The following is a 52,633-nucleotide window of genomic DNA, read 5'->3' as shown; positions in this document are numbered from 1 at the left end:
ACCAGTTATGATAAAGGAGGTCGGTCGGCATTGGTTTACTCCGTTTCTAAAATGCTTCCGGAAAACCTATTTTAGTGGAGATCTGGTGCCGATCAACTATTCTTTTGTTAAAGTGTCAGGTGGCTAGGCCGGTTAATTTTGGATTTCATTTACGACCTGCTGCAGGCCACGCGCGCGGGGGTTTTCTTGCGCCAGGCGGGTCAGCCCAAATTTGAGCGGATTTCGGATTTTGGGCCGCATTTTATCCGCTGGGATGGGCGCGGCTTTGGCGATAAATTGATGGATCAGGTGGGAATCCCCAGCGCTGACCTTCGTTTTCAGATGGGTTTTGTGGATGGGGATGTGGCCATGCTGTTAGAGGAACACCGGCTGCAGTCGGTGATGATTTCTTCTGTGGCCCGCGGCGAAGATGTCTATTTGTTCTTTGCCGGCCGCGAGATGGGGTTAAAGCCCTTTGCTGATGCGGATGAAGAACTTTTTGGGATTTTGGCCCGCCAGGCAGCCATTGCGTTGGAAAATTCACAGCTGAACACAGAGCTGCGCACGACGATTGTGCGTTTGGAGGATTCAAACCGGGCGTTGATCCAATCAGAGAAGATGGCGGCAGTTGGACGGCTGATGGCTTCGGTGGCACATGAGATCAATAACCCGCTGCAGGCCGTTCGGAACTGCCTGCATTTGGCCACACACGCGGATTTGTCGCCTGAAGAGCAGGCGCAGTATTCCGAGCTGGCCAAATCGGAATTTGACCGGTTGGCGGGAATTGTGGCGACGATGATGGATTATTACCGGCCGGCGAACCGTGAGAAAGAAGCGGTGTTTCTAGATCGGCTGGTGGGCAAAGTGTTGGATTTGCTGGATCATCATTTGAAGACGGAAAACGTAATTGTGGTTTTGGACAGCCCCAAGGACCTGCCGCCGGTGTGCATCATGCGCAATCAGATTCAGCAGGTGATCTTTAATTTGATCGTCAATGCGGTGGAAGCGCTGCAAGAGCGCGAAGGGGAGCGCAAAATTTGGGTGGAGATCTTTCCCGGCGAAGAGTGGGTGAAATTGGCGGTGGAGGATTCGGGTAATGGGCTGACAGCGGAGATGAAGGCCCGGATTTTTGAGCCGTTCTTCAGCACCAAGGAGACCGGTACAGGGTTGGGTTTGTCAATTTGTTATAAAATAGTGCAAGATCATCACGGGAGCCTAAGCATTGTATCTCCCATTCACAGAACAGGCGCCCGCTTTGAAATCTCCTTGCCCCGAGAGGAGGCTTAGGCCAATGGTTGAGAAGCGAATTATGATCGTGGATGATGACGACGTCATCCGGATGACCTTTTCGAAAATCTTGAAATTGGAAGGGTATCTGGTTTCAGATGTGAACTCAGGCGAAGCCGCGCTGACGGTTTTGGAACAGCAGGAATTTGCGCTGCTGATTGTGGATCTTAAGATGGGGGGAATGGGTGGGATGGAATTGATTCAGCGGGTATTGGAAAAATACCCGCGGATGAAGATCATCGTCATTACCGCTCACGGTACGGTAAAAACGGCGGTTGAGGCGCTGCGCCAGCGTTTGCACGACTATATGCTCAAACCGGTGACGATGGAAGAAATTTTGGTCAGCGTGCAGCGGGCTTTTGAAGAGAGCGCACAGGAAATCGAATTGGCCGAAGCCCGGTTGGAATATGGGCGGCGGGATGACTCCAACTGGGTGCTGTGCGAAAGCGTGACCGTTAACACCAAATTGCAGCGGATTTATTGGGAAGACGAAAGCCGCAATTTGACCCCCAGCGAGAGCCGGTTTCTGGGGGCGCTTTTGGAGAGCAAAGGCGCGGTGTTAAGCTATGTGGATCTGGTCTACAAGGTTCACGGCTATCATGTGGAAGAAGAAGAAGCTGCGGTGATTTTGCGTCCAATGGTGAGCCGGCTGCGGCAGAAATTGGATGAGACCCCTTGCCAGGGCGCAGTCATCCAAACCGTGCGCGGTGCGGGGTATTTGATCAGCCCGGTGGTGTAAACCCCTTAGGGGTGAGGCTGCCAGGGGAAGTCAGTTTTACCGAGGGGAGAGGGATTCAGCCAGGCCAGCAGTCCGCTGCTGCGCCTTTTCTCAGGGGGGTGGCGGTCGAAGCCGACCATGAGCAAGCTGACCACCAGAATGAAGCCGCCCAGCCATTGCAGAGGGGTCAGGCGTTCACCCAGCCAGACCATCGCCAGAACAACAGTGACCAACAGCTCTCCCAGGCCGAGGAGGGCTGTTTGTATGCCCCCCAGGTGTTTGACCCCCAAGAAAAGGGTGAAGCGGGAGAAAAAGGTGACGAAGGCCATGCCGATGAGCGGCCACCAGGGGGTACCTGCGGCGGGCAGATTGCGGTCAAAGAGCAGGTAGGCAATCAGCACCGTGAGGCCCATGGCCATGAGGGTGTAGAGGGTGACGGATTGGGCGGGGGCTTCAAAAAGGATGCGTTGGGTGATGCGGATATGGAGGGCGTAGAGGACGGCAGACCCGATCATCATTCCGGCGCCGATTAAATCCACGCCGGTGCTGCTGTTGGAAATGAGCAAGTAAACCCCCGGCAAGGCCACCACCAGGCGCAGAGCGGTGATGCGGCTGATGGGTTGCAAGTCCACTAACATCCAGAAAGCCATGAAAAGCGGGTAGAAAGAATACAACAGGTGACCCAGGGAGGCATCCAGGCGGGAGATGGCGGAGTAATAGAGGATAGAGCCGATGCCGTTGACAAAGCCAGCCAGGGCGCAGCCGATGAGCCCCACGGGGTACATGTAAAGGTAGCTGCGCTTGAAGACCGCCATGAGGATGAGCAGGGCAACGGCCGCCAGGGTGGTGCGGATGGCCGTGACCGCCAGAGGCGAGAAGCCATAGAGGATGGCCTGTTTCCCAAAAATGGGGGCACATCCCGAAAAGATGGCTGAAGCTAAGGCAGCTTGGATGCCTATCTTGCGGAGAGAGGCGCTCATCCACTTCCTTTACTGGCGCCGGAGATGCACGTCCGGGGCGGTGGGTCGTTTCGGTTAATTGAGGAGTGTGCGAACCTCGTCCAAGAGTTCGTCACTCATGAAATCGCCTTTTTGCATCAAGGATTGGATACGCCCTTTTAGCCGTTCTTTTTCTGCTGGGGTTAGCTCTTTCGCGGTGACCACGATGACCGGGATTTCAGCAGTTTCCGGCTGCGATTTGAGGGTATCTAAAACGGAGAAGCCGTCCACCTCTGGCATCATCAGATCCAGGATGACCAGGTTGGGCAGTTCTCGGCGGATCATTTCGATGGCTTCTCGGCCGTTGCTGGCTTCGAAGAGGGTGTATGCACCCTGTGACTGCAAAATGCGTTTGACAAGGGTGCGGACTTCGGGCATGTCATCCACGATGGCGATGCGCGGGAAGCGATCGCTGGCTACGTGAGAGAGGGCAGCTAAAAGGCCTTCTTCTTGTTTTTGCGCGGGGGCATTTTGGGTGGGGAAGACCAGGTTGCGCGCCCAGTTATCGCCCAGGATGTTGTTTTCTACCGGCATGGTGTGGCCAGTGCAGTTGATGACCACGGTTTCATCTGGTTTGATTTGACCATTGCGAATGAGCTTGATCAGCCCGGCGATGGCCACCGCGGCGGCAGGCTCGACCGACATGCCTTCCATTTTGGCCAGGAGGTGAATGGCGCGGAAGGCCTCTTCATCTGTAACGGATTCCATCGCCCCGCCGGAGGCGGCCAGCATTTTTTGACGAAGCAGGGTATAGGAGCGCCCAGGGTCGCCGGTGGCCAGGGTTTCAATGAGTGTCTGCGGGTTTTTGACGGGCAAGGCCTGATCGCGATCCTGTTTCCAGGCGTGCACCATCGGCGCGCAGCCCTCGGCTTGGATGATGGCCACCGCAGGGATTTTGTCCGTCCAGCCCATCTCCAGCATTTCTTGGAAGCCTTTGATGACGCCAATGGGGCCCATGCCGCCGCTGACCGCCTGAATATACCAATCAGGCGCTTTGAAGGAGGGGATTTCATCCACAACGGTTGAGTCAGGCTGGCCGAGCTGCTCGGCAATTTCAAAGGCAATAGTTTTCATGGACTCGACGCAGGGGATGGAGCGTGCGCCGGAATCCTGGTAAAAATCGTGCTGCTGCGCGAATTCCGAGGCCACTTTTTTGGTCTGGTCGTACGAACCGGTGACCTTGACCACCTGGGTGCCGTAGATGGCGACTTCGCGCATTTTAGAGGCAGGCACGAGGCTGGTGAGGAAAGCCCAGCACTTAATCCCGGTGCGGGCGGCGTAAGCGGAGTAGGCGATCGCTACGTTGCCGGTGGATGCGACCACAAGATCGGCGATGCCAGCTTCTTTGAGGGCTGCGATGGTGACAGCGGCCTGGCGGTCTTTGAAGGAGGTGGTGGGACCCTGGCGCTCGTCTTTGATGTAAATGTTGTTATTGCCCAACATCATGCCCAGGTTGTGGGCGTGAATCAGGGGTGTGCCACCTTCGCCCAGGTACAGGTTGGGGTCGGGGGATTGAACAGGGAGCAGCTCGCGGTAGCGCCACAGGTCAAACGGACGGCGCGCCAACTTTTTGGGCAAGTCAGCGGCAATTTGGGGCAGATCATAGCGCACCTCTCGCCAGGCTGACCCGCACATGGGGCAGGTGGGCTGGGTCGGGTGGTAATTTGACCGGTAACCGCAATCCAGACATTCGATGTCAAACGGTAAAGGCATCATGGATGAAGTGACCTGTGGAAAGGTCACGCCTCCTTTTCGTGATTTGTACTGCGGAGCTTGTGCAGCGCGCCTTCAAGATGATCCAGCAGTTCGCTTTCGCGCAGGTAACCCTTGGTGAGCAGTTGTTGGCCGAATTCAGCCAGTTGGGCGTGCTGTTCAGCGGTGAGGTCCACGCCGGAGATGACCAGGACGGGCAGAGAGCGCAGGTCGGGGTCAGAGCGCAGTTTGCTGAGTAGGGTGAAGCCGTCCATATCGGGCATGAACAGATCCATGATCACGGCGTCGGGGCGGTTCTGTTGGATCGCATCCCAGCCGGATGCGCCGCTGTTGGCGGTGGTCAGCTGGAATTTGCCCGAATCTTCCAACATTTTCTGCACCAGGCGCTGATCGTCGGGGTCATCATCAATGATGAGGATGTTGTGTATGGTTTCATCGCGGTTGAGGCGGCTGATGGCAGCGATGAGGTCTTCGTGCAAGAAGGGTTTAGTGAGGTAATCGGAGGCGCCGAGGCTGAAACCTTTTTCCTCTTGTTCCAGGATGCTGCAAATGATGACCGGAATCTGGCGAGTTTCTGGATCATTTTTGAGGTCGTGCAGCACAGACCAGCCGTCTTTTTCGGGCATCATGATGTCGAGGGTGATGGCCAGCGGCTTAATTTTGCGGGCTTCCTCAACGGCCTGTTTGGGGTCGGTGAGGGGGACGACCGAATAGCCGTGGGGCGACAGATAGCGCTGGTACAGGCTGATGACCTGGGCATCATCATCAATGGACAAGATGACGGCTTTTTCGTCGCTGTCGATTTCCGGCGCAGGAATGGGAATTTCTTTGACAGGGATGGGGAGGGTAAAGAAGAAGGTGGAGCCAACCCCGATTTCGCTGCGGAGCAACCCGATGCGGCCGCCGTGCATTTCGATGAAGGAGCGGCAGATGGAGAGGCCCAGGCCAGTTCCACCCGTCTTGCGGGTGGGGGAGTCGTCCACCTGGGAGAAGGGCTGGAAGAGCTTGACGGTATCTTCTTCGGCGATGCCTGCACCGGTATCCACGACGGCAACCATCACTTCCGGGCGGTCTTCGGGGCTGGTGACGGTGCTAAGCTCAACGGTGATGGAGCCTTCATCGGTAAATTTGGCAGCGTTGGAGATCAGGTTCAGCAGAACCTGGCGCACGCGAGTGGGATCCGCGTAGATGAGCGGCAAATTGACAGGCAGGTTATGCTGCAATTTGATGGGTTTGTCTTTGACCAGGCCGATGGCGGTGGAGAGGACGGAATTAACCAGGTCATTGAGATCCACATCGGCAAAGGACAATTCCATCTTACCCGCCTCGATCTTGGAGAGGTCGAGGATGTCGTTGATGAGGTTGAGGAGGTGCTGACCGGAGTTGTAAATGGCGGTGAGGTCCTGGGTCTGAATATCATTGATGGGACCGTCAATGCCTTTGAGGATGACGCGCGAGAAGCCGATGATGGAATTGAGCGGGGTGCGCAGTTCGTGGCTCATGTTGGCCAGGAACTGGCTCTTGAGGCGATCCACTTCCTGCATTTCCAAGATGGCTTTTTGAGTCAATTCGTAAGCCTGGGCGTTGTCGATGGCGACGGCGATCTGGTCGGCCAAAATTTGGAGCACGGCGACATCGTTGGGGGCGAAGGCGTTTTGGTGGTTGGATTGAATATCCAGGGCGCCCATAACACGGTCGCCAATGCGCAGGGGCAGGCCGATTTCAGAACGGGTGTTGGGCAGCAGCGGGTTGGGAACGTGGATGAGGCTGTTGAAGACATCATTGACGATGACCGGCTCGCCGCTGGCCATGACATTGCCAATAATGGAGCGCGAACCAACTGCATGACGGTGGCCGGAAGCCTTCATCTGAACGCCGGCCTCACCGGTGGCCTCGCGGACGACCGCATAATTGCTCGATTCATCCAGCAAGAAGATGGAGGCGTGTTCGTAATTGAAGCGCTGGCAGACCAGGTTCACGATGCGCGCCAGGAGGGCATCCAGGGCGAGGGTGGAGGTGGTGTCGCGGGCGATTTCGGCAGCGGCCTGCAATTCGAGGGCGCGGCGCTGGGCTTCCTGGAGCAAGCGCTGTCTTTCGAGGGCGACGGCAATACCGGCGCCTGCCACCTGGAGTATTTGGACATCATCTTTGCTAAAGGTGGTGGGTTGACGAGAGGAGATGTCGAGCAAACCCACCAAGCGGCCAGCAGAGCGCAGGGGAACGATGATAACCGCGTGAATGTCCAGACGCAGCAGGGTACGGCGGGAGGTGTCATCCAGCACGGGACTGTTGGTTACATCATCAATGATGAGCGCATCCTGGGTCAGCTTGCGCAGAATAGGCAAGGCCTGGTGCGAGAAACGCATGCCCATGCGTTGATATTTTTCCAGACGGTCATGGAAACCGACCACGGACAGCTCAATGGGCTCGCCCTCTTCGTTGTTGAAGACCTCCGTCAAGGAAACACGTTCGGCATTCTCAGGGAGAACAGTTTCAGCAATGAGGGTGATTAGGTCTTCCGTGGAGGTGGCCTGAGCAATCCCAGAAGCAATCTTGTAGAGCTGTTCGGATTCGGCCAGGGCTTCCTGGGTCTGCTGGAAGAGGCGGGCATTTTCCACCGAAGTGGCCATCTGGTCGACCAGCGGCGGGTACGAGCGAATTTCCAGACCGGAGAAGTGGTGGCGCTCTTCGGACAGCATGAGGATGGCGCCGAGCTGGTGTTTACCAGCCCACAGGGGGAGCATGGCCAGGGAGCGGACGTTATTGCGCTTCAACTCCTCACGGAGGATGTCATCCATGGGCTGATGGTTGATGTCATCCATGAAGGCCGCGTTGGAGGTGCGCAGGAATTTGCCGTAGATGGCGAGGTCGTATTCGGTGCCATTTTCTGGCGGGGGCGCGCCGCGGTTGCTGTACCAGGAGGCGGCCACCCGAATATGCTCCACGTTGCCGGATGAGTCTTCTTCAAAGAGGGCCAAAACCACGCGGTTGATGACGGGGGTATGCAGGGCCATCGAGATGGCAGCGACCATTTCCTGCATGTCATTGGCCAGGGCCAGGCGGTGGCTGGCTTTGTACAGGTGTTCGGTTTCATCCAGGGAGACCTGAAGCTGTTCCAACAGGTCTTCGCGGACGATGGTGTTGGCGAGGGCGTCGGTGGAGACGCGCAGAACTGAGATTTCCTCGTTGAGCCAGCGGCGCGGACGGTCTACCTGATCAAAGCCGATGAAGGAGGGAATGGCGGTTTTGCCGGGGACGGCCAGAAGCAGGGTGGATTGGATTTGCTGGCTGGAGAGGTATTCCAGTTCTGGGTGCGGACAATCGGCTTGAGTAGCGGTCAGCATACTCTTTTCGCGCAATGCTGCAGCCCAATGGGAGAAGAGGGCGGTAGGAAGATGCTGGCTGGCACCGCGCTCGTAATAAGTCGGCGTTTCGGGATTGATCCATTCGGCCACAGCGCGCCAGTGCATGCCGCTGGGGTCTTCCTGGATTTGGGCGTAATACACACGGCTGCATTGGGCGGCCTGACCGAGGGCCTCAAGCACTTCGGGCAATGAGCGCGTGCCGGACTCTGACAGGTAGGCGACGGCGCGGGTGACGTTTGCCTGGTAACGTTCGCGGTTTTCAATGGCTTCCAGGGCGCCGCGGATTTCTGTGAAGAGGTTGGCGTTCTCCAGCGCGGTGGTGGTTTGTGAGGCAATGGTGGAGAGCAGTTCCAGGTCGCTGTCGGCGAAAGCGTTTTCAGTCTCAAAGTTTTGAATGAGGATACCGCCTACGGCGCGCTCGGCAGCCAACATGGGGATGGCCGCCAGAGAAGCTGGGGTGGGGACGGGCAGGGGGATATTCTGCTCGGCCAGGAAAGCCGCGACACCGCTTTGCAGAACCAGCGGGCGGCGGGTGGTGAAGGTATGTTCAAAGACACGAGCTGCCATGGGGGCTGGCGGCTCATCTTGGTGCTGACCGTCTACGGAATGCACCGGGAAGGAGAGCTGCCGGGTTTGGGGGTCAGTAATTGCAATGATCAGATTGCCGGCGCTGGCCAGTTGGTCAATGGTGGAGTGCAGAGTCTGGATGATGGCATCTTGATCGGTAAGGCGCGAAAGCTCTTGACCCACACGGTTGAGGGCGGCCAGATCGCGGTTGCGGCGGAGGGTTTCTTGCTCTGCTTTAACCTTTTGGGCCAATTCTTGCTGGACGACGGCGTACAGCTGGGCATTTTCAATGGCAAGGCCGAGCTGGTTGGCCACTTCCTGCACCAGGGCGCGCTCATCTTCGGTCCAGGTGCGTTTTTGGTCCTGCTCATCGACGATCTCGAGCAGGCCGCGGTTCTGTTCACCGAGGCGGAAGGGAACGGCCAGTGCGGCGGGGGCGTTGGCGGCGGCGTTTTGGGTGATGGGCTGAAACTCCTGCAAACTGCGCATCCCTGCAGAGGTGAGCGGCTTGGAGGGGGTCTCCAGCGTCAGCGGGCGAACCGGATAGGCCGGCGCAGCAGGGGCCGGTGTGGATTCAAAAATGGGTTGGGCGGGGGCCTGTGCACGAGGTGAGGCTGGGCGCGCCGGTTTCTTGCGAGCGGCCGGTGCTTTTTCGGGCGGGGCCGGAAGGACGGGGGCCGCCGCGGCGGGCGCAGCCGACGCGGGGAGGGCGCTGTTGGTGACGCGCCAACCCAAAAGGCCGCCGTCGGTATCTTTCAGCGGTTCCAGAAGGATGCTGACCTCGACCCAGCTGCCCTGGGTATGCTGCCATTTCCCTTGAAGCTCGGCCTGGGTGCTGCCGTTATTGAGGGTGTGGCGCAGCGAATCGGCGGTGTGGGGGTGGGCCAGCTCGGTGAGATGGCGGCCGATGATTTGATCGGGCGCGTAACCGAGAAAGTCCGTCACCTGGGGGGTGCAGCTGGTCAGGCGGCCCTGGGGGTCGCACTGGAACTGCCAGCCCGTTTCGCCAGCGGAGATTTCGCCGGGTTGGGGGATGGCGGTTTCTTCCAGATTCGTGAAGAAATCGTCAAGCCGGCTGTAGATTTGCTTTTTCGACATAGGCAATAATCTCCTGGGCCAGGGCGCGGTATTGGGCGGCGGCGCGGCTCTTGGGGGCGTGGAAAATGATGGGGGCGCCCGCAATGGGGCTTTCGCGCAGTTTGGTATCCACTTCGATCACAGTTTCTAGGACACCGTTGTTGAAATTGGAGCGGAGCTGCTCACTGAGCAGACGGTGAATGCGGTTGCGGCGGTCGAAGAGGGTTAAAAGCAGGCGGTAAGTCAAATGAGGGTTATATTCGCTGCGGATGCGGCGGACCCAATTCATCAAATTCTTGAGGGCGTAAATCGAGAAAAACTCGGCCTGGGTAGGGATGAGCAGCAGATTGGACGCGACCAGCGCGTTGAGAGTGACCGACCCCAGGGCGGGCGGGCAGTCCATGAGGACGAAGTCGTATTGGAGCGCGGCTTGCTGAAAGGCGTCACGCAGGAGGTACTCGTAGCGTTCGCGGACAGGCAGATAGCGTTCTGATTGGCTGGTTTCGCTGGAGCCGGGAATCAGGTCCAGATTCGAGACGCTGCTGGGCAGGATGGCCTGACGCAAGGGCAGGTCGTGCAGAAGGATGGAGGCCGTGGAGTGGACCACACGGGTTGGCTCCACACCTAAAGCCAGGGTGAGATTGGCCTGAGGATCCAGGTCAACCGCCAGGACTTTTCGGCCCGCTTCCGCGAGGCAGGCTCCCAATGACACGGTGGTGGTGGTTTTGGCGACGCCACCTTTTTCATTTGAGAAGGCGATGGTGTACATTCAGCATCTCCCGGTATTAATCCACGCCGTCCGGCTGGTGCCCGTTGCCGGAACGGCCGTTGCCGCCGTTGGGTTCCTGGGCTGGGGTTGAGGGGGCAGCTTGCAGGATGACCTGCGTTTGACTGGCGTTGAGGGTTTGCTGCAATTCATGGGCAGCAATCTGGATCATGGTTTGGATATCGTTGGTGGAGCGGATCTTGCTGGTGATTTCGAGCACCTTGCGTTCGCGTTCCGCGCGGCGCATGGTTTGTTCGAACAGACGGGCGTTTTCCAGGGTCTGGGCAATTTGATCGGCGACGGATTGGACGGTGGTGATGTCTTCCTCGGTCCAATCGCGCTGGGCGTTGGATTGCTCCTGAAGGTGGATGACGCCGATGGGTTCACCGCGCAGGGAGATGGGGATGGTGAGGGTGGATTCCTCTTGGGTTTGCACCTGGGTTTCGCCGGTGGTGAGGGCTTTTTCGATAGAGGGTGTGAGCACCACAGGCCGCGGTTCGACGCCTTTTTGCGTATAGGCGTAAGAGTTGATGCGGCGCTGCATGCCTTCGCGCGTCCACTCCATGCGCAGATAATTTCGGTGGAGGGCCTGGGATTCTTCCAGGGCGCGGTTGGTTTCTTCGTAAAGCTGGTTGTTCAAGATGGCGATGGCGACCTGGTCGGCCAAAACGGAGAAGAGTTCGATATCTTCTGCGGTAAAGGCGTTGGCTTCCGTGGACTGTACGTCCATCGCGCCGATGATTTGATCGCCCACCTTGAGCGGCAAGGCCATTTCGGAGCGGGTGAGGGGCAGGTCGGGGTTGTTGAAGAACACGGCGTCTTGACCGACATCGGTGGCAATGCGGGGTACGCCGTAACCGGTGGTGTAGCCGACGATACCGACGGCGCCGACGCGCAGTTTGTGCTGGCGGGCCAACATGCGCTGGCCGCCTTCAGAGTTGGCGGCGCGCAGGACGGCGAATTCACCCTGTTCGTCAATCAGGAAGACGCCGACATGATAGAAATTGAAGCGCTCGCTGATCAGCTCGGTCACCTGAGTGAGCAGGCGTTCCAATTCGCGGGTGGAAGTGATACCGCGGGCCACTTCGGAAACGGTTTGGAGCTGCTGAGAGCGAAGCACCAGAGTTTCATTTTGGGCGGCCAATTCCTGGGTACGGGCTTTCACGCGGTCTTCCAACTCGTTAATCAGCGTGCGTACCTGTGCGGTCATCTGGTTGAAAGCCAAGGCCAGGGCGCCGGTTTCATCGCCCGATTCCACAGCGGCTTCGGCTTCCAGATCACCGCCAGCAATGCGCTCGGCAGTGGCCGTCAGGTTGATAATGGGGCTGGAGAGGATGCGCGAGATCTGGCTGGCGACGATGCTGACCATACCAGCAATGAGGGTGGCCACCAGCAAGGAAACCCGATTTTGCTCTTCGAACAACTGTGCGAGCAGGTCGAGGCGCTGGATATAGACCAGATACCATTTGGTGCTGCTCAGGCGAACTGCGGTTCCGGCGGTGAGAATCTGGCCGGTGGTGCCTGGGTCGGAGAAGGTGAAGTACGGGTTGGGAGCGCTGCTGCGCAGGGCTTTGGCCATCTCCGGGATGTAGGGTGTGACAGTTTCATCGTCGCTGAGGGCGTTGGCTGGTGTGCGCCGGGTGGACTGCAGGATGAGCATGTTGGCGGCGCTGATCGGTTCGATGGGGCGGTAGATGAGGCCGGGGTTGCTGACATCCGCCACGCGGACGAAGTTTTCATCCAGCAGGATGGGGTAGGAGCGGCGGCCAAAGAGGCCTTTGTAGTTTTCCAGTGAGCGTTGGAAGGCAATGGCCATGTAGCGCACACGCAGCACGCCGATGACCTCGCGATCGCGGTTGAAGATGGGTGCGCTGAAGACGATATACGGATTATCGTCATCGTCAAAAAAGATCGGGGAAACGTAGGGGCGGCCGCTGATGAGAGGCGAGACGAAAAACTCCTGAGAGCTTTCGTTCTGCACCTGTTGGAACTTATTCGTGTCGTAAATATTCCGGCCGTTTTTATCCAGGATGGCATAGGAGTTCAAGTAATTTTGCTGGCGCGAACGGGTGAGAATGGAAAGCGCGTATTCAAGCTCTTGCTGAAGCTCAGCCTCTTGTCGTTCGTAAGGATCCGCTTCTACGAATTCGGTTACGATGGGTAGGGATGCGTCCAGACTGGTGTTGTAGCGATTGGTCTTGATGAATTCTTCAATGACGTTGCTTGCCTGAACGGCGGCCAGCACCAAACCTTCGTTGTTTTGGGTGCGCAACGCGCGCTGGGTAAAGTTGGATTGGATGACCGCCAGGAGCGCCACCGGAACCAGAGTGATGGCCAGGAAGGCGCTGGTGGTTTTGATGCGCAAGGTGGCGGAGACCAGTTCCATAGCCATGAGGACGATGTAGATCATGACCTGGATGCCCAAAATGGTGGGCACAAAAACCTTGAGCTCCCGAATTTCCACCTGATTGAGGGGTGCCAGAATGTTGATCAGAGCCATGAGTACGGCACTGAAGATGCCAAGATTGGTCATGAGGTCGCTTTGTTCGCGGCGGAGGGTGGCAAAACCTAAAACCGTGGTGAAGATGAGGGCGATGATAGCGATGGGAACGCCCAGATCGGCGACGCGGATAGAGAACATAACCAGACTGAGCTGCACGGCTACAGCCAGCAGCATGGCGCGGCGGGTGACCGAGCGGATGAAGAAATTGGTGGCGGCGACACCGCAAATGATTACCACTATGCTGAAGACGAAGCCGAGGGCGTAGTAAATGGGTTGTTCGACGCTGTTGGTACCGGTCAGTTGAAAAGCGCGCGAGAGGAAGAGGGCTGCCCCGGCCAAATAGATGAGGCCGATCACAACTGAGATGGTCATTAAGTTCAGCGCACGCCCGGCAGCGTTCTGCAAACCGACCATTGGGTTTTTAGGCTGATCGGGATTATTCGCTTGCGCAGTCATCATAAGAACTCTCCAAAATAACGGTCATTGGGCAGCATTCTATTGTTCATCGGAACGGAGCTGGACGACAACTTCTGAAACGCCCAGGCGGCGGCCCAGTTCAGCCGCCGTGGTACGCAGGATGCCGTCCACATCGGTGGAGGCGCGCACACGGTTGGAAATTTCGGATACGAGGCGTTCGCGGTCCACGCGGATTTGAACCGTCTCGACCAGGCGGGCGTTTTCTAGGGCCAGCGCCAAACGGTTGGAGGTGACTTCCAGCAGCTCCAATAATTCTTTAGAAACGGTTTCAGCCTGGACGCGGATATCGAGCACGCCGATGACTTCCTGGCGTAGTTTAATGGGTACAGCGATGACCGAGACTGGGTTTTGGTCGGGCTGTTCAGCAGGGATGGTTTTAACCACCAATTGATTCTGCCGGCGAGCCTCGTGAACTTCGGGAGTTTCCAGCACACCTGCTTCTAAGGCTTGCTGGTTGTAGCGGAAGGAATAGTGACGGCGAGAGGCGCGCACGTAAGACTGCCAGCCCTGACGGGTGGTTTGGCGGTAGCTTTTTTCCATTTCTTCGATGGATGCTTGCAGTTTTTGAACCAGGCGGGCCTTGTCAATGGCGATGGCTAACTGGTCTGCAATGGTTTGGAACATGCGGATATCATCGGTGGTGAAGGCGTTGGGTTGGGTGCTTTGAACGTCCAGCGCACCCATGATTTCGCTGCCCATGCGCATGGGAATGGCCATTTCCGCGCGGGTTTCGGGGAGGATGGGGTTCTTGAAGTGGAAGGAGTCTTGCAATACATCCATGGTGATGCGCGGCTCGCCGCGGCTGACCACGTAACCGACGATACCGACTTCACCCACTTTCAGGCGGTGGTTGCGGGCGAGCATGATGCGCCCAGCTTCACCGGTGGCGGAGCGCAGGACGGCGTATTCCTTTTTCTCATCGAGGAGGAAAATACCGGCGTGGTAGAAGCCGAAGGTGTCGCGGATCATATCCGCGGATTTATCCAGGAGATCGTCGAGGTTTTCTGATGTGGCGATTTCATGGGCGAGGCGGGAGGCTGCAAACAATTCAGCCTCGCGACGGCGTATTTGGTTGGTGCGTTCATCTACGCGTTGATCAAGGGTGTCGCGCTCCTCCGCCAGATCTTTAGCCAGGCGGGCTTGCTCTTTCATGGAGCGGTCGAGGTTGCCGAACAGCAGGTTTAGCCCGAAGATCATGAGCGCAGCGACCAACAGAAAGATCAATGAGGAGGTGTTCCAATCACTGATACGCGCGGCGTTGGCTTGAATTTGGATGGAGGGGGCGGGGATGTTGCCGTTCACCATGAGGACGCCGATGATGAAATGGCCTAGACTGGCGAGCAGGGTGGTGAGGATACCGCCGGTGATTCCCAGGGTAAGTGCGCCTAACACGGGGATGGGGAGGAGCAGAAGTCGGCCGATACCGCTCATGCCGAACTGTGTCAGGCTGGTGAAGGCCAACACGGACAGCACGACGAGGAATAAGACGGCACGCAGGTAATAATTCAGGCTGCGCCAAAAAGCCAGGGTGATCAGGGTGATGTAGCACAGTGTGTAAATGATGACCGCAGCCCAAATTTGGCGTTGGATGATAGCGGACATGGCACCGACATAAGCGACAGTACCAACAACGACCATCCCCAGCAAGATGCTCTGCAAGACGCGCTCACGGAAGACCATGAGGGTGTTTTGGGGGTCAACTCCGGCGGGTGTGTGGGCCGGATTGGTGTTTTGGAGGAAGCCCATGCTCATTGGTTGGCCTCCTGGTTATGGCCGTTATGCTTGGGTTGATTTTCTGAGGCGATCAAGTCCATGCCGCTGGGGGCGAGATACACCGAGGCTTCGGCCACTGTTGGCAGCTGGCCGATTTCTTGGACGGCGGTCTTTAGAATTTCTTCGATATTGAGCGCGCGGGTAAAGAGGGTTGTGAATTCGTTAATCTTTTCCTCCTGGGCGGCTTTGCGCTGGGTTTCTGCCAGAAGACGGGCGCTTTCGAGGGTGAGAGCGGTTTGAGCCAGGATGGTTTCGACCATCTCACGGTCTTCAGAAGAAAGGTTTTCCAGAGGTGTTTCCAGGATCAGCTCACCAATAGCCTGATCGCGGAGGAGGATGGGGAACTGGTGGGGGTGAACCTCACCGGAGCGCGCCGCCAGGCTGGGGTTTTCATAGCTGTACTGCAACTGGCCAGAGCTGACGAGCACCTCGGACCAGGCCTGTTCCAGATACTGGCGGTTGAGGGAGCGGATCTCTTCCAGGTCTAGCTGGCTTTGTTGGAAGAGGCGCGTATTTTCGATGGCGATGGCCAGAGAGTCAGCAATACCTTGCAGGATGACGATGTCGCCTTCGTCAAAGGCGTTCGATTCTTTGGATTGAATGGATAGTGCGCCCAGAGTCTTGTACCGGCCCAGGATGGGAATGGCGACTTCGGAGTGGGTTTCCGGCAGGTGAGGATTGTTGAAGCGGACGGCTTCCACACCCACGTCCAGGGCGATACGAGCCTGGCGGTTGGCTGTGGCCCACCCGATCATGGAGTTACCGCCGACGACCAGGCGGTGACCTTCGGCCACCATTCTTTGACCGGCTTCACCGCTGCCAGCGCGCAGAACTGCATATTGACCGGCTTCATCCACGATGAAGATACCCACATAGTAAAGGCCGGTGCGCTGCTGGATGATATCGGCCACTTGCTGGAAGAGGGATTGGCTGTCCAAAATCGAGCTGATAACGCGGGAAATTTCTGCGGCAGTGCGGATTTGAACCAGGCGGCGTTCCAATTCGGAGGTGCGTTCTTTGACACGCTGCTCCAGGCCGGCACGTTCCATTTCCACCTGTTCAGCCATTTTAATACGTAAGTCCATCGCCCGCTGCATGCTGCCTAGAAGCATACCCAGTGAAATGACAATCATCACCGACATGACGGTAAAGAACGCACCGATGGACAGCCAATCGGCGGTGGCTTTGGAGTCGTAATAGCGTGTGGCGATTTGCAGCAGGTCGCTGGATCCCGTATGTGAAGAGGCTGCCAAATACACCGTGAACAGGGAGATCACAAAGAAGGCTAAGCCGGTTCTTGGCCCGGCTAATACAGCCGATAGTGAGATGAGGGCAAGCAGGACGAGGAGACCGATGCCGGAAAGACCGTTGGCCATCAGACTGTAGAGCCCCAGGGCATAGATCAGAACCATAAACAAGCCGGAGCGCAGAATGTAGGACTGGCGGCGGGTGAGGACGAGGATGATCGAGCTGACCTGGTAGATCACCGAGAATATGAACAGCCCAGAATTGGCCACATTGACGCCGGACAGCAGCACTGTGGAGGTGGTGATGGTGGATACCCCCAGACCGCCCAGCAGAATGGTCTGGAAGATGCGCTCGCGGATAATCCAACTTTCGGACTTACCTCGCAGCGGCAGTGGAACGCGGTTGGGGAAGAAAGGTCGGAAGAAGCTCATGACTGTGCCTCCTTGCCGTTTTTCTTACCGTTGGGCGGTGTAGGCTCGGCGGGGGATTCAGTGAGGGTTCCGGCGGTGATGGCAATTTGCGAGCGGCGCGCGCCCAGGGCACGGGCCACTTCAGTGGCAGTGGTTTCCAGAATATTTTGGATATCCACCGCACGGCGGATGCGGGTGGTGGTTTCGTAAATGACACGCTGACGCTCGACCTGCTGGCGAATTTCTTCGATCAAGTGCGAGTTGTAGAGAATGGTACCGAGGTTAGTTCCCAGCGTGTTGAAAATTTCTTGATCTGTCTCGTCATAGGCGGCGATTTGGGGATTTTCGATGTTAAGTACCCCCATAAGGTTGCCGCGGTAGATGATGGGAACGGCCAGTTCAGAACGCGTGGTTTCGTCAATCACCAGATAGTTGTCTTCAGAGCGTACATCGTGAAGAAGACGCGGGGTGCGGGTTTCGCCCACTCGGCCGATAACACCTTCTCCCATACGAATACTGGGCGGGAGCGGCGCAGCCTCTTTGTACCCGGCTGTGGCGCGCAGCTCCAGGATGGAGCGGTTTTCGTTGTAGAGGTAAATGGCGATGCGGTCGTCGGGATTATTGGTCTGAAGGCTGCGGGCGGTGGCCACCAGGGCTTCCTGCACGGAGGTGGTGGTGGCAGATTCAGCAGTGATTTTGTGCAGCAGGCGGTGGCGGGCCAGAGTATCTTGCGCCTGGTCGTAGAGCTGGGCGTTGATCACCGCGATGGCGAGCTGGTCGGCCATGATCTCAAGAATGCTGATGTCTTCGGGCAAGAAGGCGTCTACCTGGGTGGACTGTACATCAATGGCGCCGATAACCCGCCCGGCAGATTTGAGGGGGATGACCAGTTCGGCGCTGGTTTCGGGGAGGAGCGGGTTGGGGAAGTAGTTAGGATCCACATGCACATTATTGATCACCATCGGTTCGCCGGCCTGGGTAGCCTGACCTACGATGGAGCGCGAACCAACCGCCAGGCGGTGTTTGGCCTCTTTCAGGCGCTCGCCCGCCAAACCCGTGGATTCCTGCAAAACGGCATATTCACCCAGGGGATCCAAGAGGAAAATGGAGGCGTGGTAGAAACCGAAACGGTCGCGGATGAGGTTGACCGATTTCTGCATGAGGTCGCGCGTGGAGAGGGTGCTGGAGGTGTCGCGGGCAACTTCGGCAGCAATGCGCAGCTGGCGGGCGTTCTTTTGGGCCAGCTCCTGAGCCTGCTTCAAGTCGGTGATGTCGTGGGTGATGCCCAGCAGCCCGGTGGCGTCGCCGCTTTCGGTGAGCATGGGAATGCGGTTGACCATGCGCCAGCGAGGACTCTTGCCAAAACTGATTTCCTGCTCCACTTTGCCTAACTGAGGCTCGTTGAGGCGGATGATTTCCATTTCTTCCTGGAAAATCTTGGAACCGATATCCTGACCGAGGAGATCGAAATCGGTCATACCGACCAAAGATTCAGGCTTGTCGTAACCGAAGCGTTTGGCAAAGGAATCGCTGACACGGATGAATTGCCCCGCGGCATCTTTGAAGTAGATGAGATCCGGCAGGTTTTTGAGCAGGGTGTTGAGCAGGAAGCGTTCCTGATCATAGTCGTGCAGGGCTTTGCTCATCTGGTCGAGCAGGTCAGCGTTGCGCATGGCGGTGGCCATTTGGGGGGCCAGGGTGTTGAAGAGGCGCAGATGGTCTTCGGTGAAGCGCTCTTCGGTCTGCATATCCTGAACCACCAGAGCGCCGACCGCCTGGTTGGCAACGATGAGGGGGATACCCAGCCAGGATTTGGGGGTTTTGCCGACGAGTTTTGCGCCCAGGGCCTGGGCCTGTCGTTCGGTGTCGCGGTTGAGAAGCAAGGGCTGCAAACTCTTGATGACCACTGAGGTGATGCCTTCACCCAGGGGGAAGGGGGGGATGCTGCTGACCTCGGTGTTGTCATACAGGTATGGGATCTCGATGGTCTGCTGTTCGGCGTTGTAGGTGGCAACGTAGAAACTGACATCACCGCCGACAATTTCTCGAACCGCTGCGTGCATCTGCTCGAAGAGGCGGGAACGGTCAATTTCATTGGACAGGCCGCGGGAGGCTTCTGAAAGGATTTGCAGCTCGTTGACCTTGGTTTCGAGGCTGCTGAGGATGCCAAAGCGGCCCAGGGTGGTGGAGGTGACTTCGATGAGGTTGGCGAAGGGCTGCAAGGCGGTTTCAGAAATTTGGCGCGCCTCGCGCGTACTGAGCACGATGACTTTAGAGAGGACGCCGTTGACATGGATGGGGAAGATGGCGGCGGCCACGCAGCCGCGGCGGGCGAAGAACGAAATCAGGCTTTGCAGCTCGGTGCGCTGGCTGAGATCGTCCAAAAGCACCATGGATCGGTTGGTAAGTTGAGAGGCGAGGTGTTGAAGCGGAAGGGTGATGCCCTGGGCGGTGGAGCGCGCCATGCGGTCTTTAGGATCGTGGATGTGAATGATGCGCAGGTGGTCTTCTTCTACCGAATAGACGCCGGAGACGTAGGGGATTTCCTGCAAAATGGAAATCAGCAGTTCTGTGGCCTCTTCGGGACCCTGAGCCTGGGTGATCTGACGGCTGGTGCGGTAGAGGAGGGAGGTCTCTTGCAGGTTAATCTGGGTGGATTCGAGCAGGCGGATGTTCTGGAGACCAGAGGCGATCTGGTTGGCAAGGGTTTGCAGGACGGGAACGACATCCGGGTCGAAGGCTTCGGGTTGGTCGGACTGCACTTCGAGCACGCCCAACACCTGATTGCCGATGCTGATGGGCAGGGCGGCTTCGGAACGAGCTAATTCCTGCAGAACCTGTTGGGGATAGCTATCGTTGGACACGTCCTGGATCACGCGCGCCTGATTGTTGGCAGCCACCCAGCCCACCAGAGAGTCGGAACCGAGGCGCAGGCGCAGGCCAGTGTATTTGTTGTAAGGATCGACGCGGCAGTCTTCCGCTTCCATTGAAGCCACCGTACCGGTATCGTCAATCAGGAAAATGGAAGCGTAGAGATAATCAAAGCGTTCAATGACCAGATTCACCGTGCGGGCCACGATTTCATCGCGAACAAAGGAAGAGGTGGCCATTTGGGCCACTTCGGAAGCCATACGCACCTGTTGGGTGCGCTGCTCCACTTTTTGTTCCAGCGAGCGGTAAAGATCACTGAGCTGCTCAACCATGCCGTTGAAGGAGTGAGCCAAAAGGCCGATTTCGTCGCGGCGGGTGACGCGCGCGCGTTGATCCCAGTTGCCTGCTGAGAAACTGCGGGCGCGGCTCACCAGGTCGAGGATGGGGCGGACGATTTGCGCAGAAACGATGGAAGCGATAACGCCAGCGACCAGCAAGGTCAGCCCAAAGAGGATGATGTTGGTGGGGGTGAGCAGGTTGGTTTGAGCGTAAACGACGCGCTCAGGGACTTCGAGAGTGAGGGCGAGCTGAAGCTCTGGGATCCACTTTGTGTAGGCAAAAACAGGGATGCCGCCGAGGGAAACATAGCTGCCCAGGCGGCCGTCGCGGTTTTGCCCCAGAAGATTATTAACTTCCTGTTCGTAGGCGGGTGAAATTTGCAGCTGGATGAGTTCTTCACCGGTGGGGTTGATGCCCAGCATGGAGCGGTTTTCGGTGATCATGTAGGCATTGGCGGAGGGGAAGAAGGAGCCAGCAGAGATGAGCACGCCTTTGGGCTGGTTGGAGAGCGAGGAGCAAACGACAGTGGCCAGGGGGTTTTTCTGATCGTCGAAAACGGTGAGGGTGCTGAAGATGACCAGGCGGTTAAAATAGAGCGGGGCGGGGTTGTAGAGGGCGAGGGTGTCGTTCCGACCCACCAGGCGCATCAAATCGGCGGCGGTGGCGACGTTCAGGTTTTTCCAGGCGTCGTTGGTGGAGGCGACAAGAGAGCCGTCGGGGAGCAGGACAAAAAGGTGATCCACGTTGGCATAGGTATCGCCGATGGTGGAGTTTTGGTAACGCAGGAGTTGGAAAAGGACGGGGAACTGTTTGGATTCGCTGGTGGGATCTTCGGCCAGTTCGCGCAGATTGGCGATAAAAGATTCGCGCGTGCCCAGCTCAGCGATCACGTTGGTGCTGGTGGCGGCCACTTGAGCCAACTGCGTGGCTTGATTTTTGACGATGGATTCGAGCTGGGTGCTGGTTTGATTACGAACCAGTTCGCGCGAGCGCAGCACGGTGGCTGTACCGGTGATAAGCAGCGGGATGATGGACAGGAGAACGAGCAGGAAAATTACATTGCGGGCGAGACTGCCCCGAAATTGCTTGTCCGTGGTGGATGGAGCGGGTTTAGGTTTTTTTTCCAGCAGTCTCTGCAAAAAGGCCATACCAAGCTCTCCTTAGCCCATTTCCCAAACGGGTTCGCCAGACAAAATGCGTTTAATCTGATCCGGAAAACGATCCGGATCAAGGGGTTTACCGATGAAGCCGTCAAACCCGGCTTTGCGGGCTTTATTAATCTGTTCAATACTGGCTTCGGCGGTGACGGCAATGACAGGGACATCTTTGAAGCGGCCGGATTGGCGAATTTTCGCGTGTGCGCCGTAGCCGTCTTCGTAGGGTAGGCGGATGTCCATGAGGATGAGATCCACGCGGGGGAGGGTGTCGGCATACTCCACGACTTCGTAGCCCGAAGTCTTCCATTCGCAGTGGATGCCGAGGAAGCCTAAGAGGCGCGCAATCAGGACAAAGTTGGATACATTGTCCTCAACGACGAGAACCGTGATCTCTTTGAGATTGATGGGTTTTCGATTTTGCCGCAGAGCGTCGGAAGGGGTTTCGTTTTCAGACATTGGTTGTTTGTACCCTTATCTCGGTTCCAGCCTACTTAACACCGTGCAAGAATCGTTCTACCTGTTCGGTGAACTTATCCACATTAATGGGTTTTTCGATATAGCCGTCGCAGCCCGCCTGCATGGTTTTTTCGCGATCGCCGCGCATGACGTTGGCGGTGATGGCAATAATGGGCACGGCGGCCAGCTTGGGAATTTCCTTGAGCTGGGCGGTCAACGTGTAGCCGTCAATATCTGGCATGTTCATATCCATGAGGATTAAATCCGGCTCGATGGAAGGGATGATTGCCAGGGCTTTGTGAGCGTTCTCTGCTTCGACAATCTCGTACCCTTCAACCGTCAGCAGCCGCCGCACCAACATGCGGTTTTCAAAATTATCTTCAACATAGAGAATGGTGATAGGTTTGGGCATGAGTATAATCCTTCTAATTTGCATTTTAACATAATCGCCCCATAATCATTCCGAATATGGGCTAAAATAACAAATCTGTAAAGCGCAAATTAAAAAAACAGACTGCCACCTTCCGATGGAAAGGGCAATCCGTTCTGGGGGAGATGTTTGAGCGGGTGATGGGATTCGAACCCACGATATCTTGCTTGGGAAGCAAGCGTTCTACCACTGAACTACACCCGCATGAACAAAGGTATTATACCAGATTGTGCGCACAAGCGAAAAGGGCAAGGGGAACAGTTTGGTGAAAAATTTAAGGTTCTTTGACGGACGGGCTGGGTTTTTTCCGCGCTCAGAAATGCCTTGGGGGATGTGTTAGAATTTAAGCTCTGAACTGGTGAATTCAAGAAGGATGCCATGTTTGTTTTTCTTTCGAAATTTTTACCGCCTTTTGTATACCCGCTGGGGCTGGTGGTTTTGTTGGTGGCGGCGGCTTTGCTCCTGCGAAAACACCCTGGCTGGCAGCGAGCTGTGCTGATTGGTGCGCTGGCGGTGCTGTTCTTGGGCGGCAACCGCTGGGTGTCTTACAGTCTGACAAAAAACCTGGAGTGGAAACATTTACCGCCTGCGGAAATGCCAAACGCCGAGGTGATTGTGCTGTTGGGTGGGGGCACCGAACCGCCGGAACCGCCCAGGCCGATGGTGGAGCTGAACGGGGCGGGGGATCGGATTGTTTACGCGGCGTATCTGTACCAGCAGGGCAAGGCGGAACGGATCCTCATCAGCGGGGGAACCACCTGGATGACAGGCCAGACCAGTAATCCGGCGGCGGATATGGGCGCGCTGTTGGACCTTTTGGGTGTGCCGGAGGAGCGGCTTTTGCTGCAAGGACGCTCGCAAAATACCTACGAAGACGCGCTGTATTCCTGCGAAATGCTGAAAGAGATGGGCGTGCAGCGTATTCTTTTGGTGACCTCGGCGTCGCACATGCCGCGGGCGCTGGCGCTGTTTGAAAAGCAGGGTATGCAGGTGACCCCGGCGCCGGTGGATTTTAAGGTGACCCAGAAAGGGTGGGACGACCTGCATAACGGCTCGATTGCGAACCGTTTGATTTACCTCATGCCCAATGCGAGCGATCTGGGATTAACGACGAACTCGCTGAAGGAATATATCGGTATGTGGGTTTACCGGCTAAGAGGATGGTTGTAACCGGCTGCGCGGTGCGCGGCGAAATGGAGGCTGAGGATGGAATTAATGGATCGAGAGGCAGCATCGGTGGACGTGGGAATGCAGCTGCGCAGGCTGCGGGAAGAGCGCAAGATCTCCATGCGCGAGCTGGCTCGTTTGAGCGGACTTTCAGCCAACGCGTTGAGCATGATTGAACGGGGCCTGACTTCTCCTTCGGTGAGCACGCTGAACAAGCTGGCAGGGGCGTTGGAAGTGCCCATCACCGCCTTCTTCCGCATCGAATCACAACGTCAGCCGGTGGTGTACTGCAGGGCCTCGCAGCGTTCGCGGCTGCCGTTCCTGCGGGGTTTGTGGGAAGGGCTGGGCAGCGAAAACTTTGCGGGCCGCATGGAGGCTTTTGCATTGACGCTGGAGACGGGCGGCAGCAGCGGATCATTTGGAATTGTGCACGGGGGGCACGAATTTGTGTTTTGCTTGCGGGGCACGGTGGAATACGAGGTGGGGCAGGATGTGTACACGCTTTCGGCTGGCGATACCTTGATCTTTGCCGCGCAGATGACCCACCGCTGGCGAAATAATGGGCCGAATGTGGCTACACTGATCATTGTGATCAGCGGCTACGATGAGACGGAGCGGCCAGTTGAATTTCACACGGTGACCCTGCAAGGCAAACCTGGTGAAGAAGACGCTGAATAGACCTGCTAGAAACGCGAAAAGGCTGTCCGGGTGGTTTCGGACAGCCTTTTTTTGACGGCTGGGTTTAAGGGTTAGAACAAGCGCTTGAGCAGCCGCTCGCCTTCGAGCAGGTACATTAAGGGGGGAACTTCCATCATCGTGTAGGCGCCGGGCTGCAGGCGGGTGACGGCGCGGGCGGCCGAAACCATGACCTGGGCGGTGGAGGCGGGGTTGTGGAAGGTGGTTTCAAAGCTGAGGAGCTGGTTGTCAATGCCAGAGGCGCCGCCTTTGCGGTGAATCTGGATGGCGTGGCCCATATCAATCAGCGGATTGACATCTTCCACCTGGAAGACGCGCACATCATCATGGTTGAAATAAGGGTCGGCTAACACGCGGCCTTTGACTTCTTCAAACTCAAAGCCGGGGGCAATTTCTAGATAGAGGTCGCGCTTATGGCAGCCAGGGTCGCCGGGGCGGGTGATGGAGAGGGCGTTGCGCACGCCCGCATAGGATTTGGCGGCGACGGTGTGGCCCATACTCATGCCAGGGCCGTAGGTGACATACGTCAGACCGGTGGGAGCCCACATCTCGAAGATGGAGCGGATGATGGTGCTGACACCGGGGTCTACGCCCGCGCCCATGATGGCGGCGGAGCCGTTTTCACGGGCGATGGGGCCGAGGGTCTCGCGCAGATTCAGGAAGGGATCGCCGTGCATGTCGAAAGCGTCCACGGTGCGGATTCCGGCTGCCAGCAGTTTGGGGGCAGTTTCGATGACAGTGCGGGAGGGAACGCCAAGGATGACGACATCCGGTTTTTCGGGGAGTTCTTCAACGGATTCCACCACAGGGATACCGCTGAACATGCAGCGGATCTCATCCAGCCGGCAGCCCATTTCGATGATGCCGGTCAGCTCCATATCGGGGGCAAGCTGGGTTGCGCGGGCGGAATACTGCCCCACATGGCCGCAGCCCATTACGGTAACTTTGATTTTTGATTCCACGGTAGTGGCTCCTCAGGATTGGGATTCGGGTTTCTCAAATATGAAAGCCACGGTATCGCCGGGGTGAACGCCGGATTCGAGACCCGTTTTCAGCGGGGCCGGGGCTTTGATGACGATATTGAAATGGTTGGGGAAGTGGGTGAGATCGTAACCCGCGAGCACGCCGATGGTTTCACCGTTGAGGGTTACGCGGTCGCCGACCCACAGGATGCCGCCTTGCTGGATTTCAAAAAATCCCAGGTAGGCAATTTGATTGACGGTTTTGCCGGGGCCACACTCTTCGGCGGTGAGGATCAGCTCGTGGATTTCATTTTTCAGCAGGGCGCGCGAAGGAAAAGCGGCCAATTCCAAACCGCGGCGTTCGGAACGGGCGTGGAGGGTGCAGTTGATCACACCGGTGACGGGGGTTTTTTCGACACAGGGTGTGCCGGAGGTGCTGAATAACTGATTGGCATAGGGATCGGGCATGGGAACTCCTTAGGAGGGGGTGCACGAGGGGGTCAGCAGGTCGAGTAGGTCGGGGATGGGCGGCTGGCGCAGGTTAAGCACGGGGACGGCCGTCACCTGGGCGCGGACCGCAGTTAGCAAGGCGTTAGCATCCAGGAATTTCTCGCTGTAGCTCCATGTGGCAGCGTGGTACGAGGGGTAAAAGGGGTTGAGGGTGAGGCAGCGCAGGGGCAGAGTTTCGAAATACTGCGGGGGATGCTGGAGGCGCGCCCAAACTGCTTCCCAAAGGCGCGGGTCGCCGGAGGCAAGCAGCTTGAGGGGGCTGCCAAACACCCATTGCGCCTGGCATAAGGCGGGCTTGCGGGTGAGAAGGTCCAGCAAGCAGGCTGGATGGCAGGCGTCGGGGATGCGTACGTGCTGGGGTGGGGCGGCTTCTGCGGCGGCCTCCAGCGCTTGAAAGGCGGCTTGGCTCAGCAAAGAGCCGCTGTCCAGCTTTATTTCCTGGTCGCTGTTGGGGAGGGATAGGGTAACGGCCGCTGTGGGCGGCAGGGACGAGAGGGGAAATTGGAACATGGCGCACAGGGCGCGGGCATGTTCGGCCAGGGTGGGGATATCTTCGGTGAAGGCTGCGCCGGTGGAGAGCACCAGCCCGCCGGTGCAGATCATGGGGGCCAGGCGGTTGAGGGCGCCGTCCACCAGCACCCAGTCCACCCCGATGCGGCGAAAATCTGCTAAGACCTGTTCCAAATCTGTGCGGCGGTTGGGGCCCGCCAAAACCACCAGACCCGGGGAGGTGATTTCCACGAAAACGATGCGGCCCAGGACGGTGTAAATGGAGGATGTGTGATGGATGTGGTAGCCGGCTGTACCAGTTTTGAGGCATTTTTCGGCAGTGGCTACCCAATCGCCGGGCTGAAGCACGTAACGCGGTTTGGGCAGGCCGGTGACGTTGTCTTTGATTTCACCGTCATAGCCGATGCTGGTAAGGGCCAGCCGCAGACCGCGCGCGTGGCAGCGCTCCACCATGTGAAGGGCGGTGGTGGTTTTGCCGGTGTTTTTTGCGGTGCCTGCAAAACTGATGGTCTGCACGGCTGGCCTTTCGAGCGTACGGGTTATTCGGCGCGGACGGTTCCGCGGCCTGTGCGGCCGGGGTAGAGGCCGTCTTCCTGGTCGCCGAGCAGTCCTTCGTAGATGGATGCGACGAAATCTCCGCGCTGGGCGATTTTTTCCAAGACGGCGGTGATGCCCAGGTGGAGCTGGGCCTGCATGCGCTGGGCGGCGGGGGTGGGCTGGAAGTGGGCACTGCCGAGGAAGCGCAGACTCTCGCGCACAGCCCGCAGGGTGTCTACGCGGGCGGGAACGGAGATGGGGCCTTTGGAATAGGCCTCATCGGAGGAGGCGAAGGTCATGGCCGACACGCCCATGCTGGCAGCCAGAGCAGCGTGGTTGGCGGTGGTGACGGCGGACTGTACACGGTCGGGGGTGTGGGTCATGAAGCCGACGGGCTCTCCCGGCCAGACAGGGGTATCCACGATCTCCTGCCAGACGGCCAGCTTGGCCACGTTCATATCCACCATGTTGTCATCCATGTGGCCGTAGATGGTCATGTGGGGCGAGTAGCACAGCAGGGGCTTGGGAATGGGGCGCGCGCCCAGCTTGAGGCCGAGCATCATCATGATGAGCAGGCCGGCGAAGGTCTTGTGGGGCGGAACGCCGCTGAGTTCGTCGTTGCCGGGGATGTCAAAGGGCAGGCCGTATTGGGCGGCCAGCCGCAGGGCGAAAACACCATCCACGGTGAGGCGTTCGGGGTCTGTGCCGCCGGCGGTGCCGCCGTAAGGGATGTTGATTTTCAGCAGGTCAGCACCCGCGGCATGGGCCAGCACCTGGGTTTCGGGGGTGTTGAGACCGCGGTGGCCGCGCACGTTCCACAGGGTGGGGGCTTCCATGTGCTGACGGATGAAGCTCAAGTTTTCCAGGGTCAGGATGGTGCCGTCGTGTTCATGGGTGAGATGACCTTGCAGCAGGCCTTCGCGCTGGGCGCCCCAGGAGGGGTCGAAATGCAGCACGCCGTCTGCGCCCCAGGCTTCGGTGGTTTTGATGTGGACCACGTCCATCACCGGGCAGCCGGTTCCGTATTGGGCGAAGAAGAGGGGCTTGTCGCCCACATGGCGGAGGGGCTGGAATTCAAAATGTCCTCCAGCCAGGCGTTCAGGCAGACGGTCAATTTCGGCTTGATCCAAAGGCCGGACGCCTGAGGGAAGTTTACCCTCCTGATAGGCGGCCTGGATTTCTGCATCGCAGAAGGAGAGGTATTTTTCTAAGAGGCGCTGGCGGACTGGAGATTGGGGGGATGCGCGGTGGGCCACCCCGGCCTCCAGCATTTCGGTGCGGATGAGGGCGCGCTGGATGCCGTCGCTGGTTTTGCCTTTCGTCCAGTCCAAAATCTGGTCGGTGATGGTATCCAGCAGGGCTTCGATTTTGCGGTCTTTCCAGGCGTAGGTATGCCCGGCAACGACATCGGGTTTGGGACGCTGCACCTGGGCGCTGTGATCTTCTTCCAGCACACCCTGGCGGCCTTCGATGAAGGCAATCACTTCTTTAATATTCAAAGCGCCGACAAAAGTGCCGTCAAAGCCCAGCTCGGCGCCGGTTTCTTTGGTGATGGCCATGCCGCCCACGCCCAGGCGGGTGGTTTCACGCAGGCCGGAGGCTTCGGCCAGGTCCACCAATTGGCCGAGCGTTTCGGCGACCTTATAGCCGAGGGTGCGGCTGACCAGAATGGCGGCGGGATGAACGGCGAGAGCCTTTTCCACCACTTCTTCCACGGTGGTGCCGGGGGGCATGGTGAGGGCCTGATAGCCGGCTTCGTCCAGCCTGCGTTTGAGCAGCTTGACAGCGTTGTCGTGCACGGGGTCGAGTGGGGCGAGGAGTACGGTTTTCATGCCTGGCCTCCCGCTTCTTCCAGCCAGCGGTAATGGTCGCCGGGGCGGTGCACATAGGTACGGATGCGCACACGCGCGCCCCAGCCGCGGTGCTCTAAAAACACGATATCGGGATGCGGCAGATTCATTTCTGCGGCGAGCGCTTCGGCCAATTCCTTGGCTTCTTCTTCACTTTTGCAATACAGATAAGTCTCAATATCCAAGGCGTCCACAACCTGATCCAGGGCTTTGGGCATGAGGCGCTCCTTTCTTGGGGTGGGTGTGCGCGAGGTGTGCGGCGGGTGAGTGGGTAGTGTGAGAGACGCCCCCGGAGGGGCGTCTCTGTAGACAGGGGGACCGAACCAGAAATTAGTCGAGGAGACCCGCGTAGCGGCTGATGATCTCGATGGCTTTGAACATGGCGCGGATGGACATGCGGGTGGGTTTTTCCATCAGGCGGCCTTCTTCGTCCAGGTTGCCGATGCCGTTGGACACAAAGATATTCGCGTCGTAGGCGATGGTGGGGACCATGCCCATCTGGGACATGGCGTTCTGAAGGACGTGAGAACCGGCGTACATATCTTCGATGGAGAAGACGGGGATACCGGCTTCGTTGTGTTTCCAGGTGTCGAAGTAATTTAATTCGACCGCCAGGGAGTTCTTGGACATGCAGATATTCCAACCGGGTTTGAGGGAGGCGGGCAGGAGTTCGAACTCTTCCAGGCAGATGCGGTAGAGGTCCTGAGTGGCCTGCAGGGCGATTTCGGGGGTTTCCTTGAGGATCTGCATGGCGGCGATGGCTCCCGCGAGGGCTTCTTTGCCGGGGTCAAAACCGACGTAAGCGGCTTTGCCGTGTGAAGAGAGCGTGCCGTAACGAGCGCCGTGGACTCCCAGGGCGCGGCGCATGAGCACCATGGGTTCTTCTTTACCGATGATCAGACCGCAGGTGGGCGCGCCGGAGGCCTTGTCCATCGAGTAGATGATGACGTCGCAGCCGATCTTGCGGATGTCGGTGCCGATGAATGGAACGCCCCAGGCATTGTCCACAATGAAGGGGATGTCATACTTGAGGGCCAGGTCGCCGAGGCCCTTCTGCAGGACGGGGGTGCCTTCAGCATCCTGGTCGCCGTAGCCGTAGCCGGGGGTGTCATAACCGACGCACACCAAACCGGCGAGGGTATCGATGTGGCGCATGGCGATGGTGTCGAAGAGATCAACCGTCTTGCCGCCGTCCACATTGCTGAGGTGGATGATGGGGTTGTTCTTGATACCGTGGCAGGGATATTCCGCGCCGACGGGGCGAACATAGACGGTATCCAGATTGAAGGCGCGTTTGCCCTGCACACCGTACTCGCCCGCAGCTTCACCGCGCTCGGCGTTGACCTCTTTGTACTTGGGCGGGAAGGGGCGGCCGTAGGCAGCCTGATGGTGGGTGTGGCGTTCGTAGGGGGCCAGGTAGCGGGCGCGGTAGGGCTCACCACGGCCCAGGGTGGGGGGCATGCACAGAACGTCGAAAGCGGTGTTGAGGCCGGCTTCGCAGGTGTTAACCAGAACGGCGTCGTATTCGTCACCGTAATAGGCTTTAACCACGTCGCGCAGACGCTCATCCAGCACGGCGCTGGGAAGCACCTTGCGGGCGACGTCGTTCATGGCGTCTTCCACTTTGCGGCCGAGCAGACCGTGGCAGCCCGAAACCGCGCCGGTGAGACCTACATTGCCCTTCCATTCGCCGGTGATGCCGACTTCCTCGGCGGCCTGGCGGCATTCAGCATAGATACCGGCCTGGTTGGCCTGCAGATGCTTGTACATTTGATAGCGGAATTGAAATTTCTTAGCCATATGATACCTTTCTCCTTGGGTGTCCGTGGGTTTACGGTTCTTGCTGAAGTTTGATGCGTTCGACCAACTCTTGGAAATCCTGGGGGGCGAGATCGGCGGAAACGCTGAGGATATGCTCACGGGCGGCGCTTTCGGCGGCGTCCAAATCGTGCGTGACGATGGCGTGCAGGATCTCATTATGTTCGCTGACCGATTTCTCCAGGCGGCCGCTTTGAAAATTGGAGAGGGTGCGGTAGCGGACGAGATGATCCTCTAAATTGCCCAAAATCTGCATTAGGCGTTCGTTGCCAGAGCGGTCAATGAGCAGGTCGTGGAACTGGCGGTTAAGGCGCGAGGCTTCGACGATGTTGCCGGCCCGGGCGGCCTGGGCATGCTTCTCGATCAGTTCGCTGGCAGTTTGAACGTCCTGGTCGGTGCAGTTTTTGGCGGCCAGGCGGATGGCAAGGCCTTCGAGGACGGCGCGGATTTCAAAGATTTCGATCACGGATTGGTGGGAAATTTCCGCGATGTAATAGCCTTTGTAGGGGATTTTGACGATGAAGCCTTCTTTTTCCAGGCGCGAAAGGGCGTCTCGAACCGGGGTTTTGCTGATATTGAGCTGCCGGGCGAGGTCATTTTCCACCAGGCTTTCACCCGGTTTAAATTGAAAGGAAAGGATGGCTTGTTTAATCGCTTCATAGGCCATCTTTTCCAGAGAGGTGGGTGATGCAACGGGGGAAAGTGGGTTATTGTTCATGTCATCCTTCCGTTATATCATATATCGTATATGATATGCACCTATTGTAAGACCGGTTCAAAGGTTTGTCAAGCCACTTTGCAGAAAGTACCTCAAAAAATACCAAAATTAGGCAAATTTGCTGGCGGGGCTGCGATACCCCGCCAGCTTTCCAACACTACGCCGCCGGAGGAGCAGACGCGTTTTGCAGCACTTCTTCTTTATTCTGGCGGACGCCCAAATAGGCGGCCTGGACGGATGGATCGCGCAGCAGCTCTTGCCCCGTACCTTCGCGGACGATGTGGCCAACTTCCAGCACATAAGCGCGGTTGGCGATCTTGAGCGATTGCAGGGCGTTTTGTTCCACCAGCAGGATGGTGGTTCCCTGGCGGGCGATTTGCTGGATGGAGTCAAACATCTGGTTGACCAGCACGGGAGCCAGGCCCAGAGAGGGTTCATCCAGGAGCAGCAGTTTGGGGCGCGACATCAGCCCGCGGGCGATGGCCACCATCTGCTGCTGGCCGCCGGAGAGGGTTCCGGCGTATTGGCCGAGGCGCTCTTTGAGGATGGGGAAGAGGGAGAACACGTAGGCCTCATCCTCGGCGATTTTGGCCCGGTCGTGGCGCAGGTAGGCGCCCAGGCTCAAATTCTCGCGCACGGTGAGGTTGGGAAAGAGGCGGCGGCGCTCTGGCACCAGGGCCATGCCGCCTTGAACCGCCTGGTGGGGCACGGCGTTCATGGTCTTCCCGCCAAAGGTGATCTTACCCGATTTGGGGCGCAGCAGGCCGATGAGGGTCCACATGAGGGTGCTTTTTCCGGCGCCGTTAGCCCCGATGACGGAGACGATTTCGCCTTGATCCACCTGGAAGGAGACATCCCGCAGGGCGTGGACAGCCTCACCGTAAAAGACGTTCAGGTTCTCAACAGAGAGGAGCATATTCTTCCACCTCCACCTTGTCGCCCAAATACGCTTCGAGGACGGCAGGGTTGCATTGAATTTCTTGCGGGGTGCCTTCTGCGATCTTGCTGCCGAAGTTGATGACCACGATACGTTCGCAAATGTTCATGACCACATCCATGTGGTGCTCGATGAGGATGATGGTGAGGTTGCGCAGCTTGTGGATGCGGGCGATGAGGTCCACAAGCTCCAGCGATTCTTTGGGGTTCATGCCCGCGGCGGGTTCATCCAGCAGCAGGAGGCGCGGGTTGAGGGCCAGGGCGCGGGCGATTTCCAGTTTTCGCTGCAGGCCGTAGGGCAGGGTTTTGGCCACGCGGTCGGCGTACTCTTCCAGATCTACTAATTTTAGCAGCTCCAGTGCCTGTTCACGCTGGCGCTGTTCCATTGGGTTGACCGACCAGGGCCATTGGATGAAGGCTTCCAGCAGGGAGTAGTTGCTGGCGGTGTGCAGGGCGGTCTGGACGTTTTCCAGAACGGTCATGGAGCCGAACAGGCGGATGTTCTGGAAGGTGCGCGAGATGCCCGAGAGGACGATGGCGGTGGGGGGCTGACCGACCAGGTTCTTCTTTTCGAAGAGAATATCGCCGCTGTCGATGGGGTAGACGCCGGAGATGAGGTTGAAGACGGTGGTTTTTCCGGAGCCGTTGGGGCCGATGAGGCCGAGGATTTCACCCGGGCGCACTTCAAAACTGAGATCGTTGACAGCGACCACGCCGCCAAATTTTTTCGAGAGGTGCTCAATTTTTAGTACCGGCTGGGAGTGATCCAAGCGAACGACGGCCAGACGTTCTTTGAGAGCGTTGAGCTGAACCTCGAGGCGGCGGGTGGGGGTGAAGGCTTTTTGGAAGGCAGCCACGTAGCGAGCGTAGAACGCACTCATTGACTTGCTGAATTTGGCTGAGAACGGTTTGAGCGCCGAGGAAAGCCAGCGGCCTGCGTAGGACACGATGAAAGAGATGGCCACGGCAGCAGCCAGTGCCGCCAGGACAGACGGGAAGCGCCCCCAGTAGCTGGCATATTCGTTGTAGATGCTGGCGGCCACGGTGAGGCCGACGGTGATACCGATGATGGTGAAGAGCTTAGGAGCGTTGTTGAGGTTGATTTCTTCGTAACCAAAGAGGCCTTTGGGGCGGAAGTTGATGATGACCACCAGCAGCGCGCCGTACATCACCAGACGCCAGAGGGCCAGCCCGCGGAACAGCTCAGGGATGACGATGAAGAGGGCCACCGCCACGAAGGGACCGGTGAGGCTGCCCATGCCGCCGCAGACCACGCCCGCCGTGATGAGGCTGGAAAGATCCATGTTGAAGATGGCGGGCTGGATGAAGGTGATGTAATGGGCGAGGAGGCCGCCGGAGAGGCCCGCGAAACCGGCGCTGATGGCCAGGGAGAGCATCTGGTTGGGCAGCAGGCGGATGCCGATCATTTCGGCGGCGACGGGATCCTGACCGATGGCGATGATCTTACGGCCGTAATTGCTGTGGAGAAAGTTGCGGCACAGCCAGATGGTTAGGATCATGAACAGGAAGGTGTTGAAGGGATCAGCCAGTTTGGTGATGCCGGGGAGACCGCGCGCGCCCTGGGTGATTTCCAGGTTCTCCAGAAGGACTTTGACGGCCTCGCCGAAGCCGAGGGTGGCAATGGCGAAGTAGTCGGAGCGCAGTTTCACCCGCAAGGTGGGGTAGCCGATAATGACAGACACCAGGACGGAGAGGATCACCCCGGCGATGAGGGCAGGGAGCAGCGGCACCTTGAAGAAATAGGTCAGAATGGCCGCCGTGTAGCCACCGATGGCCATGAAGGCCGCATGGCCCAGGGAGAACAGGCCAGTGTAGCCGGTGAAGATGGCCAGACCCATGGTGGCGATGATGTAGATGGCTGCGTTGGTAAAAATTGCTTGCGCGTAAGCCATAGCAGGTCTCTCCTAGAGTTTCTCTTCGACGTGCCGGCCAAACAAGCCGGTGGGCCGGACGATGAGCAGGAGGGCCAAAAGACCGAAGCTGAAAACGTCGCGGTAGGTGGACAGGGGGACGCCCCCGATGGTGCTGACCGAGATGAGGGCTTCTACCAGGCCCAACAAGATGCCGCCCACGATGGCCCCCGGCAGGCTGCCGAGGCCGCCGATAACCGCGCCGATGTAGGCTTTGTTGGTGATCCAACCCATGCTGGGGTAGACCATGTACTTGACGCCCATGAAGACCCCGGCCATGCCGCCCAGCGCTCCGGCCAAGAGGAAGAGCACGGCCACGAGCATATCCAGATTGACGCCGAGGACGGAGACCATTTCGGCGTCATGGGAGGCGGCGCGAATGGCTGTGCCGACGCGGGTGAAGTTGAGGATAAAGGTGAGCAGGGCGATGGCCAGAATGGAAAAGCCAAAGGCGAAAAGATCCATCTTGGAGATGACGGCGGTGCCCAACTGGATGCTGTCTTGAGCGAAGACCGGCGGAAGGGCATAGAGGTTGGCGCCGATGGTGGCATAGAGGACGTTTTGCAGAGCGATTGCCATACCCATCGCGCTGATCATGAAATAAAGGGAGGGGGCGCGACGGTGCCGCAGGGAGCTGTAAGCGATCCGTTCCACTAAGAAAGCGATGATCCCGGCGCCGAGCATGGAGATGAGCAGGGCGGGCAGGAAGGGCAACTGAAAGATATTGACCATGACAGCCCAGGCGACATAGGCGCCGAGGGTGATCACCGCACCATGGGCGAAGTTCGAGAAATTCAACACCGAAAAAACCAGGGAGTACCCTACCGCCATTAAGGCGTAAATACTCCCGATGGATAAACCTGTGATAATGGTTTGAAAAATCAATGCAGCCTCCGAATGTAGCGGGGGTTGGGCCGCCAGCGGGGCCCCTGGGATAAATCTCTGAAAGTTCCGGCGGCCATTGGTGAGCCGCCGGAACTTCATGAGGAGAGAGAAGGCTAATCGGTGGTGACGAAGGTCTTCACGTAGGTGAATTTGCCGTCCTTGCACTGCTGGATGACGGCGGGCTTATTGAGGGGGTTATGGTTGCTGGGGTCAATGGTGAGGATGCCGGTGAGAACCTGCAGATCCTTGGTGGCGGCGAGGGCGTCGCGCAGGGCGGTGCCGTCGGTGGAACCAGCGCGCTTGATGGCGTCGGCCAGCCAGAGCATGGCATCATAAGACATCAACGGGTTGGGCAGCACAGGGTCGGCACCGTATTTGGCGCGGTAGTCTTTGAGGAAGTCCTGGATGGTGGGATCTTCCATGGCAGCCAGGTTGACGAAGTAGGCGCCTTCAATGGCGGGGCCGGCCAGATCGAAGATGTCGGGGCTGCCCCAGCCGTCGCCGCCGATGAGGGTGGCGGTGATGCCCAGGTCGCGGGCCTGTTTGGCTGCCAAAGCGGCTTCCTTCTGCATGGTGGGGATAAAGATCACGTCAGGGTTACCTTCTTTGATCTTGCCCAACTGCGCGCGGAAGTCCAACTCGCCGGAGCGGAAAGCTTCGCTGGCGGTAATGGTGCCGCCGCCTTTTTCGAAGGCTTCCACGAAGTATTTGCTCAGGAACTGGGAGTACTCGTCGCCGATGTCATACAGGGTGGCGGCTTTCTTGGCGCCCAGGTCTTTGAGGGCAAACTGGCCAGCAACGGTACCCTGGAAGGGGTCAATGAAGCACACGCGGAAGGTGAAGGGCACAACCGTTCCGTCATCGGCCACGGTGACTTTGGGGTTGGTGGCGGTGGTGGCGATGAGGGGAACTTTGGCGGAGTTGTTGACTTCGCGGACGGCGTTGGCAACACCCGACTGGCCGGGGCCGATGATGGCGACGACCTTGTCCTGTTCGACCATGCGCTTGACAACGTTCACGGCTTCGAGTTTGTCGGCGCGGCTGTCGTAGGCGATGATTTCGATCTTCTTGCCGTCAATACCGCCGGCAGCGTTGATTTTATCCACGGCCAGCATGAGGGCGTTGTTTTCCGACTGTCCCCAGGTAGCGCTGGGGCCGGTGAGCGCAACCAGATTGCCAATCTTGATGGTTTCTGGTTCGGCGGGCTTGCAGGCCGACAGCAAGCTGCTGAGCAGTACCGCAACGAGAATCAGGGTAATGAGAATGCGGCTTTTCATGTGTGCGTATTTCTCCTTAGGGATTTGAGTTGGGTGAGTGACTGCGAAAACAATAGAGGGGATGGATAGGGTTTGGGTATCAAGGGTGGCAGCCATGAACGGACAGCACAACCTTTGAGAATGGACTGGCCTGCACCTCCTGGTTACTGAAAATCTGTACGATTGTAAAAAGGGTTGGAAACGATGGATGTGTTGCCAAGTAAGGCATATGATCCTATAATATGATATATCATACACCATACTTGATATACCGTATTATAAGAATTAATGAGAGGTTGTCAAGCATGAATTTCCAACCAAAATTAAACCTAGAGGATCGCACATGAACACTCCTGGCACGGCTGTACAGCCTTACCCGACCTGGCTAGAGATCAACCTTTCGGCTGTGGCGCATAACACACGGCGGCTGTTGGAACGCACGGGGGTGGACTTAATGGCAGTGGTGAAGGCCAACGCCTACGGCATGGGGGCAGTACCGATTGGACGCGAGATGCTGGCGGCGGGGGCCAAGGCGCTAGCTGTGGCGCGGTATTGTGAGGCGGCGGCGCTGCGGCAGGAGGGCGTTGATGCACCTATCCTGGTGTTTGGTATGACGACCCTGCCGGAGGTGGAGGCCGCCATTGGACAGGAAGTGCGCATGACCCTGCACAGCCGTGAAAACGCGGAGCGCATCAGCCAGCGAGCTAAAGCCCTGGGGAAGACCGCTAAGGTGCACCTGAAGATTGACACGGGCATGGGGCGGCTGGGGGTACTGGCTGAGGAGGCGGGTGAATTTGCGGCCTTTGCGGTGGGGCTGGGGGGAATTGAGATTGAGGGGATTTACACCCATTTTGCCATGATTGACGATGAACCGGATGACCCGATGGCGCCGGTACAGATGGAACGCTTCCGGCAAGCGGTAGAAGGCGTGCGAGGAGTGGGGGTAAACCCGCGCTGGCTGCACACGGCCAATTCCGCCGCAGCGATGGGATACCCGCCATCGTGGATGAACATGACGCGGGCGGGGTCGGTGCTGGTGGGGATTCGCCCATTCTATTTCGAGCCGTTCCCTGCGGAGATGCGACGGGTGTTGAGCTGGAAGGCGCAGTTGGCTTCGTGCCGGCTGCTGCCTGACGGCTGGGGGCTGAGTTACGGGCAGGTGTACCGTACGCAGGGCGCGGAATGGATCGGTGTACTGCCGGTGGGCTATGCGGACGGTTTCCGGCGGGTGTACGACAACGAGGTGCTAATGAATGGCCGGCGTGTGCCGGTGGTGGGGCGGGTTTGCGCGGACGCATGCATGGTGAAGCTGGATCAGACCTACCCGGAGGGAACCGAGGTGGTACTTTTGGGACAGCAGGGCCAGGAAGCCATTCAGATTGAAGATCTTTCGGCGCGCTGGAAGACCTCGCAGGCGGATGTGACCGCGGTGATCAACGCACGCATCCCGCGGGTGTACGTGCGGGATTAGGGAAGTAAGCCTGGATTCATAGACCCACCGGCGGGACACTGAGCCGCCGGTGGGTCTTGTTTTGAGAGGATGGGGAAAACTAGGATTTGTTGGTTCGGGGATCAAAGGCGTCGCGTACGCCGTCGCCGAAGAAGTTGAAACCCAGGACCACGCTGAGGATGGCCAGACCGGGGAAGGTGGTCATCCACCAGTTGTAGAATTTGTAGCGTCCGGTGGAGATCATGGCGCCCCATTCGGCGGTGGGCGGCACGGCCCCTAAACCGATGAAGCTGAGGGCGGCGATGTTGAGGATGGCGCTGCCGGCATCCAGCGAGGCTTTGACCAGGATGGGTCCAAAGGTGTTGGGGAGGATGTGGCGGAAGAGAATGCGCGATTGACTGGCCCCCAGGAGGACGGCCGCGGCGACATATTCATTGTTGCGCACGCTGAGCACCTGCCCGCGCATGAGGCGGGCGTACTCCGGCCACCAGACCAGAATCATGGCAATGAGGGCATTGGTGAGGCTGGGTCCGAGGACGGCAGCAATGGCCAGAGCCAGCACGATGGACGGGAAGGACATGGTGATGTCGGCCAGGCGCATGATAAGCAGGTCATAAACGCCGCCAAAATAGCCAGCGGTGGCCCCGATGAAACAGCCGAAGATCATGGCGAAGACGATCACGATCAGGCCGATGGGCAGCGAAATGCGCGCACCGTAAACGACTCGGCTGAAGACATCGCGTCCCAGCTCATCCGTGCCAAACCAGTATTGACTGGATGGGGGCTGCATGCGGTCACCGATATTTTGTTCCAGAGGGCCTTTGGGGGCGATGACGGGGGCCAGGAAGGCGACCAGGATCCAGAATATGATGATACCCACGCCAAACATGGCCATTGGGTTTCGCAGGAGAGATTTCACCCTGCGTTTCCAGGGGGCGTCGGATTTTTGGATCTTTAAACTGGCGATGTTGTCGGATTGAGCCATGATTAAGCCTCCCGGATGCGGGGGTCAATGACCGCGTAAAGGACATCCACGATGAGGTTCATGAACATGTACAGGATCGCGATGACCAATGTAGTGCCCATCAGGGCCGGATAATCCAGATTAACCGAGGCTTCGACGGCATACCGGCCGATACCCGGCCAGGCGAAAATGGTTTCGGTCATGATGGCGCCGGTCATGAGGCCTGCGAAAGCCAGACCCATGATGGTGACCATAGGAATAAGGGCGTTTTGCAGGGCGTGTTTGACCACCACCGCAGATTCCCGCAGACCTTTGGCGCGGGCGGTGCGGATGTAATCCTGCTGGAGAACCTCAATGAGCGAGGAGCGGGTGATGCGCGCCATGAGGGCCAAGGTGAACCAGCCCAGGATGATGGCGGGCAGGATGAGGTGGCTGAGGGAACTCCAGAAGGCGGGCATATCCCCGGCGAGGAGCGAGTCGAACAGGAACAGCCCGGTGGCATGGGTGGGTGGGCCGATTCGGGCGTCCACACGGCCAGGGCCGGGCAGCACGCCGAGCTTGTAATAGAACAGGAACAGCATGAGCAGCCCCGACCAGAACGGCGGCATGGAGGCGCCAAGGAGGGCGAATACACGGCTGAAATGGTCAATGAATTTGCCGGCGCGCAGGGCTGCGAAGATGCCCAGGGGGAGACCCAGTAAGATGGCAAAGATAAAGGAGGCGATACCCAATTCAATGGTGGCGGGTAGGAAGGTGATGATGTCCTTGGTGACCGGATTTTTGGTCTTGAAGGAAATCCCCATGTCGCCCTGCACCAGATTTTTCAAGTAGATGAAGTACTGCTCGGGGAGTGACTTGTCCAGACCCCACTTCTCGGTGGCAGCTTTCACCGAAGCGGGGTTGTCCATTGATTTTTCAGTCAGAATGACCGCCAGCGGATTGACGGGCACAATACGGGTGACGACGAACAGTGCGATGGTGATGCCGATGATCATGGGGATCATGAGCAAAAGGCGGCGTACGATGTAAGAAATCAGGTTCATCCAGCTCTCCTCGATGAAAGGGAGGGAAGAATTTGGGGGGGCGGGACCCCATCCCGCCCCCCACACGATGCTACGGCAGCATTATTCTACAGGAGCCAGTTCCCAGAAATCCACCAGCCAAACCGGGTGGAATTTGTAACCTGTGAGGGTGTTGCGGTGGGCATGGATGCCAACGCCTTGCCAGAGCATGGTGTAAGGCATGTCGTCAATGAGGATGTCCTGCAGTTCGACAATGGCTTTCTCGCGGGCGGCGCGGTCCATGTTGGTGCGGACTGTCATGGCCAATTCGGTGGCTTTCTCGTTCTTGTACCACATACGGAAGGCAACCGAGCGATCGCCCAGGGCGAAGTAGTCTGTCCACATGGTGGGATCCAGGTAGTCGGGAGTCCAGCCGCCTTGGGCCATGGGCAGTTTTTGGGCGCGCATCTCGGAGAGATAGACACTCTGTTCCATGGGGTTGAGGTTGAGGGTGATGCCGACCTCGGCCAGGTCATTCTTTACCTTCGCGGCGACGATTTCGCGGGTGGCGTTGGAGGCGTAGTAGTAGTCTAGGGTGATGCCATCAGCGTGACCGGCCTCGGCCAGGAGCGCTTTGGATTTTTCGACATCGCGGCCCCAGGTCTTGGCGGGGTCCACACCCAGGATGCCCAGAGGGATGATGCTGGGGGCGCGCACGCCGTACCCGTTCATGACGGATTGGATCAGGCCGTCGTAATCAATACCGTAAGCCACCGCCTGGCGGATGCGCTTGTCGCACAGCAGGGCGGAGGATTCGGGGCTGATTTCCGTCTTGCAGTTGGAAGTCATGGCGAGGTAGTTCATGTCCAGGGTCTGGTCGGTGGTGATAACCAGGTTGGAGTCGGCCTGGGCCACTTCCATCAGATCGGAATCGAGCTGGCCGATGAGGTCGGCGTCGCCGGTCTGAAGCATTTGGAGCTGGGTGGTGGGGTCTTCAACGTGCTTGATGATGACCTTGCCGAATTTGGGGGCGCCCTTGAAGTAGGTCATGTTGGCGACCAGCTCAATTTCGGACTTGGGCGACCAGCGCACGAGGGTGAAGGGGCCGGAGCCAGCGGAGTTCTGATCGAGCCATTCCTTGGCGGTGTCGGTGGTGGCGGCGTCTTTCGCGTCCGTGCCGCCGTGTTCCTTCACCAGCTTGGAGTCCATGATGCCCAGGGAGGGGTTGGCGGCAATGGAGAGGAAGGCCGGGTTGGGTTCGGCGCAGGTCACCTTGACGGTGAGTTCATCCACAGCTTCCACAGCCGTGACGCCGTCCAGATTCCAGGCGGGGGCGCCGGCGATGTTGATCATGCGGTTCCAGGAGAAGGCAACATCTTCCGCGGTGATGGGGTTTCCGGAAGCAAAGGTCAGGCCGGGTTTGAGTTTGAAGGTGAATTCGGTGAAGTCCGCGTTGTTTTCCCAGGACTCAGCCAGGCGACCGACCATGTTGGTGAGGTCATCGGGGCGGAAATCCACCAGGGTGTCGTAGGTGTTGATGTGGATGGTGAGGTTGGTGGTTTCACCGGCATAGCCAGGATCCAGGGTGACGACGTCATCCAGGCGCATGGCCATGACCAGAACGGGAAGATCCTCAGCCGTGACGGGCTTAGGCTCTTCGGTGGGGGCTGGCTGGGCGGGCTGCTCAGCAGCGGGGGCCTGGGTGGCGGCCGGGGCTTCGGGCGCAGCGGGGGTTTCCGCAGCGGGCGGTTGGCAGCCGACCACACTCATGGCAAAACATACGACCAAAAGCAGGTACAACAGGGTGCGGGGCACTTTCATGGATCCTCCTCAAGGGTCGAAAAACGGTGGGTGACAGAAAACACAACAGCCTCAGGCTGTGTGCGTTCTACGGACGGAGCTTGCAAAGGCAAGCTGTGGAAATGTGCAGAGGGAGACCTGTTATTAAACTGAGCGTTAGGTTACTGAGGATTGAGATTCCAGCCAAGGCAGGCCTGGATTGAGAGAGCATGGTTATCGTGATTGTAACAGGTTACATATCCGATATATCGTATATCATTGTAATCAACGAGGTGCTGAATTACAAGGGGTTTGCCTGGACAAATGTCATAAAACCGATATGACAAATGTCAGGTATCAAATTCCGCAAAGCTTATCGGAGCTTTGCGGAATCGGAAAGGATCAAAGAGAAATGGGGGTTAATTCGCCAAAATACTAAAGGTTCAGCCAGCGCACCGCAGCAGCGGGCAGATCGGCCATCGTGCCGATCTTGAGTTTGCACTCCGGCAAGGATTGAATGAACAATTTGCCGTAGCGCTTCGTGAGGATGCGGCGGTCGAGGATGGCAACGATGCCACGGTCGGATTGGGTGCGGATGAGGCGGCCAAAGCCCTGGCGGAAGCGTAGGATGGCTTCGGGCAGGCTGTATTCGGAGAAGGGGTCTTCAAACGTTTCGGAACGGGCGGCCACGATGGGGTCAGAGGGGACATCAAAGGGCAGTTTGACAATTACCAGGATGGAGAGGGCTGCGCCGGGGATGTCCACGCCTTCCCAGAAGGCGCGCGTGCCGAGCAGGATGGCGCGGTCGGCCTCGCGGAAGGTTTCAAGCAGAGTGTTGGCCGAGGCGCCTTCGCCTTGCTCATAGACCTGAATGCCGGCTTCAGCCAGGTGAGGGCCGATGGACTGGGAGGTGCGCTTGAGCTGGGCATAGGAGGTGAAGAGCGCCAGCATTTTGCCGCCGGTGGCTTTGGCCAGGCGGGTGAGGGTTTGCTCGACCGAGCGCTGATAGTTGTTGGCATCGGCGGGTTCGGCGATGTCGTTGACCAGGTAGAGCAGGGCTGAACTCTGGTAGTCGAAAGGCGAACCCAGGGTGAGTTCGTCGGCATCTGCGGCGTACAGGCGCTCGCGGAGGTAGTCAAAGTCACCGCTGGCGGTGAGGGTGGCAGAGGTGAGGATGACGCTGCTTTTCTTGTTCCACAGGTATTCCTGCATGAGGGGGCCGATGTGGAGAGGGGCGATTTGCAGGGCGAGCTGGTTGTTATTGGGAGAAATTTCTACCCAGTAGATGAAGTCCGATGAGGGGCTGCTGACCAGGGCGTTGAGGCTCATCTCCACTTCGGAAAAGCGGCGGTTGAGGTTGGAAAGGCTGCCTTGCAGGTCTTCCAGCTCTTCATCCAGCAGCTCGGCGTGATCCGCCAGACTCTTGCTGAAGGTGGAAAGGAGGGTGAGCAGCAAGGTGAGGGTCTCGTGGGCGACATCCCACTGCACTTCCACATCCCCCCAGGCGGGTTGGGCGCGGGTGGCGGGCAGGATGCGCTCTTGCTGGCCGTAGGGGCTGACGGGCCGGCCGTCGCGCTGGTCTGTGAGGAAGGAATCGAGGGCAGCAAAGAACTCGCGGAAGTCGTGATCGAGGCGGAAGGCCAGGTCGGTGGCGCGGCGGGCGGACTGCTCAAAAGCGGCCAGATCGGACGGGCGCAGGATATGCGAAAGCCCACCCAACAGGCGGCCTAGCAAGCCGCTGCTGGTGCTGCCCAATTCGCGCAGCACGCGGGCCAGATCCCCCTGGGTGACGCGGAAACTGAGGGCGTTGGTGGTGGCGGCTTCCACGTGGTGGGCTTCGTCCACAATGAGGAAATCGTATTCCGGCAGGACGCGGTTTCCCGTGGCCACATCGGAGAGCAGCAGGGCATGGTTGACGATCAATAGATGCGCGTTTTGAGCAGCCAAGCGGGCTTGGAAAAAGGGACATGCGCCGCCGGTCCGGCTGAGGCAGACTTCGGTCTTGCAGGCGTCATCTTCGGCCGAAAAGCGGTTCCAGATATCGCGCTCGATGGGGCCGTTGAGATTGATCTCGCTGCGGTCGCCGCTGCCGTTTTCGTTCAGCCAGACCAGGATTTTGCCCAATACGCGCATTTCTTCGGCTGTTTCTGGGCCGCGGTGGCGGAAATGATCCAGACGGCGGGGGCAGAGGTAATTTCCGCGGCCTTTGATGACCGTGGCGCGCAGATCAATGCCCAGGGCAGCGCGGACATCGGGGATGTCTTTTTTGATCAACTGATCCTGCAGGTTGATGGTATTGGTGGAGATGACCACGCGCAGATTGTTCTGGAGGGCAAAAAGGGCCGCGGGAACGACATAGGCAAAGGATTTGCCGGTGCCTGTGCCGGCTTCGACCATGAGGTGCTGCCCATAGGAAAGTGCATGGGCTACCGAGCGAAGCATGCCCACCTGTTGGGGGCGGTGTTCGTATTGTTCGAAATAGCGCGCAAAAGGGCCGCCGTATTCGAGCAGAGCAGCGACTTCCTCTTCATCGAGCGGTTCAGGAGGATTGACGGGCTGGAGGGGGGCGGATGGGGGTTCGGCGGCGGCGAAGAGCGGGCCGTGAGCACCGGAATCTGCATGACGCGCGGCGGAAACCCCGGCGCGGGCGCGGGTGCGCAGGAGTTGGCGGAAGAAGTATTGTCCGCCCCATTCGATTGGCTCACCGGCGCGTACCAGCTCTGCCACCAGATCGAGGGGCAGATCCTGTGCTTTCTCGCTCAGGCGAGTGAAAACAGCGTGGGTAACGCGCGTGTCAGCCAGGGCGCGGTGGGCATGTTCAAGGAGGGGGATGCCCAGCAGTTGGGCCAGGGCGCTGAGGTTGTAGCGGCTGGCTGTGGGCAGCAGCACGGCAGCCAGTTCGTAGGTGTCAATGGCCGGGTTGTCGAGGAGCAGGTTCTGACGCTGGAGAAAGGAGAGGTCAAAGCGGATATTGTGGCCGACGACGGGGCTGTCGCCGACAAAATCGGCAATTTCATGCAGAACAGCCTTCAGCGGAGGGGCGTTGCGTACCATCTCGTTGGTGATGCCGGTCAGCATGGTAATAGGGGTCGGGATGGACCGACCGGGGTTCACCAGGCTGGACCACTCGGCTTCGACACGGTGGCCGTTAAAGCGCACGAGGCCAATTTCGGTGATGGCATCGGATTGGGGATCGAGGCCGGTGGTTTCGATATCGAGGGCGACGTAAGAAGGCATGGATGAGATTATACCATTGCCAGGGCGGGGAGGGAAAAACGCGCCAAAACTGCGTATAGGCATTGCGCTGGGTAGGTGCGCGGATTGATGCGGACTGCGGGCGGCCTTTCAGGGATGAGGGTTGACGGGGGCAGCGGGTGATTCTATACTGAAGGAAACCCCAACGACATGGCGAGAGGTAAACATGAATTTGGATCATCCAGCCTGGGATATTCACCTGGACACGAAGAAAGGCATTCTGGAATTTCGGGAAAAAGAGGCCCACGCCGCGAGCATTGAGACGGCACGCATCCATTTTTGGGTCAGTGATGCCCGTGGGGAAGATATGATGCTGCCCAATCAGCCCTGGCGGGTGCGCGAAACGCACGTTCTGCAGGATGTGGACGCGGCTGGGCGGGCGTTGAAAACCTGGATTCTGACCTTTGAACCGAATGAGGCTGGGCTGACGGCGGAGCTGCATTTTCGCGGCGGCCCGCAGCAGGCGCTGTTCGCCTGCAAGGGGGTGATCACGAATGGGGGCGGGCGGCGGGTGCGGGTGGGAAAGCTGAACCTGCTGGTGGGAGAGGGGCTGCACCTGGGTGAAGGCTCGCGGCCGCAGGACTGGCGCTGCTTTGTTAACGGCTGGCAGTCGTGGGGGGCGGCGGGCGTATACGGCCCGGATCAGCGCCAACCTGCCACCTGGTTGGATTGGCTGGAGGGGCCGCTGTGGTACAACGCCAACACGCCCCGCCCGCGGCAGGTGGGACGCTTTGCCAGTGATTTTTTCAGCGTGGTGGCGGACTGCAAAACCGGGTTGGGGGTGGTGAGCGGCTTCTTGAGCCAACGCGAGCAGTTCGGGGTGGTTGAGGCGGATTTGCGCGGCAAACTGCCCACATTGCGCTTATGGGCGGACGGCGATGGGGTCTGGCTGGGAGCCGGGCAGCGGCTGGAGACCGACTGGGCGGTGATCGGGCCGGTGAACGTGCACGACCCGGACTGCCTGGGCGGCTATTTCGATGCGGCCGGGGCAGAAAACGGCGTGCGGCTGCGGGAACAGATGCCGGCGGGCTGGTGCTCGTGGTATCACTTTTTTGACCGGGTAACCGAAGGTCAGATTCGCGATAATTTGCGGGCAATTGCGCAGATGGAACGGGAACTGCCGCTGGAACTGGTGCAGATTGACGACGGATTTCAAGCAGTGGTGGGTGACTGGCTGAAATTCCGTTCCACGTTTCCGCAGGGGGTGGCCGGATTGGCGGAAGAGATCCGTGCCACGGGCCGGATGCCAGGCCTGTGGCTGGCACCGTTCATTGTGCACCCGCGTTCCAAAACGGCGCGCGAGCACCCCGATTGGCTGGTCAAAGGCCGGTGGGGGCTGCCCGCCTCAGCCGGGTATAACTGGGGGGCGATCACCGCGGGGTTAGATCTGACCCACCCGGCGGCGATGGACTACGCCTACACGGTGATTGAGACGGCGGCGCACCGCTGGGGATACCCGTACTTGAAGCTGGACTTCTTGTATGCTGGGGCGATCCGCGGACGGCGAAAAGATGCCAGTTTAACGCGGGCCCAGGTGCTGCGGCGGGGAATGGAGGCGCTGCGGCGGGCGGCAGGGCCGGAGACGCTGCTTTTGGGCTGCGGGGCGCCTTTGGGATCGGTTTTGGGGCTGGTGGACGCCATGCGCATTGGGGCGGATACCGCCCCAACCTGGACGCCGCGCTTTGCGGGCTGGCGGCGGCCGTTTGAAAAGATCACCCCCATGCCGGCAGCGCGCAACGCGATTCAAAATATCCTCACGCGGGCGGGAATGCACCGGCGGTGGTGGTGGAATGACCCCGACTGCCTGCTGATTCGGCCGGACAGCGAATTGACGCTGGATGAGGTGCGCACCTTCGCCACCCTGGCGGCGCTGACCGGTGGGCTGCTACTGCTTTCGGATGATTTACCGGCGGTGCCGGAGGAACGGCGGCGGATTGCGGCGACGCTGCTGCCGGCCATTGGCCAGCGCGCGCTGGTGTTGGACGGCATGGAGAAGACAACGCCGGAATGCTTACGCCTGGATTTGCAGGGGGCGGCGGGCGAATGGCAGTTGATCGCCTGGTACAACAGCGCGGATACGGCGCAGACCTTTCAGTTGGACAGAGCGCGATTCCAATTGGCTGCGCAGGATTTGTGGGTGCGGGAATTTTGGAGCGGACGAACACAATTCCTGGCAGCGGGGAGGACCTGGGACTTTGGCACAGTGGCTCCGCACGGGATCTTTGCCGCGGCAGTACGGCGGGCCGAGCCGGGACGGGTTCAATATCTGGGCAGCGATCTGCACCTTTCGCAAGGGCTGGAGGTACAGCGCTGGCAGGAAAGCGCCGAGGGGCTGGATTTGACGGTGGATGTTGGGCGCCGCGTGGCGGGCAGGGTGGTGTGCGCCGTACCGCAGGGGATGTGGGAAGCCTGGGTGGGCGCCGAACGGGTTGAGACACAAAGTGAGAGGGGCTACTTGGACATCCCAGCAGCGGGGATGGGGCCGGTGGAAATCCGGCTGCGGAGGACAGACCGATGAAACGAACTGCCCGTTGGGCGTTCAAGCTATGGGTACTGGGTTTGGTATGGGTAGGGCTGATAGGCGGGTCAACATCGGTGAAGGGGGCTGAACCCCACCGGCTGTTTTTCCCCATCGTTCATAAAACTGTGCCGCAGGTGGAAGCCGGCCCACCGCGTTTTGGCACCAGCGTGTACATGACCACGAACAACCCGAATGCGTACTACAACCTGGGCTGTGCGCAGGGAAAGCGTGATCTTGGCCTGGCGGGGACGCAGGACAGCCTGGTGGTGCTGGCTTTTGGCAGGCCGGTAAAGATCGGCACAGTGTACGGGGCCAGTCTCTTTGATGTGGCGCCGACCACCACGACCGTTTTGGAAACATTGATCCCCATGTTTGCGATGGGATATGTGGACTGCGCGGGGGCGGACACGCTCAGCACAGTGACGCTGGGCCTGGGAACCAGCAATTACGGCGACATGGTGCGCTACAGCGGCGGGATCGCCTGGAACAATTTCGTGGATCACGTCAACCGCTGGCTGAAAGACAATAACTATTACCACCGGGTGGCGGCCGTGGGCGCGATTGATATCGAATTGGGCTGGAACCCGCCGGATGTGACCCGCAATTGGGTGAACGGCTACGACGATGGGAACCTGTACCCCTATCTGAACTTTGGGGACGCCAACAGCTGCCCGACACGGATTTTCCCAGATTGGGACTGCAAGGACGCCTGGACCAAAGAAGATCTGTGGTATGTGTCCTACGGCGTGGGGGCGGCTTTCCCGCTGCCCCTGATTTATGCGACGGACACGGGAAACGCGCAGCAGTGGGCATTGATGAGCCTGTGGGCGGCGCAGAACAAGGGCGCGCCGATGCAGATTCAGGGGGTGATGACCCAATGGCAGGCCTGCCAGCAGTACCCCAGCGGGTGCGGCCCGGGGCTCGATAACCGCCCTGAGGAGGGCTGGCAGCAGCTGTATGATGAATTGGCCCGCGACGCGCGCACCAAACAGGAGCTGCGCTGGTCAACGGACATCTTGTGGTGGCGGTCGTCGCTGACCATTCAAGCAGATGCGATGCAGATGCGGCCCACCGGTGCGGCGCGGCAGGCCGCGGCCCTTGAGGCGGTGCTACAGCAGACCCATTTGGAACCCTCGATGCGCAGCAACCTGGAGGAAAAGCGGGAACTGTGGCTGCGCATGGAGCGGGAACAGGGGGTATCTGCGCTGCTGGCCGAAACAGAAGGGATGCCCCCGCCAGAGGTTCCGGTGGTGGAAGCGGCTCCCTTCGCGACGGGAATTTTTGAAGGGGATGAGGGCTGGTTCCGCAGCGGGCAGGCGCAGATTACACGGCGCTGGCAGGGGGTGAGCCAGGATGGTTATTTGCAAGTCATGGTGGGAGCGGACGGCGAGGACCCAACCCGCGGAATTGTGGTGATCCTGCGTTACGATGCGGAACGCGTACTGGTGGATCTGCGCAAGGAAGTGGGCCTGCCCGGCAGCGGCCCGTATGCGCTGGAGGGTGTGGAGGGAGATGAACTGGTGATCCGCGGGGCGGACGGGGCTGAGCTGCGGCTGAATTTGATTCAGGAAGGCGCGATTCTTCCGTAACCGCTAGAGAACTATTGGTGATATCAAACGGCCTCTGCGGTGGATTGCAGAGGCCGTTTTTGGGCGTGGGGAGAGCGTTTAGCTTTGTGGGGCGTTCACTTCCGTCACCGCGGCGGTTTTGGCGGCCTTGCGGCGGCGGACGTAGCGGACGATACCGCGGATGATGAAGAACAGGGGGACTATGGTGACCAGGCTGGAGGGCAGACAGAAGATGACGATCCAGATGAGGGCGTTGCCCAGGAATTTGCCGAAGTTGATGAGAGCCTGCATCGCATCGCGGGCGACACCCACCGGCTGCCAGCCGCCGATGGTGAGGGGGGCCACGGAAGCCCTGGATTTGATATCCACCGTGATGGCGGAGAGGCGTGAGGATTCATCGTAGAATTTGATTTGTCCTTTGACGACCTCAACCTCTTCGGAGATGCGGGTCAATTCTTGATGCACCGCCAGAACATCTTCGGTTTTGACGGCTTCGTCTAAAATGTTCTGCAGGCGAGCCTGGGCCATTTCCAGGTTCTTCAGGCGCGAATTGAGGTCGGTGTACTCGCGGGTGACATCCTGACCGGAGACGTTATCGGTGGTGACGTCCAGATTGCCGTCGGCGACCAGGGCTTTGATGCGGTCGCGGGCTTCGGTGAGGCGCTCAGCGGGAACGCGGACGGTCATGGAGGCAGCGGGGATCTTTTCGCCGTCATCAGTGGTGTACTGGTACAGGTTGGAATTGACGATGAAGCCGCCCATTTCCTGGGTCATCTTGGCGATCTCGTCCACGGCCTGCGAGGGGTTTTCCACCACGATGGCCATGTTGGCGTTCATGATGACGATGCGTTCCACCGCGGCGCCCTCCACATTGACGGAGTTGGTGGATTCGCCTTCGTAGGATCGGGCCTCTTCCATTTCGGGGGCAGCAGCGGGGGCCGAGGGTGGGGCAAAGCCCATGCCTGGTTCGGCCATGTCGGCGGCTGGGGCGCTTGCAGCCGGTGAGCAGGCAGCCAGCAGCAGCGCGGTTAAAATGAGCGGGATGAGCACTTTTCGGAACATGGGATTCTCCTCCTTAAGGGAACAGCCAATGGGTTAACCCATAGACGACGAATCCGGGCGGAAGGTTCCAGGCTTGCGTCACCACCCGGCGGAGAGGCGGACGGCGTGTCGATCGGGGAGGCCAGCGTGTTGGATGCGCGATTGGACGCTGACGACATCGTAGGTCACGCGGTGAATTTCCCAGGTATTGGCGTGGGTATCAAAGAGCGCAAACGAGGCGCGCGGGTCGCGGTCTCTGGGTTGGCCGACGGAGCCGGGGTTGAGGATGGCGCGCGAACGCAGGGTGAGGGGGAAATTGGGGGGGATGCGCCGCCATTCAATCTCACGCCGACTTTCGTTTTCAATGAAGACCGAGGGGATGTGGGTGTGGCCGGTGAAACACAGCTGGGTGTCGAAGTGGCGAAAGTTCAGAGCGGCGGTGAATTTATCCAGGAGATATTCCCACACAGGGTTGCGCGGGCTGCCGTGGGCCAGGGTGATTTGACCCAGGACAATTTTCTCCTGTAGGGTGGTCAGAAATTGGAAACTGCGGGCGGTGAGGGTGCTCTGCATCCAGGCGGCGGAAATTCGCGCTTCTTTGTTGAAGGTTTCCAGGTCAATTTGTCCAAGGGCGGCGGCGTCATGATTGCCGAGCAGGCAAGTGAGGTTGGGCAGGGCTGCCATGACCTCAATACATTCGTTGGGGTCAGGGCCGTACCCCACCAGATCACCCAGGCACCAGACAGCGTCGTAATCACCCGCGGCAGCGAGAACTGCCTGGAGGGCGGTGAGATTTGCATGGATGTCGGACATGACGAGGACGCGCATGGGGCCTTTAGGGGGTGTAAAAGGTCATATTCCAAATGCCGGGGGCATCCTGGGTGAGGGTGGAGGATACGCCTGCCAGGACAATCCAGGTGTTTCCCGGTTTGAGGGCCAGCGGCTGCCCCTGGGGGGTCCAGAACTGCATGGGGCGGTCGGCGGAAGGGGCGCGCCAGAGCCCTTCGAAGGCAGTTCCGTTTCGAAAGAGCACCGCACGGCGTCCATCCTGGTTATACCATATTGTAATATCGTGCAGTGTGGGCGCAATGGTTTGGTAGGGGGCAAATGCGATGATGACATTATCGAAGGCTAACTGAACGCCCGCGGCGCGGTCGGTGAGGGGCAGCATGCTGATGGAATTTTCTTCTCCCACCGATTCCTGCCAGCGAAGATAGCGCTGGGAGGCGGAGTCGTACTTCCACAGACCTTTGTTGAAGGCGTTGAAAGTTACGGATACCTGAGCCCCTTCCAAGCCGCCGCTGGGCGGTTGGGGATCAAAGGCCATGCCGTCTAAGATAGGGCGGGCGGGGGCAAGTTTGCGCTCTTCGGCGGCGTAGCGAGAAAGCAGGGCGGTATCCGTGAAGACGCTGAACACCGTGTGCGGGCCGACGTCACACAGGGCCGGGCAGGTGGCGGGGGCGGCGTTCACGGCGCGCTGACCGAGGTAACGGTCTAGCAGGGGGAAGACACGCTCCGGGTCGGCGCCAGCGTAGGCCAGAATGCCCTGATACATGCGCACCAGCTGGGCGTCTACGCGGCGGGCGGAACGGATGGGGCCGACCTTGGCGGCGTCCTGGCCGTAATACACAGCGGTGAAACGGTCTGTGCCCTCGCCGATGTAATCGTTGAAGACCAGATCGGCTTTCGCGAGGCCAGATTGGGGACGGCTTTCACGCGGGAAATTGGCAATTTTGACAAATACGGGCGGGCGGGAGAGAAGTGCGGGGTCCGAAACGGGCAGGCCGGTGAGAGGGTTGACCGCCGCGGGGAAATTGGACGGACCGACCGCCTGGGGAAGCGCAGTGAGGCTGGGAACGGGGCTGGCGGTGGGCGGCGGGGTGAAAGTAGGGGTGGAAGAGGGCGTCTGAGTGGGGACGGCGCTGGGTGCGGCGGCGAGCGTCGGCGGCGCAGAGGGTATGGTCACTGGGGTGGGGGCGGCACAAGACGAAAGCATCAGACTCAGGCAAAGCGCGAACCACCACAGGCGAGGGTTTTTCATAGGAAAGGGGGCCTAGGGCAGGTGGAAACGCAGTTCCCAGTGCCCAGGTTCCGGCTGGCTGAGATCGGTGTTGAGGCCCACAATGTGAATCCAGGAGGTGCCTGGTTTGAGGATCATGGGCAGGCCGTATTGGTTGAAAAACTGAATGGGTTGGCCGCGGTCCACCGTGCGCCAGGAGCCTTCCACGAGAATACCATCGCGGAAGAAGAGGGCTTTACGCCCCAGTTGATTGCCCCAGATCTCCACGTCGTGCAGTGTGGGGGCGAATTCGGTGTATTCGGCGAAGAGCACAATCACATTGGCAAAGGCCAGGTGTTGATCGTTGAGCTGGTCGGTGAGTGGGATGAGGTCATCGGGATTGAGACGGCGCTCTTCCCAGCGCTCATACAGACCAGATTCTGGGTTATAGCGCCATTCGCCGCGCGAGGCGCTGTATTCCACGGCGATCTTCTGACCCGCGCCGGTGGATTCGGGGATCTCACTTTGGAAGATCATGCCGTTGAGGGGCGGGCGTGTGTTGCTGATGCCGTGCTTGTTGGCGTAATTGCTGAGGGAAGCCGTGTTGGCGTAGATCCAAGGGGAGGAGTGGGTGTCGCGCCCGCAGAAGGTGGGGCAATTGGCTTCCAGGTTCGAGATGGCGCGGTCACCCAGGGTCTCTTCCAGAACTTCGTCCACCTGAGGATCGGCGGAACCGTAGGCCAGAAGCCCCTGATACATGCTGACCAGCTGGCCGTCTATCAGGCGGCCGGAACGCAAAGAACCGGCACGGCTGGCATCTTGACCGTAAAAAACGGCTAAAAAGCGGTTGGCGCCTTCGCCAATGTAATATTCAAATACCAAATCAGCAAAGGATAGACCAGCCTGGGGGCGAACCGAGGGCGGGGCGTTGGAGACTTTGACCATCACCGGACGGCGTTCCAGGCGGGTGAGGTCTTCTACGGTGAGACCGGTAAGGGGGTTGACGCCCGCTGGAAAGCCAAACACCCCCATAACGGCCGGGGTGGTGGTGATGGTGGGGGTAAATTGAGGCGGAGGCGGCTGAGTGGGCGGCGGCAAGGGACTTGGCGTGAGGCTGGGCAGCAGGGTGGGCATGACCCAGGGGG

Annotated in this window: 36 protein-coding genes and 1 tRNA gene; 7 read left to right on the top strand and 30 right to left on the bottom strand. The window is 59.0% G+C overall.

Annotated features, from left to right (window positions below):
- Positions 1–138 precede the first annotated feature (138 nt).
- Both ADN01_RS08945 and ADN01_RS08940 read left to right on the top strand, forming a co-directional pair.
- Positions 139–1,266 (top strand): sensor histidine kinase, encoded by a 1,128-nt coding sequence (locus ADN01_RS08945; protein WP_062418214.1) that lies wholly within the window; start codon positions 139–141, stop codon positions 1,264–1,266.
- 4 nt (positions 1,267–1,270) lie between these two features.
- Positions 1,271–2,005, top strand: a complete 735-nt coding sequence (locus tag ADN01_RS08940; protein WP_062418215.1) for a response regulator transcription factor — start codon at positions 1,271–1,273, stop codon at positions 2,003–2,005.
- 5 nt (positions 2,006–2,010) lie between these two features.
- Here ADN01_RS08940 and ADN01_RS08935 read toward each other — a convergent pair whose 3' ends face one another.
- From ADN01_RS08935 to ADN01_RS08885, 11 genes are all read right to left on the bottom strand, one after another.
- Entirely contained in the window at positions 2,011–2,964 is a 954-nt protein-coding gene (locus ADN01_RS08935; protein ID WP_062418216.1) for a DMT family transporter, read from the bottom strand.
- Between the two features lie 54 nt (positions 2,965–3,018).
- Positions 3,019–4,698, bottom strand: coding sequence for a threonine synthase (gene thrC, locus ADN01_RS08930; protein ID WP_075071085.1), 1,680 nt, complete (start codon positions 4,696–4,698; stop codon positions 3,019–3,021).
- Positions 4,699–4,721: 23 nt separating this feature from the next.
- Complete coding sequence (locus ADN01_RS08925) at positions 4,722–9,725, bottom strand: GAF domain-containing protein (protein WP_062418217.1); 5,004 nt, start codon at positions 9,723–9,725, stop codon at positions 4,722–4,724.
- Positions 9,694–10,473, bottom strand: a complete 780-nt coding sequence (locus tag ADN01_RS08920) for a ParA family protein (protein WP_062418218.1) — start codon at positions 10,471–10,473, stop codon at positions 9,694–9,696. The genes ADN01_RS08925 and ADN01_RS08920 overlap by 32 nt, the downstream gene beginning before the upstream one ends.
- A gap of 16 nt (positions 10,474–10,489) precedes the next feature.
- The gene (locus ADN01_RS08915) at positions 10,490–13,432 is read right to left on the bottom strand and encodes a GAF domain-containing protein (protein WP_062418219.1); all 2,943 of its coding nucleotides are present in this window, start codon (positions 13,430–13,432) and stop codon (positions 10,490–10,492) included.
- 36 nt (positions 13,433–13,468) lie between these two features.
- Positions 13,469–15,202 (bottom strand): GAF domain-containing protein, encoded by a 1,734-nt coding sequence (locus ADN01_RS08910; protein WP_062418220.1) that lies wholly within the window; start codon positions 15,200–15,202, stop codon positions 13,469–13,471.
- The gene (locus ADN01_RS08905; RefSeq protein ID WP_062418221.1) at positions 15,199–16,902 is read right to left on the bottom strand and encodes a GAF domain-containing protein; all 1,704 of its coding nucleotides are present in this window, start codon (positions 16,900–16,902) and stop codon (positions 15,199–15,201) included. The genes ADN01_RS08910 and ADN01_RS08905 overlap by 4 nt, the downstream gene beginning before the upstream one ends.
- Complete coding sequence (locus ADN01_RS08900) at positions 16,899–21,239, bottom strand: GAF domain-containing protein (protein ID WP_062418222.1); 4,341 nt, start codon at positions 21,237–21,239, stop codon at positions 16,899–16,901. Before ADN01_RS08900 ends, ADN01_RS08905 begins: the two co-directional genes overlap by 4 nt.
- A gap of 12 nt (positions 21,240–21,251) precedes the next feature.
- Positions 21,252–21,704, bottom strand: a complete 453-nt coding sequence (locus tag ADN01_RS08895; protein ID WP_062418223.1) for a response regulator — start codon at positions 21,702–21,704, stop codon at positions 21,252–21,254.
- Positions 21,705–21,735: 31 nt separating this feature from the next.
- Positions 21,736–22,116, bottom strand: a complete 381-nt coding sequence (locus ADN01_RS08890; RefSeq protein WP_062418224.1) for a response regulator — start codon at positions 22,114–22,116, stop codon at positions 21,736–21,738.
- A gap of 150 nt (positions 22,117–22,266) precedes the next feature.
- Positions 22,267–22,338 (bottom strand) — tRNA-Gly (locus ADN01_RS08885).
- 174 nt (positions 22,339–22,512) lie between these two features.
- Here ADN01_RS08885 and ADN01_RS08880 point away from each other — a divergent pair.
- Positions 22,513–23,304: a YdcF family protein gene (locus ADN01_RS08880; protein WP_062418225.1), complete on the top strand. Its 792-nt coding sequence runs from the start codon at positions 22,513–22,515 to the stop codon at positions 23,302–23,304.
- A 36-nt stretch (positions 23,305–23,340) separates the two neighbouring features.
- Complete coding sequence (locus ADN01_RS08875; protein ID WP_062418226.1) at positions 23,341–23,979, top strand: helix-turn-helix domain-containing protein; 639 nt, start codon at positions 23,341–23,343, stop codon at positions 23,977–23,979.
- 71 nt (positions 23,980–24,050) lie between these two features.
- Here the strand turns inward: ADN01_RS08875 and ADN01_RS08870 are convergent, their stop codons facing one another.
- The 11 genes from ADN01_RS08870 to ADN01_RS08820 form a co-directional block, all read right to left on the bottom strand.
- Complete coding sequence (locus tag ADN01_RS08870) at positions 24,051–24,959, bottom strand: diaminopimelate dehydrogenase (protein ID WP_147239035.1); 909 nt, start codon at positions 24,957–24,959, stop codon at positions 24,051–24,053.
- A gap of 12 nt (positions 24,960–24,971) precedes the next feature.
- Positions 24,972–25,427 (bottom strand): DUF6917 domain-containing protein, encoded by a 456-nt coding sequence (locus ADN01_RS08865; protein WP_062418228.1) that lies wholly within the window; start codon positions 25,425–25,427, stop codon positions 24,972–24,974.
- Between the two features lie 9 nt (positions 25,428–25,436).
- A complete protein-coding gene (locus ADN01_RS08860; RefSeq protein WP_062418229.1) occupies positions 25,437–26,495 on the bottom strand; it encodes a hypothetical protein in 1,059 nt (352 codons plus the stop codon).
- 23 nt (positions 26,496–26,518) lie between these two features.
- The gene (locus tag ADN01_RS08855) at positions 26,519–28,348 is read right to left on the bottom strand and encodes a hypothetical protein (RefSeq protein ID WP_062418230.1); all 1,830 of its coding nucleotides are present in this window, start codon (positions 28,346–28,348) and stop codon (positions 26,519–26,521) included.
- Positions 28,345–28,584, bottom strand: coding sequence for a hypothetical protein (locus ADN01_RS08850; RefSeq protein WP_062418231.1), 240 nt, complete (start codon positions 28,582–28,584; stop codon positions 28,345–28,347). Before ADN01_RS08850 ends, ADN01_RS08855 begins: the two co-directional genes overlap by 4 nt.
- Before the next feature lie 112 nt (positions 28,585–28,696).
- A complete protein-coding gene (locus ADN01_RS08845) occupies positions 28,697–30,166 on the bottom strand; it encodes an aminotransferase class V-fold PLP-dependent enzyme (RefSeq protein ID WP_062418232.1) in 1,470 nt (489 codons plus the stop codon).
- Positions 30,167–30,197: 31 nt separating this feature from the next.
- Positions 30,198–30,902 (bottom strand): GntR family transcriptional regulator, encoded by a 705-nt coding sequence (locus ADN01_RS08840; protein WP_075071084.1) that lies wholly within the window; start codon positions 30,900–30,902, stop codon positions 30,198–30,200.
- Between the two features lie 157 nt (positions 30,903–31,059).
- Positions 31,060–31,818 carry an ABC transporter ATP-binding protein gene (locus tag ADN01_RS08835; protein WP_062418234.1) on the bottom strand — a complete coding sequence of 253 codons (759 nt, stop codon included), beginning with the start codon at positions 31,816–31,818 and terminating at the stop codon, positions 31,060–31,062.
- Complete coding sequence (locus ADN01_RS08830; protein ID WP_062418235.1) at positions 31,802–33,751, bottom strand: branched-chain amino acid ABC transporter ATP-binding protein/permease; 1,950 nt, start codon at positions 33,749–33,751, stop codon at positions 31,802–31,804. Before ADN01_RS08830 ends, ADN01_RS08835 begins: the two co-directional genes overlap by 17 nt.
- A 12-nt stretch (positions 33,752–33,763) precedes the next feature.
- A complete protein-coding gene (locus ADN01_RS08825) occupies positions 33,764–34,654 on the bottom strand; it encodes a branched-chain amino acid ABC transporter permease (RefSeq protein WP_075071083.1) in 891 nt (296 codons plus the stop codon).
- Positions 34,655–34,767: 113 nt separating this feature from the next.
- A complete protein-coding gene (locus ADN01_RS08820; protein WP_062418236.1) occupies positions 34,768–35,931 on the bottom strand; it encodes an ABC transporter substrate-binding protein in 1,164 nt (387 codons plus the stop codon).
- A gap of 322 nt (positions 35,932–36,253) precedes the next feature.
- Here ADN01_RS08820 and alr point away from each other — a divergent pair, with 322 nt between their 5' ends.
- Complete coding sequence (alr, locus tag ADN01_RS08815; RefSeq protein WP_062418237.1) at positions 36,254–37,381, top strand: alanine racemase; 1,128 nt, start codon at positions 36,254–36,256, stop codon at positions 37,379–37,381.
- A 79-nt stretch (positions 37,382–37,460) separates the two neighbouring features.
- Here the strand turns inward: alr and nikC are convergent, their stop codons facing one another.
- From nikC to ADN01_RS08795, 4 genes are all read right to left on the bottom strand, one after another.
- Entirely contained in the window at positions 37,461–38,345 is an 885-nt protein-coding gene (gene nikC / locus ADN01_RS08810) for a nickel transporter permease (protein ID WP_075071082.1), read from the bottom strand.
- 2 nt (positions 38,346–38,347) lie between these two features.
- Positions 38,348–39,367: an ABC transporter permease gene (locus ADN01_RS08805; RefSeq protein WP_062418238.1), complete on the bottom strand. Its 1,020-nt coding sequence runs from the start codon at positions 39,365–39,367 to the stop codon at positions 38,348–38,350.
- An 81-nt stretch (positions 39,368–39,448) separates the two neighbouring features.
- Positions 39,449–41,146 carry an ABC transporter substrate-binding protein gene (locus ADN01_RS08800; protein ID WP_062418239.1) on the bottom strand — a complete coding sequence of 566 codons (1,698 nt, stop codon included), beginning with the start codon at positions 41,144–41,146 and terminating at the stop codon, positions 39,449–39,451.
- A 393-nt stretch (positions 41,147–41,539) separates the two neighbouring features.
- Positions 41,540–44,341: a helicase C-terminal domain-containing protein gene (locus ADN01_RS08795; protein WP_062418240.1), complete on the bottom strand. Its 2,802-nt coding sequence runs from the start codon at positions 44,339–44,341 to the stop codon at positions 41,540–41,542.
- 184 nt (positions 44,342–44,525) lie between these two features.
- On the opposite strand from ADN01_RS08795, the gene ADN01_RS08790 reads away from it, so the two are divergent.
- Positions 44,526–46,877, top strand: coding sequence for a glycoside hydrolase family 36 protein (locus tag ADN01_RS08790; protein ID WP_062418241.1), 2,352 nt, complete (start codon positions 44,526–44,528; stop codon positions 46,875–46,877).
- Positions 46,874–48,469, top strand: a complete 1,596-nt coding sequence (locus ADN01_RS08785; protein ID WP_147239036.1) for a hypothetical protein — start codon at positions 46,874–46,876, stop codon at positions 48,467–48,469. The genes ADN01_RS08790 and ADN01_RS08785 overlap by 4 nt, the downstream gene beginning before the upstream one ends.
- A 78-nt stretch (positions 48,470–48,547) precedes the next feature.
- Here the strand turns inward: ADN01_RS08785 and ADN01_RS08780 are convergent, their stop codons facing one another.
- The 4 genes from ADN01_RS08780 to ADN01_RS08765 form a co-directional block, all read right to left on the bottom strand.
- The gene (locus ADN01_RS08780) at positions 48,548–49,510 is read right to left on the bottom strand and encodes a DUF4349 domain-containing protein (protein ID WP_062418243.1); all 963 of its coding nucleotides are present in this window, start codon (positions 49,508–49,510) and stop codon (positions 48,548–48,550) included.
- A 78-nt stretch (positions 49,511–49,588) separates the two neighbouring features.
- A complete protein-coding gene (locus ADN01_RS08775) occupies positions 49,589–50,317 on the bottom strand; it encodes a metallophosphoesterase family protein (RefSeq protein WP_062418244.1) in 729 nt (242 codons plus the stop codon).
- Between the two features lie 7 nt (positions 50,318–50,324).
- The gene (locus ADN01_RS08770; RefSeq protein WP_062418245.1) at positions 50,325–51,530 is read right to left on the bottom strand and encodes a DUF3048 domain-containing protein; all 1,206 of its coding nucleotides are present in this window, start codon (positions 51,528–51,530) and stop codon (positions 50,325–50,327) included.
- Positions 51,531–51,542: 12 nt separating this feature from the next.
- A partial coding sequence (locus tag ADN01_RS08765) for a DUF3048 domain-containing protein (RefSeq protein WP_075071081.1) occupies positions 51,543–52,633 on the bottom strand: 1,091 nt, incomplete at its 5' end.

The organism is Levilinea saccharolytica (genome assembly GCF_001306035.1).
GTDB lineage: Bacteria > Chloroflexota > Anaerolineae > Anaerolineales > Anaerolineaceae > Levilinea > Levilinea saccharolytica.
The sequence above is the reverse complement of the archived record's forward strand: the minus strand, read 5'-3'. Positions and strand labels throughout refer to the sequence as shown.

Coding starts and splice junctions, on each gene's coding strand:
- ADN01_RS08935 (WP_062418216.1), bottom strand. CDS start 2,964: ATGAGCGCCTCTCTCCGCAAGATAGGCATCCAAGCTGCCTTAGCTTCA.
- ADN01_RS08820 (WP_062418236.1), bottom strand. CDS start 35,931: ATGAAAAGCCGCATTCTCATTACCCTGATTCTCGTTGCGGTACTGCTC.
- ADN01_RS08830 (WP_062418235.1), bottom strand. CDS start 33,751: ATGGCTTACGCGCAAGCAATTTTTACCAACGCAGCCATCTACATCATC.
- thrC (WP_075071085.1), bottom strand. CDS start 4,698: ATGATGCCTTTACCGTTTGACATCGAATGTCTGGATTGCGGTTACCGG.
- nikC (WP_075071082.1), bottom strand. CDS start 38,345: ATGGCTCAATCCGACAACATCGCCAGTTTAAAGATCCAAAAATCCGAC.
- ADN01_RS08875 (WP_062418226.1), top strand. CDS start 23,341: ATGGAATTAATGGATCGAGAGGCAGCATCGGTGGACGTGGGAATGCAG.
- ADN01_RS08770 (WP_062418245.1), bottom strand. CDS start 51,530: ATGAAAAACCCTCGCCTGTGGTGGTTCGCGCTTTGCCTGAGTCTGATG.
- ADN01_RS08940 (WP_062418215.1), top strand. CDS start 1,271: ATGGTTGAGAAGCGAATTATGATCGTGGATGATGACGACGTCATCCGG.
- ADN01_RS08910 (WP_062418220.1), bottom strand. CDS start 15,202: ATGAGCATGGGCTTCCTCCAAAACACCAATCCGGCCCACACACCCGCC.
- ADN01_RS08840 (WP_075071084.1), bottom strand. CDS start 30,902: ATGAACAATAACCCACTTTCCCCCGTTGCATCACCCACCTCTCTGGAA.
- ADN01_RS08925 (WP_062418217.1), bottom strand. CDS start 9,725: ATGTCGAAAAAGCAAATCTACAGCCGGCTTGACGATTTCTTCACGAAT.
- alr (WP_062418237.1), top strand. CDS start 36,254: ATGAACACTCCTGGCACGGCTGTACAGCCTTACCCGACCTGGCTAGAG.
- ADN01_RS08775 (WP_062418244.1), bottom strand. CDS start 50,317: ATGCGCGTCCTCGTCATGTCCGACATCCATGCAAATCTCACCGCCCTC.
- ADN01_RS08895 (WP_062418223.1), bottom strand. CDS start 21,704: ATGTCTGAAAACGAAACCCCTTCCGACGCTCTGCGGCAAAATCGAAAA.
- ADN01_RS08915 (WP_062418219.1), bottom strand. CDS start 13,432: ATGATGACTGCGCAAGCGAATAATCCCGATCAGCCTAAAAACCCAATG.
- ADN01_RS08880 (WP_062418225.1), top strand. CDS start 22,513: ATGTTTGTTTTTCTTTCGAAATTTTTACCGCCTTTTGTATACCCGCTG.
- ADN01_RS08845 (WP_062418232.1), bottom strand. CDS start 30,166: ATGGCTAAGAAATTTCAATTCCGCTATCAAATGTACAAGCATCTGCAG.
- ADN01_RS08850 (WP_062418231.1), bottom strand. CDS start 28,584: ATGCCCAAAGCCCTGGATCAGGTTGTGGACGCCTTGGATATTGAGACT.
- ADN01_RS08905 (WP_062418221.1), bottom strand. CDS start 16,902: ATGAGCTTCTTCCGACCTTTCTTCCCCAACCGCGTTCCACTGCCGCTG.
- ADN01_RS08900 (WP_062418222.1), bottom strand. CDS start 21,239: ATGGCCTTTTTGCAGAGACTGCTGGAAAAAAAACCTAAACCCGCTCCA.
- ADN01_RS08805 (WP_062418238.1), bottom strand. CDS start 39,367: ATGAACCTGATTTCTTACATCGTACGCCGCCTTTTGCTCATGATCCCC.
- ADN01_RS08920 (WP_062418218.1), bottom strand. CDS start 10,473: ATGTACACCATCGCCTTCTCAAATGAAAAAGGTGGCGTCGCCAAAACC.
- ADN01_RS08795 (WP_062418240.1), bottom strand. CDS start 44,341: ATGCCTTCTTACGTCGCCCTCGATATCGAAACCACCGGCCTCGATCCC.
- ADN01_RS08790 (WP_062418241.1), top strand. CDS start 44,526: ATGAATTTGGATCATCCAGCCTGGGATATTCACCTGGACACGAAGAAA.
- ADN01_RS08890 (WP_062418224.1), bottom strand. CDS start 22,116: ATGCCCAAACCTATCACCATTCTCTATGTTGAAGATAATTTTGAAAAC.
- ADN01_RS08785 (WP_147239036.1), top strand. CDS start 46,874: ATGAAACGAACTGCCCGTTGGGCGTTCAAGCTATGGGTACTGGGTTTG.
- ADN01_RS08835 (WP_062418234.1), bottom strand. CDS start 31,818: ATGCTCCTCTCTGTTGAGAACCTGAACGTCTTTTACGGTGAGGCTGTC.
- ADN01_RS08865 (WP_062418228.1), bottom strand. CDS start 25,427: ATGCCCGATCCCTATGCCAATCAGTTATTCAGCACCTCCGGCACACCC.
- ADN01_RS08780 (WP_062418243.1), bottom strand. CDS start 49,510: ATGTTCCGAAAAGTGCTCATCCCGCTCATTTTAACCGCGCTGCTGCTG.
- ADN01_RS08800 (WP_062418239.1), bottom strand. CDS start 41,146: ATGAAAGTGCCCCGCACCCTGTTGTACCTGCTTTTGGTCGTATGTTTT.
- ADN01_RS08855 (WP_062418230.1), bottom strand. CDS start 28,348: ATGAAAACCGTACTCCTCGCCCCACTCGACCCCGTGCACGACAACGCT.